Source organism: Streptococcus ruminicola (genome assembly GCF_011387195.1).
GTDB lineage: Bacteria > Bacillota > Bacilli > Lactobacillales > Streptococcaceae > Streptococcus > Streptococcus ruminicola.
Genome location: NZ_CP046919.1, coordinates 1,845,490 through 1,903,160 on the forward strand (window position 1 = coordinate 1,845,490; position 57,671 = coordinate 1,903,160).

Below are 57,671 nucleotides of genomic sequence, written 5' to 3' on the forward strand. Positions count from 1 at the left end.
AAAAAACAGATTTTTGTTGCTTACACATTTCCCTTCGTCAGTTCTAACTGCATCAGGTTCAATGGGTATAATCTCAGCTTTTACGCACCCCAAATGTCTTATTAAATTTACAGAATAACTATAACACACTGTTTTTAATTATGCAATAATATTCTGAAAATTTTTCTTTTATAAAAAGTACAGCCTTAGCTGTACTTCTCCTATTATTTCTTCTCAATTGGTGCAACGCTGGCTAGTAGTTTTTTAAGTCCAACTTCTGGGAAATTGATTTTTAGTTCTTGAGTTTTGCCTGAGCCTGTAACTGCAAGGACAGTTCCGTCACCCCATTTTCTGTGGTGAGCGATATCTCCGATTTGCCAGTCGACTGCTTCTTTTGAAGCACTAGCTGATTGACCAAAAGGTACTCCTTTGACGGCTTTTGAATATGGCTGCGCTCCACGTGATGTCGGTTGAACTTTCGCTTTGCGAGCTTGAAGAGCTTGTTGGAGGCTCATGCCTTTACCAAAGCTCATTGATTGATCGCTGCTATTGCTATAACGAACAGCAAATGAAGAATTAGCAGGTCGAGCCAAGCCTTGGTATTGCAATAACTCGTCATCAATTTCACGGATGAAGCGAGATGGACGATTATAACTTGTCTTACCAAACAAGGTACGTGTATTGGCATTTGTCACAAAGAGCAATTGCTCAGCACGCGTAATACCAACATATGCCAAACGGCGTTCTTCTTCTAATTCATCTTGATCTTCAGCAGCACGTGAAAGTGGGAAGACCCCTTCTTCCATACCAATCAAGAAGACAATTGGAAATTCCAAACCTTTGGCAGCGTGCAAGGTCATCAAAGTCACTTCTGCTGTTTCAGCATCACCATCATCAGTATCTGCAATCAAAGCCAAATCATTCAAGAAACGACTTAGTTTGTCAATACCAGATTCATCTTCTGGGGCATCGTCTTGATTTTCATCAAAGTTTTTCGTAACAGTCAAGAATTCTTCGATATTTTCGATACGTGCTTGGCTTTCAAGCGTATTTTGCACACGAAGGGCATCAAGGTATCCAGTCTTATCAAGAACAGCTTCTACCAATTCAGTAACACTGTATTTGTCCAAGTCAGCACGAAGATTCATAAGAAGGTTTGCCAAATCCCAAACAGCTTGTGCCGCTTTTCCTTTGACACCTGAAAGCATGATATTAGCTGATGCATCAAGCAAACTCATGTTTTGAAGATTAGCAAAGTCACGGATTTTCTCAAGCGTACCAGGACCAACACCGCGTTTTGGTTCGTTGACGATACGTTCATAACTAATGTTATCGGCAGTATTGGCAATAACATTCAAGTATGAAATCACGTCACGAATTTCCTTACGGCTGTAGAATTTCGTTCCACCAACCATAGTATAAGGAATGTTTGATTTCAGCAAAGCTTCTTCAATAGTACGTGATTGGGCGTTAGTACGGTAAAGAACTGCAAAATCTTTAAAGTTTTTCCCTTGTTCACGGACAATATTGTCAATCGTTGAAGCAACAAAAACAGCCTCTTCACGTTCGTCACGCGCACGGTAATAAACAATTTGTTCCCCGTCAGAGTTTTGTGTCCAAAGTTTTTTCGGACGACGATTGCGGTTGTTATTGATAACGGCATTAGCTGCTTGCAAAATTTTCTTAGTGGAACGATAGTTTTCTTCCAACATAACAACCTTGGCTTCAGGATAATCTTTCTCAAAATCAAGGATATTTTGCATATCAGCACCACGCCAACCATAGATAGATTGATCAGCATCACCGACGACACAGATATTTTTAAAACGAGATGCCAAGAGTTTAACCAACTGATACTGAGCATGGTTAGTATCTTGATACTCATCTACGTGAATATATTGGTAGCGTTGTTGATAATAAGCCAAAACATCTGGATTTTGGTCAAACAAACGAAGCGTCAACATGATAAGGTCATCAAAGTCCATAGCTTCGCTTTGACGAAGTTCCGCTTGATAAGCTTTGTAACATTTGGCAACGATTTGTGTGTACATGTCACCAGCTTGATTCTCATATGCAACCTCATCAAGCAAATCATTCTTGGCATTTGAAATGGTTCCAAGGATGGCACGTTCGTTCCATTTTTTAGGATCAAGGTTGAGGTTCTTTAAAATACGTTTCATGAGCGTACGTTGTTCACCAGGATCCACGATAGTGAAATTGCGGTTATATCCGATGTGATCAGCGTCACGACGCAAAATGCGCACACACATGCTGTGGAAGGTAGCAATCAACGTATCAGCCGTTGCTGGATTCAAGGCCATAGCACGTTCACGCATTTCACGCGCAGCTTTATTGGTGAAGGTAATCGCTAAGATATTCCACGGGTTTACAAATTTTTCATCAATCAAATAGGCAATGCGGTGTGTCAACACGCGAGTCTTCCCAGAGCCCGCACCTGCCATAATCAAAAGCGGACCTTCTGTCGTTTTAACAGCTTCAGCCTGCTTATCATTCATACCATTTAATAAAGGATTCATCGTATAAAAGACCACGGAGGCTCTGACATCAGCTCCCATCAGCCAAGAAAACCATCCGAGATTTATTCCTCTCTATATTAATTATTTCATTAAAATCAATGCTTTTCTATTGTACCATTTTTTAAAGAAATAATGTTGGCTGGTTTCACTTTGTTTGACAAATCTTCAAGAAATAAGAATGAATGCTGTCACTCTCATCAACTTCAGGATGAAAAGAAAGTCCGATTTGATTGCGATAACGAACAGCGACGATTTTGCCCTGATGTTTTGACAAAATCTCAACTTCATCTTCTACCTCACTAATGTATGGTGCTCTGATAAAAGTCGCTGGCACTTGACCTAAATCCGCAAAATCAAGTAAAGACGAAAAACTTCCTAATTGTCTACCGTAGGCATTACGCTTAACGGTGACTGGCAAAGTTCCTAAATAACGCTTTGCTTGATTTTCAACATTTTCAGCTAGTAATATCAAACCAGCGCAGGTCGCAAGAACTGGCAAACCCTGCTGAATCCTTTCTTGCAAAGGTTCTAAAAGCCCTAAATCAGCCAATAATTTTCCTTGAACCGTTGATTCACCACCTGGAAGCACCAAACCGTCTAGCGGCTTTTCCAAATCTTTTAGCTGACGAATCTCAATTGTCTGTGCACCTAATGAGGCTAACTTTGCTTTATGCTCTGCAAAATCCCCTTGCAGGGCAAGCACTCCAATTAAAACCATATCAACCTCCTTCTAAATCCCACGTTCAGCCATAAGTAATTGAATTTCTTCTTCGTTAATGCCGACCATGGCTTCGCCGAGATTTTCTGATAACTTGGCAAGTAATTTCTTATCTTGATAATTTGTCACAGCTTGAACGATAGCACGAGCACGTTTTTCAGGGTCACCTGATTTGAAAATACCAGAGCCAACAAAAACACCTTCTGCACCAAGTTGCATCATCAACGCAGCATCTGCTGGCGTAGCCACACCACCCGCCGCAAACAAAACAACTGGTAATTTTCCAGTCTCATGAACTTCTTTGACTAAATCATAAGGAACTTGCAATTCTTTTGCTGCTTGATAGAGTTCATCCTCACGAAGAGAAGTTAAACGAGCAATTTCACGGTTCATTTGGCGTAAATGACGCACAGCTTGGATAACATCACCAGTACCTGGTTCCCCTTTTGAACGAATCATACTAGCGCCTTCTGCAATACGTCGAAGAGCCTCACCAAGATTTTTAGCCCCACATACAAATGGTACGTCAAATTGAGTCTTGTCAATATGATAAAGATCATCTGCAGGTGATAGCACTTCACTTTCATCGATGTAGTCAATTTCAATGGCTTCAAGAATTTGGGCTTCTACAAAATGACCAATACGAACTTTTGCCATAACTGGAATAGAAACAGCCTCTTGAATTTCTTGAATCATCTTAGGATCACTCATGCGCGAAACACCACCAGCTGCTCGAATATCTGCTGGAATTCTTTCAAGTGCCATGACGGCACAGGCACCTGCTGCCTCAGCGATTCTCGCTTGTTCTGGTGTTGTGACATCCATGATAACACCACCTTTAAGCATTTGGGCCAATTGTTTGTTGAGTTGATAACGTTGATTTGTCATTAGAAATACCTCATTTACTTTTTTGTTGCTTTTCATTATAATAAAAACTGACATGGTATCAAGCGTCACTTAAAAACTTTTTTATAGGGTCAGATTGGAGATGTTATGCTTACATATTCATTGGATAAAAAAGGTGCTATTCCCCTTTACGAACAACTTTATCGTGCAATCAAAAAAGATATTACCATTGGGATTTTAAAAGCTGGAGAAAAATTACCATCAAAACGTAACCTTGCCAAACACCTTGGTATATCTATCGTTACGGTTGAAACCAGCTATCAACAATTAAAAGCTGAAGGCTACATTTACAGTCAAGCTAAAAAAGGATTCTTCGTTTCAGAAATCAATCCACACCATCCGCCCGTTGAAAAAACCATAAGGTTACTTTCAAATCCAGAAAGCAGGCCAGATGAAGCCAAAACTTATCTGCGACTTAGTAATAACCAGACCAATTCCGAAACCTTTCCATTTGCTACGTGGTCAAAAATTGTTCGTCAAGTTCTGAATAACTGCCAAGATGAACTTGTTCACCCCTCACCAAGTAAAGGTGTACTACTACTAAGACAAGCTATTGCTAAACACCTAAACGATTACCGTGGAATGGCTGTCGACCCTCGACAAATTATCATCGGTGCAGGAACCGAGTATTTGTATACTATTCTCATTCAATTACTTGGGCTTGATAAAACAGTTGCTTTAGAAGAGCCAAGTTATTCAAAAATCCGTAAAATTTATCAGCAATTTCAGGTCAAACAAACCTTCATTGATATGGAAAATGACGGACTTAGTATGTCACAACTAAAAGAAACAGATGCCGATATTGTCCACCTTTCTCCTTCGCACCAATTTCCTACAGGAGCTATTTTATCTATCAGCAAACGTTATGAACTTTTAAGTTGGGCAAATCAAGGCAATCGTTATATCATTGAGGATGATTACGATAGTGAATTTCGTTTTCAAGGGCTACCGATTCCTAGCCTTCAAGAGATTGATAGCCTTGGAAAAGTCATTTATATCAACACTTTTAGCAAAAGCTTGGCTTCAACTTTACGTATTAGTTATATGATTTTGCCACCGCAATTATTGGAACGCTTTGAAAAGCAACTTAGCTTTTACAATAACACTGTCTCAAACTTACAACAATACACCCTTGCTTACTTTATCAACGACGGTTATTTTGAAAAGCATTTAAATCGTATGCGACTTTTTTATCAAAAAAAACGTGACAGTCTGATTCAAAGATTATTAGACAGTCCTCTCAAAAATCACATCAGCATTCATGAAGAAGAGTCTGGTTTGCATTTTATTATGACCATTAAAAGTGACCTAGCAGAAGATGACATTTGCAGGCAAGCTCTGGCAAATGGCTTGCAAATGACAGCTATTTCTCACTATTATCAAGGGGAAAACAAGCACTTTGACAAGTCTTTCATCGTTAATTATGCTAATATTTCTAATCAAGATATCGAAAAGATCATTAATATTTTATCGCAAATTATTCTTTGATTTTTTTGTAATTTATATTTTTTCCAAACAATTCAAAAAATACTATTGACAAAGTTCGGTTTTTGCTTTAATATAGTATTCAAATCAAATAGCAAACCGAATGATGTCATTCAGGAGAAGAAAGCTTGCCTTTCGCCGAAGGAGTTACGCTCTCAGGTGTCATAGACAGGACTGGGTGATGGACGGACTTCTGGAGAGACCTAGTCATTTTTTAAATGACACTAGTGACCTTTCGTTAGTATGTTTTTAAGGACTGAGTATTGTAATACTAACATGAAAGAACTAGATAGGCGCCGAAGGGGCAAGGCTAGACACACATCTAGCTCAAACTCTCAGGCAAAAGGACAGAAGATAAGAATCGATTAACAGGTAAGGTGTATTATCTTTGTCAGTCTTCTTATCACTTTTCAGGAGTTATCACTACGATAACTCCTTTTTTCTATTCTAACTGGCATCATAGGACGCTATGTTTTATAGGAGACTTATTCGTATATGCTAAACTTTTTTACAATGCTAGATGATATTGTCTGGGGTGCCCCACTGCTTATTCTCTTGGTGGGAACAGGGATTTATTTAACTGTTCGTCTTGGCTTACTCCAGGTTTTAAAATTACCTAAAGCCTTTAAATTAATTTTCGCAGATGATAAAGGTCAAGGGGATATTTCTAGTTTTGCCGCTCTTGCTACTGCTCTTGCAGCAACAGTAGGTACTGGTAACATCGTTGGTGTGGCAACAGCTATCAAAGCTGGTGGTCCTGGAGCCCTCTTTTGGATGTGGATTGCTGCTTTCTTTGGAATGGCAACAAAATACTCTGAAGGACTTCTTGCTATCAAATACCGCACACGCGATGATAACGGCGAAGTTTCTGGTGGACCAATGTACTATATCCTAAATGGTATGGGCAAACGCTGGAAACCACTTGCAATCTTCTTTGCTGTCGCTGGTATCCTTGTTGCTTACTTTGGTATTGGTACTTTCTCACAAGTTAACTCAATTACTTCATCACTTGAAAATTCATTTGGCTTAGCGCCACAGATTGTAAGTATTGTTGTTGCTGTAATTGTTGCCATCATTATCTTCGGTGGAATCAAATCAATTTCAAAAGTTGCTGAGAAAGTTGTTCCTTTCATGGCGATTATCTACATCCTTGCAACTTTAGCTGTCATCTTTACAAACTTTGATCAAATTCTTCCAGCATTTGGTCAAATCTTCACTGGTGCTTTTACTGGTACAGCTGCTGTCGGTGGTTTTGCTGGTGCCGTTGTTAAAGAAGCCATCCAAAAAGGTATCGCGCGTGGGGTCTTCTCAAATGAATCTGGTCTAGGTTCAGCTCCAATAGCTGCTGCCGCTGCAAAAACTGAAGAGCCTGTGGAACAAGGGCTTATCTCAATGACTGGTACTTTCATTGATACAATCATCATCTGTACATTAACTGGACTTTCAATCATCGTAACTGAAAAATGGACAGTTGCAGGTCTTGAAGGTGCTCCGTTAACACAAGCTGCCTTCTCTTCTCTTTTTGGAACTCCAGGAGCACTAGCTCTGACTTTCTGTCTTGTTCTATTTGCTTTTACAACTATTCTTGGTTGGTCATATTACGGTGAACGCTGTTTTGAGTTTCTTTTTGGAACAAAGCACATTAAACTTTACCGAGTAATCTTTGTTATCATGGTTGCTCTTGGTGGTTTCTTGAAGCTTGAGCTTATCTGGATTATTGCTGATATCGTTAATGGCCTCATGGCTCTACCAAACCTTATCTCTCTGCTTGCTCTGTCACCAGTTATTATCCGTGAAACAAAAAACTATTTTGCTCGCATGAAATAAAGCAAACACTCCTGAACGATTTCAGGAGTGTTTTTTAATGTGATTCTAGGTATTGTTCAATCACTTGAAAAACACCTGATTTAGCATTCGATGGTGCTATAAAGTTTGCAGCTGCTTTCACTGTCTTGCTAGCATTTTCCATGGCATAAGAATATTTCGCTAAGCGTAACATAGCGATATCGTTATCACCGTCTCCAAATGTCATGACCTGATCAGCTGAAATGCCTTTTAAGGCCATCAGCTCTTTTATCCCTAGCGCTTTGTCAACACCAGGCAAAACCACATCAATAGCCCCAAATCCGCTTGCCATTGGCACTAAATCAGGAAATTCTTTTCTAAAATCCTGACTAACACTTTCAAACAAAGTCATTGGGAGCTGCATGGTGATTTTATTAATCTTTTCATGTGGCAAGTCAAGCATATTATCAAGTAAAATCACATTTGGAAAGCTGGCATTGTAATACTTCAGACGTTCTGCATTACCAAGATTCTGGCAGGTGTAAGCTCCTTTGGTCATATAAGAATGCTCTGGCGATGAAATCACGATATGATAGTCATCAAAATGATTCTCATAGTATTGTAAAAAGTGCTGCAATTGCTGCGCGCTTAGATTTTTCAGGTAAATCGTCTCGTCCTTAACAAGCAAATGACTACCATTACCAACAACATAGGCCAAACGATTTGCCAAATTTCCAAAAACAATCTTCATTCGTGAGATTTGATTACCAGTCGCCACGACAAATAGAATTTCTCTTTTATCCAGCTCATCCAATAGCTGATCAAAACGCTTGGCATCAAATTGACCTTTTTCATCTAAAAAAGTCCCATCCATATCCACTGCTATGAGTTTTATCATCTTTTTCACCATTTCAATTTTTTCTAATACCATGATAGCAGTTTCAAAAAACTTTAGCAAAAGTACGACGTAAAAAAAGGAAGTATAAATACTTCCTTTTCATTTTAAATATCGTTCACTTTGACAAATGGATTGCCTAAACCATTGATATCACCTGATTGGGTACTTTGTTCTCTCCAAAGCCATTCGATAGGATACCAACCGTTGTTTGCTGCATTATATGGGTCATAAACGTAAGTATTTCCATTTGAATACCCTTTAAGAACAATTTCGTGACTTGTTCCAAATCCCCAAGGTGAGAACTTATCTTGTTGAACAGCAGCCAGAACGTGGTGTCCTTCTTTTAATGCCTCTGACAATTGTGATGAACTATGAATTACCGTTGCTGTCATTCCCCAATGTTGCGCTGCAATCACGACACCTCGTCCAGTTGTTCCAGCATCACCACGATTGAATTCGACTGTATTGTTGTAAAGATAAGCACAGACAGTTGTCGGCAAAATTTCCGTTCCTGTTAATGAAGAAACAACCATAGCTACACTAGTTGGGGCACAAGCTGTTGAAGCCATTCTATAGCCTCCAAAAGTAATATTTGCCCAGCGTCCATCACGCTGATTGTAATAAGGTGTATTGAAGTTCGTACGTTTGACTGTAAATTCTGTTGATGTCAAGAAATACATTTGTCCGTTATCAGATTGGTAAACATGAATGTGATAAGTTCCTGTCCCAGAGTGATTAGCTACATTAACTAGTCCTGTGGCATTTGACCCTGATGTTGTCGCATCATACCATCTGATATCATCTTGATCATTTACATCAGACCAAACGGCATATTTTACAGTACCATTTGAGTAAACACCAGAAACATTAACACCGTAAACACCAGTTCCTTTATAAGTCGTTGAAACACTAGTGGTTACTTCCTTGTTATTAAAAGCATATTGACCAAGGTTATAACCAACAGTTTCACCATCTTTGGTCTTAACATAAACATGGACCGTATAGTCTGCAGAAATGTTATGATGATATTTTTCGTCAACCGTAATAATGACTTTTCCGTTTGAAACGTTTGAACTTGTATACCAATGAAGATTTTTCTGTGCAGAATCAGACCAAGCAGCCACTGTAACACTAGAAATGTCTTTTGAAGACTCTGTTTCCGCAATCACAACTTCTAAGCTACCTTTTGAAGCATCGTAATTTTGAACAACTACTGTTGGTTTTGTTAGTGACTCATTAAAAATTAGATCAACACCGTCTGAGCCTGAAAGGCATGTAAAGGAATGAGTGACTTCATTTGTACCATAAACATGAACATTGTAATGTCCAGACTCAAACTTATGATTTTTAGCGTAGAAAGTGTAGACATAAGAGCCATCTTCTTGCTTAGTAGCATGATACCATTTCATATCATCTTGACCATTTTTACTTGTCCAAGTTGGTAATTGAATATCATGAACATAAACTGGAACATCTGTCACCGTTACTTTTGCAGAATAGTCTGTTAACTTTTCAATTTGAACCCTTACTTCTGGTTTTGTCACGTTAATACTTGTTGCACTGATACATACCATTTTTCCCTTAACAACAGCATAGGTGTGAATAAGATATGTCCCATAATCGCCAGTATACTTAGCCGTTAGTTGACCGTTGGTTGGAACTTTGTACCAAATTAAGTCATCTTGATCATTGTTGGCTGACCAAACGGCATGGTAAACGGTCAAATCTGAGCTAACATCGCTTGGCATGCTGATTTGAATACCGTTAGTCGTTAAAGTTGGCTGAACATGAACATCACTGAAATGGTAATCAGCTTCTATGCTTGTTCCTGTTAGACAAGTTAGGGAATTCGTAACTGCATTCGTTCCATAGACATGAACATTGTATTTACCACCTTCTAGATTGTGTTCAGCAATACTGAAGATTCTTGTAAAGGTGCCATCGGCGTTCTTAGTAGTGCTATACCACTGGATGTCATCCTGACCGCCTTTTTCTGTCCAAGTTGGTAGTTGAATACTAGTGATGTATATTGGGGTATCACTAACTGTCACTTTGTAACTTGTCTCATTAATTTTAGTGATTGTCACTTTAGCACTTGGTTTTGGAACATCAATACTTGTCGCACTGATACATACCATTTTTCCCTTAACAACAGCATAGGTGTGAATAAGATATGTCCCATAATCGCCAGTATACTTAGCTATCAGTTGACCATTAGCTGGAACTTTGTACCAAATCAAATCGTCTTGGTCATTTTTGGCTGACCAAACAGCATGGTAAACGGTCATATCTGAGCTAACATCACTTGGCATGCTAATTTGAATACCATTTGCTGTCAAAGTTGGTTGAACATGAACATCACTGAAATGGTAATCAGATTGGAAGCTTGTGCCTGTTAAACAAGTCAATGAATTCGTAACTGCACTTGTCCCATAAACATGGACATTATATTTACCACTTTCTAGGTTGTGCTCAGCGATACTAAAGGTTCTTGTAAAAGTGCCGTCAGCATTTTGAGTAGTACTATACCACTGAATATCATCCTGACCACCTTTTTCTGTCCAAGTTGGTAGTTGAATACTAGTGATGTAAACTGGAATATCACTGACTGTCACTTTGTAAGTTGTGCCATTGACTTTTGTGATTGTGACCTTAGCACTTGGTTTTGGAACATCAATGGTACGACCATTTAAACCAATCATTTGACCATTGAGATTTTGGTAAGTATGGATATTGTATTTTCCGTATGAACCAGTGTATTTGGCTACGACATGTCCATTGCTATCAGCTGTGTACCAAATAAGATCATCTTGACCATTGACCTCAGACCAAACGGCAAACATGATTTTAGCACCTGCTGGAATGGTCTGGTTGTACTGAATATCAAAACCTTTGTTCGTTAAGGTCGCACTGGTTACTTCGTCTGTAGCGTTTCCTGTTGCTCTGCGTTCAGCAACAAGTTTTTGATTGTCATTAGCAGTAATTTCAAGCTTAACGTTTTGTGATTCATCCGTAAGCTGACTGTTAGCATTAGCATCAACGATTGACTCAGTTTGATTTTCAGAAAGATTGTCAACCTGCTCAGACTCAGCACCTGTGGAATTACTGCCATCAGTAACTGCTGATTTATCGTCATTTACTTCTGTTTGCTCAGTAGTTGTCGTACTTTGCTCACCATTAATTGAACTAGATGCTGACTCAGAATTAAGCTCATTTGCCTTATCATTTTCTGGCAAATCACTAGTTTCTTCAGACAAACCAGCATCAGCCTGATAATTTTCACTATTGACATCAGCTAACACGCTATTAACAGTGGCGCTCGTACTTGCTTGCACTTCATCAGCGCAAACACCACCAGCTCCAATAGCCGTCAGCAAGACACCTGATAACAAAAGTGTTCCAATAACACCGTAGGCTTTTGATTTTTTTATTGTTCCGTGACCTTTAACTCTCATAATAATCTCCAATAAACTTTTTAATCTTTAAGTTTATTCTATCACTTTTTATGAAAAAGCGCTTTCTTATTTTCCGTTTATTTCAAAAAATCCCCGCTAAAAGAGCGAGGAATTTATTTATCAGTTTTAATCTTCACTTGCTTCATCAATGGCTTTTTGGCCATTTGTTGAAAGAACTTCTTTATACCAGTAGAAACTGTCTTTTGGTGTGCGATTTAGGGTTCCATTGCCTTCATCATCCATATCAACGTAGATGAAACCATAACGTTTACGCATTTCACCTGTACCAGCTGAGACGATATCGATACAACCCCACGTAGTGTAACCAATAAGGTCAACACCGTTGTCAATAGCATTTGCCATGGCATTAATATGTGCACGGTGATAATCAATGCGATAATCATCGTGAATTGAGCCATCTTCTTCAACAGTATCAAAGGCTCCAAGACCATTTTCAACAACCATCAATGGAATTTCATAGCGGTCATAGATTTTTTCAAGATAATATTGAAGTCCCATTGGATCATGCGCCCAACCCCAATCAGAATAAGTCAAGTAAGGATTTTTAGCACCTGCTGAGAAGTTACCTGAAACTTGCTCACCACCAGTATGAGTTGTCACATTATTTGACATGTAATATGAGAAAGTATACATATCAACCGTACCACGTTTCAGATCTTCAAGGTCTTCTTCTGTAATATCCAATTCAACATTGTGTTCTTTCCAGAGACGTTTGGCATAGGTACCGTATTTTCCTTTTGCTTGCACATCACCACAGTAGTAAATGCCTGATTGCCATTTGTGTTCATTAGCAAGGATATCTGCTGGATCACATGTGCCAGGATAAAATGTAATACCACAAATCATATTACCAATCATGAAATCAGGATTGATGGCATGCCCAATTTGAACAGCTTTAGCTGATGCTACAAATTGATGGTGAAGAATTTGATAACCTTCTTGATAGTCAGCATCACTGGCTTTTGAACCAAACATATCAAGGAACATGGTTGTGTTATTGATTTCATTGAAAGTTAACCAGTATTTAACCAAGTCTTTGTATTCGTTAAAAATAACCTCACAATAACGCACATAAAAATCAATCAGCTTACGATTTTTCCAACCGCCATAATTTTCTTCAAGTGCCAATGGCGTATCAAAATGCCAAATTGAAACCAAAGGTTCAATATTGTATTTACGGCATTCTTCAAAGACTGAACGGTAGAAATCAAGCCCTGCTTGGTTAGGTTCTTTGTCATCACCATTTGGGAAAATACGAGCCCAAGAAATTGACAAACGAAAAACAGAGTAACCCATTTCAGCAAACAACTTGATGTCTTCTTTGTAACGGTGATAAAAATCAACAGCCACATGGTTTGGATAATGCTCTGTATCGAGCACGGCGTATTTAGCGCCTTCAGGAATCTTACCATTATGGCCCATAGCTGGCGCTTTACCAGGTTTACCATCTTTGTCGATATAAGTCATGTAACGTGGCGCATTGACTGACCCACCAGTTGTCACATCAGTTGCAACAAGTCCTCGACCATCTTCGTTATAAGCACCTTCGGCTTGGTTAGCAGCAATTGCTCCGCCCCAAAGGAAGTTTTTTGGAAATGCTTTTGTCATATATCTTTTCCCTCTTTCAATTAAGTACAATAATAGTATACCGTTATTTGAAAGCGCAATCTTGCATTATTATCTTGGAAAATGATACTATCCCACTACAAATACGCTGACAAAATCTCAGACACCACACGATAACCATCGACATTAAGGTGAAGGCCATCAACCGTACGATTTAGTGGCAACTCACCACTTTCATCGCACAAAGCACCATGAAGATTAAGGTATGTCACACCATCTCCTGACAAGTCAGACAACAAAGCATTTAATCGATTGATACTATCATTATTACGATGACTTGGTGTGCGGACGAATCTTGGTGACTCATTCATTGGAAAAACAGAAAGCAAGATAATCTGAGTTTCAGGCAACTTTTGTTGAATAGTAGCTATGATAGTCTCAATCGTTTCACGCACTTCTTCTGGCTGTCTGGTCTTTAAATCATTAACCCCAATCAAGAGAACAACTTTACTTGGTTTCAAATCTAAAACTTGTGTATTCAGATGTTCTAAAAGCTGCAAACTGTTGATGCCATGAACACCGCGGTTATAAAGCGGTAAATCCGACGTCAGCATTTCATGAATAGGAAAAAACTCAGTGATAGAATCTCCAGCAAAGACAACATTTGGCTGTTTTACCAGTTGATTCAAAGCGTCGTATTTTTCCCACAACTGTGCTTGTTGGTCAGCTAAGATTTGCTTACGAAATTCTATCACATCAGCTTTGTGATATAGTTCTTGAAAATCAGTCATTTTTTCTCCTTTTTGACTATTCTATCACAAATCTGACTCATTCAAGAAATGACGAGCAAGAACTTGCAAAACACCATTTTCTTGATTTGACGGAGCTTGATAGTTGGCTACGTTTTTAATTTCCTGCGGAGCATTTGCCATCGCAAAAGAATATTTAGCCAGTTTTAACATCTCAATATCATTGCCACCGTCACCAAAAACCATCAGATTTTCAGGACCATAGCCCCAGTGATTGAGCAAGAAATCAAGGCCAGTTCCTTTATGCACATGCGATGGAATGACATCAATACAACCAAAACCACTAGAGGTTGCCGTTAGTTGATAATCCGCAAATAAAGTGTTAATTTCATCTCTCACTTGGAAAGTCAATTCATCACGAACCAGTAAAGTGACTTTAAAATAATCATCCTCAGGAATTGGATGTAGATTATCAACGTATTTTAAAACAGGCAAATAATAGCTAAGCAAATCCTTGATTTTTTTCGGTGTCGACATTGGCAAGTATGACGATGCCTTTCCTGCCAAGTTAATCACCGTATCTGGATAATGTTTTTCGATATAATTAACCAAAGCAGAAATGGCTTCTACTGTTTCAAATTCTTCCTGCAAAGTTCGACCATTTTCAATGATGTGACCGCCATTTTCAGCCACAAAAGACATTAAATGTTTGTGTTTAGGAAATTGTTGGATAATCTGACGATACTGGTTACCACTTGCCACCACAAATTTGATGCCTTCTGCCATAAAACGATCAAACAAACGATCAAATAAAACCTTGTCATAAGTCTTTTTATCTGTTAAAAAGGTTCCGTCCATATCAGTTGCAATTACTTTTACTGTCATAACACCCTCCTTGTCCCCCATTATACGCTAGCTTTCTGAAAAAAGCTTTGAGTATATTCAGAAAAAATGATACTATGACACGAAAAAAGATGATTTAGTTTAAAAATCATCTTTCCATAAATATTTTAAAAATCCACTTGATCAGGATTAGGTGCACTAGACTCAACTTTTAAATTCGTTAACTTATCCATATCTTCATCTGACATAGTCACACCAAAAGCATCAAAATTACTCTCAATTCTTTTAGGAGTTACAGATTTTGGTAATGGAAGAAATCCTTGTTGAAGGCTCCAAGTTAAAACCAACTTAGCAACTGATGTCTGATATTTTTCAGCCAATTCTTTTAAGAATGGGTGATTAAAAACATCCCCTTGACCAAATGGACTCCAAGCTTCAATTAAAATGTCATTTTGATTGCAAAAATCAACTACTTCTTTTTGATAAATTCCCGGTGAAAGTCTAATTTGATTAACGCTTGGTTTAATCCTTGCTGTTTTTAAAAGGGCTTCTAAGTGATGTGGTAAGAAATTGCTGACACCTATGCTGCGAATTTTTCCTGCTGCTACTGCCTCTTCCATTGCTTTCCAAATCGAACGATTTCTTTCTTCCCAGTTTTCCCTGAAAGCAAGCGGATTTGGCCAATGAATTAAGTACAAATCAACAAAGTCAAGGCCTAACTTTTCTAATGAAGTATCAATAGCTTCCCTAGCTTCTTGATAGTTCCCAACATTATTCCAAAGTTTTGTGGTTACAAAAATCTCTTTTCTATCAATGCCACTATCTCTTATAGCCTGACCAACGCTTTCCTCGTTTCCGTAAATTGCTGCTGTATCAATATGACGGTAACCAACTTTCAACGCAGTCTTTACAGCTTGATAGGCCTCTTCTCCATTTTTAGATTGCCAAGTTCCAAAACCAAGTTTTGGAATAAGGTTTCCATCATTTAAAAGATAATTTTCCATTATGTACTCTCCCATATTCTTTTTCAATAGTTAAACTTTAATTATTACCTCATACGAATTTCCCAGACTGTATTCTCAGCCTTACAAGCATACAGAATTCCTTGAGCGACATCATCTGCTGTCTCCCAATGTGCTGCTTCTACACTTTCTTTCGTTCTTCCATAACCAACTTCAAATTCAGTCTTTGTAGCACTTGGACAAACAACACAAGTTTTAATTCCTTGTGAGCGTAATTCTTTATCAATCGCTTGTGATAATCCGCGCTGAGCAAATTTTGTCATCGTATAAATTGTTTCATCTCCATGACCAACATGACCAGTTACAGAAGATACGAAAATAATTTTACCTTGACGTTTTTTCAGCATTTCGATAGCTGCATATTTTGAAAAAATAAATGATGAAAAAACGTTAGTATCCATTATTTCGTAATAGTCATCACTAGTTGATTCAACCAAAGGAATTAATTTACCAATACCGGCATTGTTAACTAAAATATCAATCCTTCCAAAGGTTTCAATTGCTAATGAAACTGTTTGAATAGCTGTCTTTTCTTGGCAAACATCACCAACGTAATAGACAACCTTACTTCCCATTGCTTCACATTTTTCTTTCACTTCTTTTAGCCGTTCTTCACGTCTAGCTGTCAATACTAAGTGACAACCTTCAGATGCTAATGCGTAAGCTGTTGCGCGGCCAATTCCTGAACTTGCGCCAGTAATAATAGCAACTTGTCCTTTTAATTTAGTCATATCAATTCTCCACATCATTTTCAATTGTTTTTAAAAGCTTCGCTGGGACCCCTGCAACTACATAATTATCTGGAACATTTTTTGTAACCACAGCACCTGCTGCCACTACAACATTATTTCCAATAGTTACACCTGGCAAAATCGTAACATTTCCACCAATCCAAACATCATTACCAATAATTACTGGCTTGGCAATACCAAGATTGTCACGTCTGCCTTGTGGGGTTAGTGGATGATTGACCGTAGTAATCATAGTATTTGGACCAATCATAACGTGATGACCAATACGAACTTCTGCCACATCTAAAATAATGCCATTATAATTCATCAAAAAATGCTCACCAACATGGATATTTTTTCCATTATCACAATTAAAATTTGGAAAAACCGAAACATCCTCACCAACTGATCCAAATAAATCTTTTATTGCAGCTGTTCTTTTTTCTACGTCTAAAATATCGATAGCATTTAAAACTTGACATTTTCGTAAAGCCTCTTTTTTGATTTTTTCAATATCTGGATCCGTAAAACAATAAGGTAAACCAGCCTCTAATTTTTCAAGTTCTGTCATCTATGACTCCTTTCGAATGAATAGCATCAGTGAGGTGATTTGCACGGTAATCAAGTGGTTTTTCACCAGTCACTTTTTTAAATATTTTTGTAAAATAGCTCTGCGAACTGAAAGCAAGTGTTTCTGATATTTCCAGTAATGAATAATCAGATTCTAACAACATGTTCTTTGCAACTGAAATTTTTTGAGTTTGAATATAAGACTTAACAGACTGATTCATTCGTTCTTTAAACAATTTTGAAATATAATTACTTGAATAACCAGTATGCTTAGACAAATCAGATAAATGAATCACCTCATGTAAGTGCAACTCTATGTATTCTATGCAGCGTAAAATAGGTAAAGCTTTAGCTTGATCAAGCTTACTTTGCCTGACAAGTTTTGTGAAAGTCGTAAACATTTCAACTTGTAATTCAAAAATATCTGGCACATTATCAATCTTATCAACTTTTTGAATGTAAAGGTCACTGGTATTAAAAGCAACTTCTTCATCCAGTCAACCTTGGATAGCAAAGCGCGTGGCGAGCGTAACAGAAGCAACAAAAAGATATTGGTAATTTCTAACTGGATTTTCCGATAGATGCCCTGTCAAATTTGACTGGAACATTTGTTTAGTAGCTGTTAAAGCATTTTCTAAATCACCATTTTTAAGATAAATATATTGTCTCAATTCTTCATCATAACGATGATGACGTTTCTTTCTCTCACGATTTAAAAAAGCCTGATAATCTATCTCTTTTCGAGTAATCGCGTTTGACACTTCGTCACCTCCTCTTTATTCATTTCTCAATTGAATTGTACTAAAAAATTATTTTTTTTGTACACTAATCATGCTCAATTTCGTAGATTAGATTGAATTATTACCAAATTCTAGTGAAAACTACCAAAAAGAACCAGTAAGATTTCTTATAATATACACATAAAATCTAATTATTCTATCCAACCTAAATAGTATTAAAAAATCTTGATTATTTTACCCAAGACAAAAAAAGAACGGGAAAACCCGCTCTTAATTTTTATTAAGCTTCTACGCCTTCTTCTTTGAGAAGTTTCAAATCATACATTTTAAGGAATGGGAACCAAACAAAGAATGCTGCTACAGCACAAACAAGAGCTGTAATAACGGCACCGATGTTACCACCTGATCCGATGTAAGCACCAAGACCGATTGGTGTTGGCCATGGAGTTTGAATGATAGATACAGCGGCAAAACCAAGTTTGATTGACCAATATGCGATTGAAGCACTCACGATTGGTGCCAAGATGAATGGAAGGGCAAGAATTGGGTTGTATACAACTGGAAGACCAAAGATAAGTGGTTCATTGATATTGAAGATTGCAGGACCCATAGCTGCACGACCAAGCATTTTAAGTTGAGATGATTTAGCTGCTACTGCAAGCCATACACAGGCAAGAAGCATTGCACCAGAACCACCCATGATAACGTATGAGTTTGAGAATTCACCGGCAAATGCGATGTGAGCTCCATCAACGTTTTCTGCCATGTTTGACAAAAGGATTGGGTTAACAAGACCCATGACAATGTTAGCACCGTGAATACCAACAATCCACAAAGCATGAACAAGAAGGTAAATAACAACAATACCAAGCCAAGAGTTTGCGATGTGTTTAACAAATCCAAATGGAATAGCAACAACGTTGTAGATATCAGTACCAAGTGAAATGAAGATACCATTGATGATAAGAACAACAAATGCAACAACTGCTGCTGGAATCAAAGCTGAGAATGAACGAGCAACACCTGAAGGAACAGCTTCTGGCATTTTTACAACCCAATTGCGTTTAATACAAGTTTTGTAAAGTTGTACAGCAAGAAGTGCCATCAAAATAGCTGTAAACATACCTGAAGTTGACAAACGGTCTAGGCTGTTACCACCAACAGTCCAACCATTGATAGTAGCACCTTTAACGTTCAAATATTCAAATGCACCATTTTTGACAAATAGTTGTGGAATTGTCAAGAAGTATGCAAATACTGAAAGCAAAGCACCGTAAACTGGATCTACATCAAGTTCATCTTCATCAGCGAAGATCTTTGTGTATTCATAACCAATAACAATGGCAAAGTATAAAGACAAGATACCCATTGTACAGTTGTAAGCTTGCAAGTAAAGCGGTGCAATCTTATCAACTGAGTTTGCCCAAATAGTGGCTAAGGCAGGAATTGGAAAGGCTTGTGGAATAATGCTCAAGACAAGGAACATTGACCCCACGATAGTAAATGGAATACTGGCCATACCAGCGGCAACAATTGCACGGACAGGACGCCAAGCAGATACTTTAGCCATTGGCCCCATCAAGTACTTTTCTAAGAATTCAAACATTTTCTTCTCCTCCTAAAAACTGTTGAATTTTTTATAAACTAATTAATTGATGCCAAATATTGTTGAATGCGGTAATATTGTTTGTCTGCATTTCGATTGATACGTCCAAGTTTTACTAACATCCATGATGCAATCATAATCCCGAGTAAAAGCACCACAAGAAGGAAAATTTGAGTCGTACCATTTTCAGACAAGAATGGATAAAAGTATGGATATTGATTAAATAAAGTAGCAATCATTAAAATGACATTTAATGCAATAATCGTTTGGAAATAAAATTGCGTTTTAACCGCAGGCTTTTGCTCCCTTGAATACATTCGCGATTGTTCCCACATACAAATGGCACCAAAGACAGCCATAAGAACTGGAATGATAACTAAGCTGAAGTTACTAGCAGATAAGAACATCAAGATCCAGTACAGATTGATGAAAAAGAAGAAAGCAACCACATAACGAATGAGAAAATATCGCGTGTAATACATGTTTTTAATCCCATTTTCACGTCTTGTAGCATCTAATTCTCTTTTTTCTTTCTCTGTTAAAGCAGCCATAGCTATCCCCTTTCTTGCCTAACTAACCAAGTTTTTTGTACAGATTTAACATTTCAAGCGCCACTTCACGAAGTGTCATTGTTGTCATCAAATGGTCTTGGGCATGGACCATAATGATTTCAACATTAATCTCTTTACCACCTGCATATTCTTGTAACAAGTGAGTTTGTGATTGGTGTGCTTTTAGCAGTTCATCATTTGATTCTTTCAACTTTTCTTCTGCTAGCGCGTAATCTCCATCACGCATAGCATCAAATGCTTCGTGGACGATTGAACGTGCGTTACCAGAATTTAAGATAATCTCAAATGCTGCAACTTGCAATTCTTCTGAATTCATATAACTCCTACTTCCTTTTTAAATCGTTAAAAATATTTTTTTAAATTCATCAAATGATTGGCAAGCTAACATTTGTTCTTGAAGTTTTGGATTATCAACCAAATCAACAATGGCAGATGTCAACTCTGGTAGTCCATCATTATCATGAATTGACATTGACATTAAAAAGATAATTTTGATTGATGGATATTGTTTATCCCATTTCACACCATTTTTAACAATCGCTACTGCAAAATGATGTTTGCTACCGACGGCTTTCAAAGGATGAGGTACGGCAATATTTTCCCCGAATACGATGGAACTCATAGATTCCCGCTGTTTCATCATATTAAGAAGTCGTTCCTCAAATTGCTCATTTTCATTTTGTGAAATGCTCTGAGCTAGTTTTTGCAATACCTCTTCTTTTGAAGCGTCCGATAGTAGAAAGAAATAGTCTTCTGAGAAGTAATCGTCAAATACATCGCTTACACTGAGTTCTGATTGACGATCTACTAGATTTGGTAAAGACCTATTCAAATGAGAAATTCCCTGTTTAATATCCTTTAACTCTTCATCATTTAAGAAAACTGAAACCGTAAAGACTGGAATATTGAAAATCAAGTTTGACAAGTCAATAGAAGAAACGATAAAATCAATTCCTTTTAACTTTTCATCATTGATTTCATAATAGCCAATCACATCCGTAATTGAAACCAAGTTCCCGAGCTCGTTTTCAATTCGGCTCTTAAGCATTTGAGCACTGCCGTATCCCGTAGCACAGATGACCAGAACATTGTATTTACGTTGTTCTTTGTATCTTTCTTTGGCAGCCATAAAATGCAGAGCAATGTAGGCGATTTCATTTGGTGATAAAGTGTAAGCACTGAAAGTTGGCATATTAGCTACAACACGTTCAGCTAGTTGATACATGTCGCGATAATTGGCTTGAATTTCCGCTGTCAAAGGGTTTTCCATAACAACCCTGCTTTGCAAGCGAATGAACATGGTTGATAGATGAGCAAGCAAGCCCTCAATCAATTGGAAGTCATTCTTAACAGTTGGATTAATTTGGTCAATACTGTCAATCAATTCCTGACGCATTTGCTCTTGCAAAACTTCTGAAATGTGACAAGCACTCCCGTGACCTTTTGAAACCAAGTGGAGAGTAATGTAATCAACTTCTTCTGCTGGAAAATCAATGTGCGTAGATACTGAAACACGTTTTAAAATATTTTCAGCAATTTGACGTTCTGCCAAACCTCTCAGTACCAGTTCATCTTCTGACACCTTGCTAATGCGAAAACCTTCGGTAATGCGACGGATTGCTAAAGCAATGTGGATGACTAGATTTTGAATCACAAAGTCTGATAATTTAAGACCACCTTCCCGACATTCATCCAGAACAATGATGGTTAGCTCTTCAAAAGAAATCTCTTGATTAAGCAACTCATTATCAACGTATGAATGCATGGTGTTAATAAAACCAGAATCAATAAAGTAATCCATGATGAAACGACGTTTATCACGTTCTTGTCCTAAGACGTAAACCCCTTTATTGGCTTTGCTTTCAATTTTCAAATGATAAGGTTTAAATTTTTGTCTTATCTTTTTAAAATCACTAGATAATGTTGATCGACTAACAAACAACTCATCTGCTAAATCATCAAAATAAATTTCATTTTGTTCAAACAAAAGTTTGTTTAACAGATAATTGTAACGATCATTGATATCCGTAATGTTTTGGTAATTATTGTGATGGTCATTGATATGATTTTCCTCTAAGAAATCAGCATAAGCATCATCATCTACGATGTCTAGCTTATAGCCATAACCTTGCTTGGAAATCAAATCAATGCCTGAGTAAAAATCTAATTTTTCAACAAGTGTTTTATAGTAAGTTCTAATTGTTCTATCCGAACATCCCATGTGCGCTGCTAGTTCTTTACTAGTTACAAATTGTTCTTTATCTTTTGTTAGATATTGAATAATTTGCTTTTCTTTTTTGTTTAACACAGAAAAGGACACCTCCAAACAACAATAGAACTATTATATCACATTAGGCATTAGATGTTTTCTTTCACCAAAGCTGCCATTTTTTCAATTCCCATTGGAATTGGAATGTAAGCTTGTGGTGGAATTTGAACGATTGGTTTGTTTTTCTTAGCAGCAGCATCTGCTAATTGTTTGAAGTTCATTTTTGTTTGTGGGCTGACAAGATACAAATCATATTTATCAGCTTCAATACGTTTTTGACCTTCCGGAACACCAACGGCATCCATTTCGATGTCTTCACCTTTTTCTTGAAGGTATGTCATCGTTTTTTTAGCAATCATTGATGATGACATACCGCCTGCACAGATAATTAAAGCTTGTTTAGCCATAATGTGAATCTCCTTTGTTTTTTGTTTACAATGATATTATATGAAAACGCATCCATTATGTAAACGCATTCTTTTTCCTTTGCAATACGGAAAAAATTCCTACTATTGCGGAAATTACTGTAAAATCTAGCTTTTTTCCGCATTGAAAAATTCCCACTACGGAAAATACTTGTTTTTTTAGAAAAAAAGAGACAGACTAGAAAACTAGTCTGACTTCTCTAAAAGAAAGCTGGAATAAATAGTTTTGTGTAAATTACAGAAACTTGATTTTCTTGCAAACCTAACTCATTGATAATTAGCTTTTTAAGTTTTTCATCATTCACCTTAGAATATACACGATAGCCTTTAGAGTCCTTGTGAAGCAGTTGAATTGTTTCAGCAATTTTTTGATTTGTTAAAATATCTGGCTGCTTATCAAGATTTGAAAACTTGATAATATAGGGGCCTCCCATTTGTTCACCTTGATTATCATAAGTTTTTCGATATTTACTTGTTCCAAACCAAGCAGCTGCAATTGCTACTAAAAAAAGTACAAGCCATAAATTAAAGTGAAGCATTTTTACATCTCCTATCCTACATCATACCAAGTGCACCTGATAGTTGTGCTGGGCGAATAAAGACCTGCTCATCTGATAAGCGATAGTCTGCCATTAAAATCTTTTTCAATTCCACATCGTTGAGGTGTGATTGAACACTGCAAGTATCATCTGATGAGCCAACAACTCTAACTTTTCCTTTAAGGTGCGCATTACTTGCTAAATCAGGCAATGTTACCCCATCTTTCACCACCACTACGTAGTTATAACCAAAAGTTTTTGTCACCCATAGTTTTGCATGAACTGTGTAAATGGCAGCTGCAATAAAAGCAAGCATTACAATAATTCCTACTGTTTCTAACATCGTTAATCTCCTTATGCCTTTTATTCTGAAGCGTTTCTTAAAACTTCATTGACATTATAAGATATTTATACAAAAAAACAATTATTTTTTAAAACAAAATGCCATAAATATTAACTTTTTAGATACACCTATTTTTGAACTTCTTCGACAAGTACCTGAGTAGAATCTAAACCATAATCTTTCATCAAGGTTGTTTTCAGCTCAGTATCATTAATCTTTGATTGAACCATACAAGTATCATCTGTCACTGAAATAATCTTAATTTTTCCTCTGAGATTATGATTTTTTCTCAAATCTGGTAACTTCAGTCCATGATGCATGGTAATGGTGTAATGGTAACCAAAGCGTTTGGTCACGCCCATTTTGATTTGGACAACACGAACAATCGCAAAGATTAACAAAAACCCAAAAATAATTGCTAAAATTGTCACCATAATAACCCTCACCTCCTTGTTCCTAACGGAACACTCAAATTATACGATTACTATAATCCTTTTTGAAAGCCCTGTCAATTATTTTCTGTAAGGCTTCTTTTCAGAAATTAAATAGGAAGAATCCACTGGAATTCTTTTGCAAAAAAGCCTCCAAAACATTGATATCACAACATTTCAAAGACTTTTAAAAATTATTTATAAATTATTTTACAAATAAGGATAATTCCTGCTAAGGCAACTGAGATGGTATTGGCAACAATTAAAGCTGGATCTGAAACGGAAATTCCATGCGCCAACCACAATGCCATCCCAGTGACTGACATGGTATACATGCCAAGTGAAATGGATTCAACGTCTTTGGTTTTTAAAACCTTGATCATTTGTGGCAAAAAACCAAACGTTGTCAAACAAGCCGCAATATACCCAATCATAAAGACCTACTCTCTTCTTATAACCATGTAAAAACCTTCGTAGGGTAAGAGATTACACCCCCACAAAGGTTTCAAAATAATAACTTAATGAATAACTTTAGACTTCTTCACCGTTTGAAGCAATGACTTTCTTATACCAGTCAAATGACAATTTTGGTGTACGTTTGTAAGTACCGTTACCTTCGTCATCTTTATCAACATAGATGAAGCCATAACGTTTGCGCATTTCACCTGTACTTGCTGAGACAAGGTCAATACAACCCCATGGAGTGTATCCCATCAAATCAACACCGTCTTCGTCGACAGCTTTAATCATTTCTTTGATGTGAGCACCAAGGTAATCAATGCGGTAATCATCGTGAACCATGCCGTCTTCTTCTACTTGGTCAATAGCACCGAAACCATTTTCCACGATGAAAAGTGGCAAGTGGTACATATCAGTAAACCAGTTCAAGCTATAGCGAAGACCTTCTGGGTCAATTTGCCAACCCCATTCAGACGCTTTGACGTATTTATTTTTAATCAAATCTTCTGTTTCAAGGTAGTCAAAGTGTGGGTTATTTTCACGGTGAGAATCGATTGCAAATGACATGTAGTAAGAGAATCCGATGTAATCAACAGTTCCCTCTTTCAAATCTGCCAAGTCTTCTTCTGTCACATCGACATTGATACCTTTACGTTCCCAGTATTTAAGAATATGATTTGGGTAGAAGCCATGAACATGCACATCAGTGAAGTAATAACGTTTTTCCATGGCTTTTTGTGCCATTAGGATATCTTTTGGATTACATGTTGCAGGGTAAATTGGACACATGGCAATCATACAACCAATTTGGAAATCAGGGTTGATTTCACGACCAATTTTAACCGCACGCGCAGATGCTACCAATTCATAGTGAGCGGCTTGATACATAATCGCTTCGCGATCATCGCCTTCTTTGTAGACAATACCAGAGTTTGTAAATGGTGCAAAATCTTCTTGGTAGTTTGCTTGGTTATTGATTTCATTGAAAGTCATCCAATATTTAACTTTGTCTTTGTAACGACGGAAACATGTTTCAGCAAAACGAACAAAGAAATCAACCAATTTACGGTTTGTGAAACCACCATATTCTTTAACCAAGTGATATGGCAATTCAAAGTGAGACAAAGTAACAACAGGTTCAATGCCGTGTTTCAAGCATTCGTCAAACAAATCATCATAGAATTGCAAACCTGCTTCGTTTGGTTCTAATTCATCACCATTTGGGAAAATACGTGTCCATGCAATTGATGTACGGAAGCATTTGAAGCCCATTTCAGCAAACAAAGCAATATCTTCTTTATAGTGGTGATAGAAATCAATTGCTTCGTGGTTTGGATAATATTTACCTTCAACCACACCGTCAGTGATTTCACGAGGAACACCATGACGACCAGCTGTCATTACGTCAGCAACACTGAGACCTTTTCCTCCTTCTTTCCATCCACCTTCAAGTTGGTGAGCAGCAACTGCACCACCCCACAAAAAATTATCTGGTAACTTAGCCATTACATATCCTCCTTGTTTAATACATTGTCATTATAGCAAGCGGTTACAAAAATAAAAATAGAAAAAATTTCCTAAGTCATTAGGAAATTCCTTCTATCTTGTTTCATTTTTATTTTTTGAGAATCAGGACAAGGTCCCACAAAAAAAGCACAAAAGCTAAGCCAAAAAGGCCATTTGATAGGATTTCTAAGTTTTGATTAAAACTCAAAATCGTCGCACTTATCAATACGGCAAAAAAGAGCAGGCTCAAAACAAAGCGGTTAACCACACGATTAAAAAACTTAATACGGTTGGTGTAATCGTATAAATCATGGTTAACTAAAATACGTCCATTTAAGACTTGTTCCAAGAGTTGATTGAGACGACGTGGGATATTCTTACCATTTTTTAGTTGATAAAATAGCTCGATAAGCAAGGTTTCTTTGTTCAAAGCTTGCTTAAGCATGTCAGGTCCCATATTTTCTAAGAAATAATTCTTAGCAAGTGTCATGAGGTCAACTTCTGGAGCTAGCTCACGAAAAATGCCTTCAATTTGCAGAGCGGCTTTTTCTAAAATGGTAATCTGCGGTGACGCTTTGAGTCCATTTTTGACAAAGACATTTAACAAATCCTCAATCAAATCTGTGATAGATAAGACACCGATATCTAGGCTAGAATACTTAGCCAGCATGCGTTCCACGTCTTGGGCAAGAGCTGACTTGTTCATTGAGGTATCAAAACTTGTGACAGACAAAATGCCTTTCATCATGCCTTCAACGTCTTGTGCCGTAAAGCTGTAAAGAATATCATTTAAGGCTACGCGCATGCCATTATCAAGTTTTCCCATAATCCCAAAATCAATAAAATAAATCTTACCATCTGAGATAAAGAGATTGCCTGGGTGAGGGTCACCGTGGAAAAAGCCGTCTTTGAAGACTTGCTTAATAAAACTAAGCATGAGTTTTCGACCAATGTCCTCAAGGTCATAACCTGCCTTAATCAACTCATCATAGTGATTAATCGGAATACCTGAAACGTAGTCTTCAACGATTAAACGAGGCGTTGTAAACTCATCATAGACTTCTGGACTAGCAATACATTTACTTGATTGATTCAATTCAGCAAAGGTAATCATAGCTTGAGCTTCATTGCGAAAATCAATTTCACGCGTCAAGCTTTCTTTGATTTGCTGCAAAACCTCAGGTAAGTCTACCATTGGAAGAAATGCTTTTGGGATACGTCTTGAAAGGCGAATCAAAAGTGTCAAGTCTTCCTCGATAATTTCTGGCAGATTTGGGCGTTGAATTTTGATGATAACGTCTTTACCATTTAGCAAACGAGCACGGTGTGTCTGAGCAACTGAGCCACTCGCTAGTGGCTCAGGTCTGATTTCAGAAAAATAAGCGGAAACAGGACCAGTAAGCTCTGCTTCTATGGCTTCCATGACCGATTCTGTTGGCAGCGGAAGCACATTGCTTTGTAGCTTGCTCAACTCTCTAACATAAGCTTCTGGAAAAATATCACTTCTTGTCGAAAGAATCTGACCAATTTTAACAAAACTTGGACCTAATTTTTCAAAAGCTAAGCGAAGCTTACGAGGTGTTGATTTATCTTCTGCTGCTTTTCCTTTTTCGATTAAAGAGGTTAACCCTACTGAACTAAAGGCACCAATGATTTCTCTTAAGCGTCTACCTGACATAACCCACCAATAATTTCTAATTTAAGATATTTGACTTCTTCAAAAGCGCATCAATTTTGTCTTCAAGACGAGAAACATCTTCTTTGGTAGCATATTGAACAGGTTTTGTTTTAGCATTTAATTGATCTAAAAAAGCTTGTGCTTCGTCTTCACTTCGGCGTTTTAGTTCAGACTGCAATTCTTTTCCTTCGTCAACAGTGAGGCGTCCTTTTTCGACTAACTCTTTTACAAAAGCGTCAGCTTTTTCCAAAGTCATAGACGTCAAACCAATACCGGCTAAGAGAACTTTTTTCAATTCTTCCATGATTAATTCCTCCTTGAATGACTAAATTAACATTATGTTTACCCTTTCATTCTACTACTTTTGAGATAAAATATCTAAAAGAAACAGTCGTTTCATGAAAGTTTCTTATACTAGAAAACTGATAAATTAAAAAGCTCCGCAGCTAACAAAGGAGATTAATTTGTCATGCGGAGCTCTTTCAAAAAATGTAAACAATTGTGTCTCATAGACTCTAAAACCACTTGCTAGCACGATCAAAAAAGAGGTCTCGCTAAGTGATTTTATATTCCTATTATAGTCAGCTAGCAAAAATGATTCTAACACTATCCTTCTCATTTATAATACTTTTATCTGATATGGTCTTGAAAATTTTTATGAAAACCTTTTCTAGAATACGCTTCCATTTTTCGAATTATTCTGCTATAATAAAAGAGTAGTTAATACTATGTTATGATTAGAAGGGGTATTATATGAAACAAGCAGATCCAGCTCACGAAATTAAAATAGATGAAAGCAAGCACCTTCTACCTTATGATTATTACAGTACAGTGGTTGAAAACGGCCGTCCTGACGTTCTTTTCCACTGGCATCCAGAAGTTGAAATCAATTATATTTATGAAGGTTCAGCTCGTTTTCACATCGATTACGATTACTTTAATAGTCAAGCAGGTGATATTATCCTCATACGACCAAATGGGATGCACTCTATCCACCCGCTAGAAAACCAGAAACATGTCACTGATACTTTTCGCTTTCACTTAGATATGATTGGTTATTCTATTGTAGACCAAGTTAGTCTTCGTTACTTGCAACCTTTGCAGACTAGCCTTTATAAATTTGTTCCGCGCATTCAACCAGGAATGGAAGGCTATGAGGAAATCAAAGAATGTCTATTCACCATTTTTGAGCTTTCAAAAAACGAAGGACGTCATTTTGAACTGCTACTCAAATCAAAACTCAATGAATTTCTATATTTGCTCTTTTACTATCGTTACGTTCTTCGCAAGAACACTGATGATACTTATCGTAAAAATGAACAGATTCGTGAATTGATTGACTTCATCAATAACAATTATCAAAAGAATCTCTCTATTGATTACCTTTCTCAATTCATGGGATATAGTAAAACACACTTTATGGCGGTCTTTAAACAACATACTGGAAGCTCTTGTACGGAGTTCATCATTCAAGTTCGCCTGAACAAAGCTTGTGATATGTTGATTAACACCTCAAATCCAGTTCTTGAAATTGCTACGGCTGTTGGTTTTAATAACTTGTCAAATTTTAACCGACAATTTAAACGTTACTACGAATTAACACCAAGTCAATACCGCAAACAATTTAGTAAGCGAAAAGAAAGTCGTGTCTTAATCAACCCTGCAAGAAAATCTCATTAAAAGCTGACTCATCTCAGCTTTTTTCTTATGTCTAAGCACATTAAAAAGGACGCTTAAAGCGTCCTTTCTTTATTAAGCTAGTGTTGTGAGAAGATAGTCACCAATGTTAACACGTGCATCTTGTGTTGTGAGAACATCTTCAAATTCTGTCGAATTAGTAACAATCACTGGTGAGATAACTGGAAGATTAGCCTCACGAATCGTTGCCAAATCAAACTCAAGTAATTTTTGACCAGCGTCAACTTTATCACCAACTTGAACAAATGTATTGAAGCCTTTACCAGCAAGTGACACGGTATCCATACCAACGTGAATCAAGATTTCAGCACCGTTTTCAGTACGCATACCGATAGCATGTCCAGTTGGGAAGACAAGAGTAATTTCACCAGCTGCTGGGGCAACTACAGTACCGTCAGCAGGATCAATAGCAATCCCTTTTCCCATAGCACCAGACGCAAATACTTCGTCTGGAACATTTTCAAGTTTAACAACTTGACCAATCATTGGGCTTGCAATAATTTCTTGTTTTAATTCTTTAAGTTCAGCAACTGGTTCTGCCGCTTTGTCACCACCTACAGGTTTAACATCTGGTCCACCGTAAAGGTAAGGAATTTTAGTCAATTGTGTCAATACAAATCCAAGAACAAATGACATTAAAATGGCAATAAGGAAATACCAAACATTGTTTACATCTGTGTTTGCTCCTGCAGGAACATGTTTTGGAGTGAAGTATGATGGGATAGCAAAGAGTCCCATACCACCCATTGTGTAAGCAGTTGTGTTAAAGAAACCTAAGAATGCTCCTTGAATAGCTCCAGCCACACATGTCATGATAAATGGTGTGCGCATTGGAAGTGTAATACCATAAATAGCTGGTTCAGTAACCCCAAAGAGAGCTGAGATAAAAGCTGGAATAGTCAATTGTTTAACTTTATCTTCTTTTGTGCGAAGGAAAATGTTGAGAAGGGCACCTGCTTGAGCAAAACAGATAGCTGTTGATGCGACAAGTAATGTACTCCAACCTTTAGTAGAGAAGTCCAAGATTGCAATTGGAACAAGACCCCAGTGAAGACCAAACATAACAAGAACTTGCCACAAGGCACCAAGTAAAATACCAAAGACAATTGGACTAAAGCCATAAATATTAGTGAAGATAACACCGATAAGGTTAGATGCCCAGTTCATAACAGGACCAATTGCCAAATAAGCAAGTGGAACAGTGATTAAGATAACAAAGAATGGTACAACGAAGACTTTTACCACATCAGGAATGATTTTCTTGAAGAATTTTTCAATTTTTGAACCAACCCAAACTGTCAAGATAATTGGAAGAACTGTTTGAAGATAACTTGATGATGGGAAGATAACTGGAAGTCCTAAGAAATCAACATTTCCATTTGCGAAACTTGCTGCAATATTTGGATAAACCAAAGCAAAGCTTAGTGCTAAAGCAGTGAATTGTTCCATTTTGAAACGTTTTGCTGCTGTTAATGCCAAGATAACTGGCAAGAATTGGAAGAAGCCATCACCAGCGGCATTTAAAATAACATAAAGACCACTTGTTTCCTTCACTCCTACTGCTGCTAAAATAGCTACCAAACCTTTAATCATACCAGCAGCAGAAAGAGCTCCTAGCATTGGTTGGAAAAGTCCAGAAACCAAAGCGATGAATTGATCGAAGATGTTACCTTGAGGAACATCTCCTTCGTTAACATCAATACCACCATCACCTTGGATACCGGCAACTTTTAAAACAGTGTCATAGACATCTGGAACATGGTTTCCGATAACCACTTGGTATTGTCCACCTGCTTTGACTACAGTCACAATACCATCTCGTTGTTTGAGATAATCGTCATCTGCTTTACTTTCATCCTTCAAGGTGAAACGTAAGCGAGTCACACAGTGAACTAATTTGAGGATATTGTCTTTCCCACCAACGTGAGCAACAATATCTTGTGCCAATTCAGTATAATCTTTAGCCATAAGCTGGCTCCTTTCTTAATGTTCTTTCCTAACAACAGAAAAAACCTAAATAAATACTAAACAATTTTCTGCGCCCACATCTGCGGTAACGCCAAAACTATCTTGTATTTATTTAGGTTTTGCCTGCTTATCAGTAACAATCCTTTTAACAATTCTTAGTATAGCATGCGCTTACATTTTTTGCAAGCGCTTTTATGATATTTTTTTACATTTTTTAGTATTTTCATTTTGCAGTGAAAATTAACTAGATTTAAAACAGCCTCATTATCATCTTTTTCACAGTTTTTCAGATTTCTTCCAAATTAATTTTTTATAAAAAAAATCCTCTCAACAGCAGTTGAGAAGATTTTAGGCTTATTTGCTACTTGTTTCCAGTCGTTGAATGTGAATGGTGATATAGACTTGTTCATCTCGACTCATCGGAAAATTGTGTGAGCTTTCGATATAATTCTTTATTTTTTCAGAGCAAGAAAAAGCTTCTGGGTAATTCAGCTTCACTTGTTCATACAAAAAGCTGTCATTTTTACCTTGTACCACTCCATTGACGACACGTTGCGCAAAATACTGAATATGAGTCACAAAACGATTATAGCTGACAGAATCTTCATCAGAAACTTTTCCGTAAAACAAACGAACAATCCCTAAAATATCTGTCACAATCTTTGAAATTTGATAGCTTTGCTTAACCAAACCAGAGTCTTTCTGAGCATTGATAAAATGAAGCGCAATTGATGAAACCTCATCATCAGGCAGAATAACACCTAGCTTTTCAAAAACAATCTTAAGGGCATCACGACCAAGCTGATACTCCTTTGGAAAAAATTTACGAATCTCCCAAGACAAAGGATTTTGCACAATGATGTTCTCACGACTTCGCTGAAGTGTGTAATGCAAATGGTCTGCAAGAGCAATGTAGAATGCTGTGTCAAAATTAGTTTCTAATACTTCTTGACCATGCTTGATAATATCAAGAACAACCTCTGTCTCTATTGGTGACAAGTCAATATAAACACGCGTTAACTCATGTGTAGCAGAGCTATCTTGCATAACAAATGTTTTTTCAACTAAAGAAGTATCAATCTCGTCACCTGATTTCTTTTGAAAACCAAGTCCTCTCCCCATGACGATAATCTCTTCTCCCTCATCCCCCTTAGCCAAAACAACATTGTTATTATAGACTTTTTCTATCCTCATTATCTACTACTCCCTCAAAAAAATTCGGAAAGAAAAGGCAAAACTAGCGTACACAAAATGCACTGTGTTTTTACGCACAAATGCTTTCTATGCACACTAGGTTTTGCCTGCTTAACCAGTAACAATCCTCTTACTGGTATCCATTTTACCAAAAATCCCCTTAAAATGAAAGGGGATACAAAAACATTTTATTGACATATTTACATCAATAATTTGCGAATTTTTCCAATTTCTGGTTCATTAACCACCAAGAAAATTGTATCACCAGCATTTAAAACAGTGCTTCCGCAGACCACTTCTGATTTCTTGCGATGAATCTGAGTTGTAATCAAAACGTTTTTAGGAAGAGTCAAATCACGAACACGTTTGCCAGCGATTTTATCTGACACGGTTAACTCAATAAGCGTTGGTTCAATAACTTCGCGGTCTTTTGGAATAGATAAATTTGCCAACATAGCCTCATAGATTGGCTCACCTTTTAGAAGATCCATTACAATGTAAGCTACCAAAGTAACGACTGCAATAGTCATCAATTGTCGGAAATCTCCTACCATTTCTGTTACCAAAATAATGGCAGTCAGCGGAGCTTTTGAAATAGCACCAAAATAACCAGCCATACCAAGAACGAGAAAATTAACAAGGACAGATGTGCTGATAAAGCCAATTTGGTGCATGCCTAGACCAAAACCAAAACCTAATAATGACCCCAAAGTCAAAATCGGAAGGAAAATCCCACCCGGTAAACCACTGGCATAACTAAACGTACTCCAAACAAAGCGGATAAGAAAGTACAAGCAAACCACTGCAAAAGTCAAATGACTAGTTGACAATGATGTAATCAAGCCATTTCCGCCACCTAATAATTGCGGGTAGAAATAACCAATTGGCAGAATCAAGATAGCCGCAAAAATACCATAAAAATAATTGGGAACGTGACAAATTTTGCCTAAGAAGTCATAAAATAGATTCGCATTCAAGGTTACTTTTTCGTAAAGATAACCCATTATGCCTAAAAATGCCCCTAAAAGCAAAAGCATCCAATAATGATGTAAAGGCAAAATAACAAGATCGCTTGGCATGGCAAGCACAGGAGTCAAACCAAAGATATTTAACGAAATAAAATTGGCTACCAAGCTCGCAACCAGCGCTGAAATCCAAACCAAACGCGAAAATTGATGATAAATTTCTTCAACAACAAAAAGAAGACCTGCAATTGGAGCATTAAAGGCAGCAGACAAACCTGCTGCTGCACCACTAGCAATCAAGACACGTTGTTCCATGCGCTGTGCTTTCAATGATTTCGCTACACCTTTTCCAGCCATGGCCCCAAGTTGAATACTTGGACCTTCACGCCCTAGCATAAATCCCATTGAAATGGCTAGGACACCACCAATGAATTTTTTCCAAAGAACAGACCACCAATCAGGATGAAGTAAGCCTTTCAACTCTCCTTCGACGTGAGGAATCCCAGAGCCTTTAATATCTGGATCAGATTTAACCAAAAATCCGATAGCAATGACAACAATCAAACTCACTAGTAAAATCAAACCAAGTAAAGCTGGATTTTCATGCGAGAGTTGATAACACTTGACCACTTGTGCGAAAATCTTGGCAATCAAGAGTCGAAAAAGACTGACCACGCTTCCGGAAACACATCCTACAATAACACCACGCCAGACAAAGCTAAGGATTGAGGATAGCGAAAACTCGTACTCTCTACGATAACTTTCCATTTAAAACTCCTAACTAATCAAATCGAAAATACCAAATTAATTTCAACTATTTTTCAAAAAATAACTCACTATTATTTTATCAAATCTTAAAGCTGATTTCGAGTTCATTTAAAAAAGAGCTTGGAAATTCTTCCAAACTCTTTTGGTATCATTTGCGATACATTTTAAATTGTAAGTATAAATCGTTATAAATACCAAGCCATTTTTGACCAAGGTTATCATAAACTTCCAAATGGTTAAAGGTCTCTTCAGATGGATAAAAAGCTTTATTTTCTTTAATGTCATTTGGCAAAAGTTTCTTGGCTTCTATATTTGGTGTAGCATAACCAATGTATTCTGCATTTTGCGCAGCATTTTCAGGTTCTAACATGAAGTTGATAAAGGCATAAGCTTCTTTAATGTGCTTAGCTGTTTTTGGAATCACTAAGTTGTCAAACCAAAGGTTAGACCCTTCGCTAGGCACCACATAGTGAAGATGCTCATTTGAGTTAAGCATCTCACTTGCTTCACCTGAGAATGTGACTCCAATCGCAGCATCGTCATTAATCATGTAACCTTTCATCTCGTCACCGACAATAGCTTTGATATTTGGTGTTAGGTCATCAAGTTTCTTTGAAGCGGCATTTAGCTCAGTCATCGATTTGGTATTTAAGCTGTAGCCAAGAGTTCCAAGACCGATTCCCATTGCTTCACGAGCGCCATCAACTAACATGATATCATTCTTGTATTCTTGTTTCCATAAATCTGACCAATGCTCTGGCACCTTATCGACCATAGTATCATTATAGACGATACCAAGCGTTCCCCAGAAATATGGCACTGAATAATCATTATGCTTATCAAAACTCATGCCCATGAATTTTGAACCGATGTTATCTAAGCCTTTGATTTGAGATTTATCTAATTTGATGAGCAAATGTTCTTTTCTCATCTTATCAATCATGTAATCTGACGGCACGGTGATGTCGTAAGTTGTTCCACCTTGCTTAATCTTGGTATACATTGATTCATTAGAATCAAAAGTTTCGTACTGAACCTCAATTCCTGTTTCTTTGGTGAATTTTGTAATCAACTCTGGATCGATATAATCACCCCAGTTGTAAATGACTAATTTATCAGATTGACTTGATGAACTTGATGTTTTTTGCATGTAAACTGAAACACCAAATAGAATCAAGGTTACCGCAACAAGCCCTAGGAAAAACGTATATAATTTACGCATTGTTTTCTCCCTTCTTATCTTGTGAAATAAAGTAATAACCAATTACAAGCAAGATACTAAAGATGAAGACAATGGTTGAAAGAGCATTAATCTCAAGTGAGATTCCTCGTCTTGCACGCGAGTAAATTTCAACAGAAAGGGTTGAGAAGCCATTTCCTGTAACAAAGAAAGTTACCGCAAAGTCATCAAGGGAATAAGTGAATGCCATAAAGAAGCCTGAAATGATACCAGGTGTCAAATATGGCAACATGACTTCTTTCAACATTTGCCAAGGTGTTGCACCCAAATCATAGGCAGCATTAATCATATCGTCATTCATTTCCTTAAGTCGTGGCAAAACCATAAGCACTACAATCGGAATTGAAAAGGCAATATGACTAAGCAAAACTGTCATAAATCCAAGATTAAAATGGAAAATATCCGCCAAACGCGTAAAAAGAATCAAAAAGCTTGCACCAATCATAACATCAGGTGCCACCATCAAAATATTATTCATTGATAGAATGGATTGCTGGTGTTTACGACGAGCTTGGTAGATGAAAATAGCTCCAAAAGTCCCAATCACTGTCGCCAAAAGCGAACTTAAAAAGGCTAAGAAGAATGTCTGAATCAGGATAAGCATCAAGCGACTATCCGCAAACATTTCTGAATAGTGTTCTAGGGTAAATCCAGTAAAGCCATTCATATCACCGCCTTGATTAAAGGAATAGAAAATCAGATAAGCGATTGGAATGTAGAGAATAACAAAGACTAAAGCTAGATATAAATTCGCAAATTTTTTCATTTTCGTCTCTCCTTAGTCATCCACATAATCACAAGCATTGCCATGATTAAAATCACACCAATGGTTGAACCCATTCCCCAGTTTTGTGTTGTCAAGAAGTGCTGCTCAATTGCTGTCCCCAGTGTAATCACACGGTTACCGCCAATCAAACGAGTCAACATGAACAAGCTAAGACTTGGGATAAAGACTGATTGTACCCCACTTCTCACACCATTTAGTGATAAAGGAAAGACAACCTTTGTAAAGGTTTGGAAGCCATTTCCACCTAAATCATGACTCGCATTGATGAGATTGGTATCAATATCATCAAGCGCATTGAAAATCGGTAGAATCATAAATGGAATTTCAATGTAAGAAGCAACAAAGATAAATGAAAAATCTGTGAATAAAATTTGTTTTGGACCAATACCGACAAATGATAAGAAGGCGTTAACGCCACCATGTTGTCCAAAAATCCCCATAAAAGCGTAAGCTTTTAACAAGAGATTAATCCAAGTTGGTAAAACCACAAGCATCAACCACAACTGCTTATGCTTAAGCTGTGTCAAAAAATATGCTGTTGGGTAAGAAATCAACAAGGTCACAAGGGTAATGATGGCAGCATATAAAATCGAATTAAAACTCATTCGAAGATAAGTCCAAGAACTAAAGAAAGTCTTGTAATTATCCAAGGTAAAATGTCCTTGGATATCAAAGAATGACTGCCATAAAATCAAAATGACGGGAGCAATGACAAACAGTATCAACCATAAAATATATGGAATCGAGAAGAAATTATTTTTCTTCATTGCGCTCCTCCTCGATGGCATGAATCAAACCATCTTCATGCTCTTCCATTTCAACGTATTCTTCAAGACGCGCATCGAATTCTTCTTCTGTTTCATTCAAGCGCATGATATGAATATCTTCTGGTGTGAAATCAAGTCCAATGACTTCCCCTTCGATGGCTTTACGTGTTGAGTGAATCAACCATTCGTTACCAAGTTCATCGTGAGCAATGATTTCATAGTGTACCCCACGGAAAAGTTGGGTATCGACTTTCACACGTAGTTTACCTTCTTCAGGCATTGTGATTTGCAAATCTTCTGGACGGATAACCACTTCAACCGCTTCATTTGGTCGCATACCACCGTCAACCGCTTCAAAACGTTTGCCGTTAAACTCAACCAAATAGTCTTCAATCATTTTACCAGGAATGATATTAGACTCACCGATGAAGGTAGCCACAAAGTGGTTAATTGGCTCGTCATAAATATCTACTGGTGTACCTGATTGGACGATTTCGCCATCATTCATAACGAAAATCCAGTCTGACATTGCCAAAGCTTCTTCTTGGTCGTGAGTGACGAAAACAAAGGTAATACCAAGACGTTGTTGTAATTCACGAAGTTCGTATTGCATTTCTGTACGCAACTTCAAATCCAAGGCTGATAAAGGTTCATCAAGCAAAACCACGCGAGGTTCATTGATGATAGCACGCGCAATCGCGACACGCTGACGCTGCCCACCAGATAATTTTTGAATCTGGCGATTCTCAAAACCAGCCAAACGTACCATTTTAAGAGCTTCTTCCACTCGTCGTTCAATTTCTTTTTTGTCGACTTTTTTTAATTTTAGAGGAAAAGCGACATTTTCAAAGACATTCATATGAGGGAAAAGGGCGTAATTTTGAAAAACGGTGTGAACATCACGTTTATTGATTGGGATATCATTGATACGCTCTCCATCAAGGAAAACATCACCTGTGGTTGGCTGTAAAAGCCCTGCAATGATATTTAAAATCGTTGATTTACCTGAACCTGAAGCACCAAGAAGGGTGTAAAATTTTCCTTCTTCTAACTCAAAGTTAATATCCTTTAAAACAACTGTACCGTTATCTTCAAATACTTTTGATACGTTTTTAAATGCAATAATTGGATTAGTCAATTCTCATAAAACCTCCATGGAGCTTCTTTAATCTTTTTTCTCGCCGATAATGCGAACTTCGCGCTCTAAACGAACGCCTGAATTTTTCTCAACTGTGTCAATAACATAAGCAATCAAATCTTCATAATCTTGAGCTGTACCGTCAGCGACATTTACCATAAAGCCTGCGTGTTTTTTACTAACTTCAACGCCACCAATACGGTGTCCTTTAAGGTTGGCTTCTGTGATTAATTGTCCAGCAAAGTGTCCAACTGGACGTTTGAAGACTGACCCACATGATGGGTATTCAAGGGGTTGTTTTAATTCACGTAAGTGAGTTAAACGTGCCATTTCTTGCTCAATCAAAACATAATCACCTGGTTTAAGGGCGAATTTTGCTGAAATAACAATATCACCGCTATCTTGGACCGCTGAATGACGGTAACCAAACTTCATGTCACGAGCTTCAATTGTCTTAACTTTACCTTCTTTGGTAAGTACTTGAGCTGATACCAAGACATGCGAAATTTCTCCGCCATAAGCACCAGCGTTCATGAAGACAGCACCACCAACGCTACCTGGAATACCACAAGCAAATTCAAAACCAGTTAAACTGTGGTATTTGGCGATACGTGTTGTTTCAACCAAGTTAGCACCAGCTTCTGCTTCAATCACATAGCCGTTAACTGTGACTGTATTTAATTTGTCAAACATGATAACAAAACCACGGATACCACCATCACGAACAATGATGTTACTAGCATTTCCAAGCACCATCCATGGAATATCATTTTTATTAGCAAATTCAACAATACGAATCAATTCATATCGATTACGTGGAAAAGCGAGATAGTCCGCTGGACCTCCCACTTTCGTGTAAGTATATTTTTTTAAGGGTTCATTAACTCGAATATCAATCCCTTTTAGTTCATCATTTAAAAATTCTAACATTTTCTTCCAACTCTAAAACTATTAATCAAAATTGTAGTCATCATTTGATTAAAATCAACTAATACCCTTATCAATACTATTAGCTCATTTATGATCAAATGATTTTATTAGCAACTAAGCTACTAAAAAATCGGCATAAAGCCGACCTTAATTATAACAAAAAAATCAGCTTTTGACGATATTTACGACTGAAGTTTTCGCACTTCTTCAAGATTTAATGTTTTTAAATAAGATGTAATAGAATGACCACAAATTTCAAGTGACGGAGCAATCTCAAAAAGCGGTACAAGGACAAAAGCACGCTCTGTCATGTAAGGATGCGGCACCTTAAGGCTCTCTGTTGCGATATGCTCGCTACCATACAAAAGAATATCAATATCAATGGTACGAGGTCCCCAATGTTCATGGCGAACACGGTGCAAATCCTTCTCGATTTGTTGACACTCTATCAATAATTGCTGAGCAGCTAATTCTGTTTTTAATTGACAACAAATGTTCAAAAAATCATCTTGGTCCGTCTTACCCCAAGCTGCTGTTTCATAAAATGAGGAAACGGAAGCAAGCGATGTTTGAGGCAGTTGATTTAGACGTTCAAGAGCCGCTTCAAGATAGGCTTTTTTATCACCAATATTACTGCCTAAACTTAAATAAACGCTAATCATACCCTCTCCCGTTCTAACTCAATACCAACAGAATCATAATGCCCATTAATGGGTGGATTTTCCTTGGAAATTTTTAAAGTAATTGCTTGAACTGGCGGAAACTGTTCAAAAATGTCCTGGCAAATTGCCCCAGCCAGACGTTCAATCAAAATGTATTTATTTTCTTCAACTTGTTTTTTGATAGCTTCAAAAACTAAACCATAATGAACAGTATCTTCTAAACGATCAGACTGCGATGCTTTTGCCAAATCAACAGACAAGGTACAATCAACAACAAAAATTTGCCCTAATGTTTGTTCTTCTGCAAAAGCACCATGGTAACCGTAAAAACGGCATCCTTTTAAATGAATTTTATCCATATTATTGGTAACAAAGAAGAAAGTCTGAGATACTTTTCTCAAACTCTTTCTTCTCCTCTTACTCCTTTCAAACGAGTTGACTAATCACTTTAACAATGTCACGATTGAGATCAACATTATGCACGCGAACGATTTGACAACCTTTAGCAATTGCCCAAGCTGACAATGCCGCTGTTCCCATATCACGCTCAAGAGCTGCTGTCCCGCCACCTAGCAGATAATCTACTGTGCGTTTACGGGAAATACCAAAAAGAACTGGGTATCCAAGCTGACAAACAGCATCCAAGCCTTGCAAAAGTTCAATGTTTTGTGCTTCATTTTTAGCAAAACCAAATCCTGGATCAATCCAGATATTTTCTTTAGTAATACCAGCGTCCAATGCTGCTTTAGCACGTTCTACTAAAAAGTCACAAACTTCTTTGGTAATATTGTCATACTTTTCTTCTTTTTGATTGTGCATCAAAATAATTGGCACGTTTTTTTCAGCAGCAAGCGCAAGCATTTCCCCATCGTAAAGTCCTGCCCAAACATCATTTAAAATATCTGCTCCTGCTTCTAAGGCAGCACGCGCAGTTTCTGTTTTGTAGGTATCAATACTGACTAGGATATCAAATTTTTCCTTGAGAGCCTTAATAACTGGTACAACACGATTAATCTCATCAGCTGCTTCCACAAAAGTGTAACCTGGTCGTGTTGACTCGCCACCAACATCGATAATTTTCGCCCCTTCAGCAATCATTTTCTCTGCTTGCTCAAGCGCTTTCTCAATCGATGTGTAAGAACCTCCATCAGAAAAAGAATCTGGAGTGACATTTAGAACTCCCATGATACAAGCTTTGCCATCAATGTCATGTTTACCGATTTTCATTATGATCTCCTTAGCAATACAATACCTTAAGCGATTATTTTCCTAAAATCAAAGATAGGATTTCCTTACGTTCTTCGCGGTCTTCTTTAAAAATCCCTTTAGCGACAGTTGTCACCGTTTTACTTCCAGGTTTTTTAATGCCACGCATTGTCATGCACATGTGCTCTGCTTCAATCATGACAAAAATGCCTTTTGGATGAAGAGCTTCTTCCAATGCTGTAGCCACTTGGTCAGTCAAACGTTCTTGCAACTGCGGACGTTTACTTGCTACTTCAACAGCACGCGCTAATTTACTAAGACCTGTTACGCGACCATCGCTTGGCAAATAAGCAACATGAGCTTTTCCATAAAAAGGAACCAAGTGGTGCTCACACATTGAGTAAAACGGAATATCTTTAACGAGAACAACCTCATCATGATTTTCGGTAAACACAGCTGTAAATTGATCTTTAGGATCTTCATTCAAGCCTGAAAACATCTCTTGATACATTTTTGCAACACGCTTAGGCGTATCTAGTAAGCCCTCACGTTTTGGATCTTCTCCTAGAGCTTCTAAGAGTTGGTAAACTGCTGCTTCGAGTTTTTCTTGATTTGCCATTTTATTTTCCAATCTTTTTATTTTTTCTATTATAGCTTAATTTTGCTGTCTTGACAAAAGTACAGGACGCACTTGTGAAATGAAGTAAAGTGAGCCTGTAATCAGATAAAAATCATCCTGACTATCTAAATCAATCTGCTTAAGCCAATCTTGCCAATTAGCTACTTTATGGTATTGGCTTGGGTATTTTTCCAAAGGCAGTGCATTGTGATAGACAAAAGTTGTCACATCCACATCAGCTAGCTGACTAAGTAACTCAAGCATTGAATCAATTGGCTTTGTGTCAATGGCCGCAAATAAAATATGCAAATGCTTATCTTTGTACTTTTGCATAACATTAACCAGTGCTTGAACACTTTCGTTGTTGTGAGCACCGTCAATCATGACATTTGGGAAGACCAATTCTGTACGACCTACCCAGTGAGTTTTGGCTAAACCAGCTTTAATGATTTCTTTAGTCACTTTTGGATAACGTTCACGCAATTGAAGGGCTGCTGTAATAGCTAGACTAGCGTTGCTGACCTGGTGCTTTCCAGGCATAGCTAAGCAAACTTGCTCAAGCGTTTCTTTACCATGATAATCAAAACCGTTTTTATTTTCTGAAGTAGAAAAATCCTTCCCAAATTCATAAAGGCTGCTGTAGCATGCTTTTGCTTTCTCAGTGAAAACTTGACGAACATCGTCACGCTCAGTTGCAAAGATGAATGGAACTCCTTCTTTTAAAACACCCGCTTTTTGCGCAGCTATTTCCGCATAAGTCTGTCCTAAAATATTCTGATGATCTAAGCCAATTGACGGGCAAAGAACTGCCAAAGCTTTGAAAACATTGGTTGAGTCGTAAAGGCCACCCATTCCAGCTTCGATAATCGCAATGTCAACTGGGTGCATGTGACCAAAATATTCAAACATTAAAACAGTAATAACTTCAAATTCTGTGGCTGGTTCTAAGTCAGTTTCAACAGATAAACGTTCAACAACAGGGCGAACGCGTTCCACCAATTTAAGAAAATCAGTCTCAGAAATCATTTGCCCATTTAAGCTAATACGTTCACGAAAATCAACAATATATGGTGACGTAAATGTCCCAACTTCATAACCAGCTAGTGAGAAAATGTGTTGTAAATAGCTGGTAACTGATCCTTTACCATTTGTCCCAACAACGTGGACAGCGGCAAGCTTTTCCTGAGGATTGTCAAGTTCTTCAAGCATCCAAGCCATTCGTTTTAAACCAGGTTTGATTCCAAATTTTAGCTTGCCATGAATCCAATCTAAAGCTTCTTGATAATTCATTTAATGAATGTCCTACTATGACCAAAAGTTGCTGACATTAAAAATAAGATTGAGACATTTACCTCGAAATCTTTCAATGATAAGCTTTTAGCGCATATACCTTTCTCTTATAAAATTACAATAACACTTCTATTATAGCACAAGGAAAGTCGATAGAAACGATTTCTAAAAGAAGCTTTGCTATTTATTCAAAGTGATTTCATAAACGCCACGAACACTATTACAAGCATAAATGTGACTAGCTTTCTTTAAGTCATCTTTTGTCAAATATGCTTCAAACACGCGACCTTCCTTAATTAATTTTTGCCTGCAAATGCCGTCTAAAATTCCTACGTCAACTGGGGGCGTATACCATTTTCCATCGATTTCTAAAATGAGATTACCAATAGTCGTTTCCTGCAGATAACCCTTATTAGAAATAAAGATAGACTCACCAGATAAACTTTGTAAATGCGGACGATAGGTCGTCTTAAAATAAGTAAATGGACTGTCAATTGACTCACTGCGATGAACCAGCTCAGCTTTCAGATAATTTTCTGGCAGGTCTCTAAGTTCTGCTAGCTGGAACTGAATAGCACCAGTTTGCTTCACTAAAATTCGCAAACGATAGTCAGCATCATCTAACTCCTCAAGCTGCTTAGACAACTTTGCTAAAAAATCTTCTTTTGAGAACGGGTAAGCAAAATACCTTGCCGACTCTTTTAAACGCTTGATGTGTTCGTCTAAATCCACCACTTGCTTATGAGATACCCTAGCGGTTGTAAGCAAGTCAAAGTCAGGTTGATTGCGATATAAAACCGCCGACTTATCGCAAGCCTCTTTATACTCATCATCACAGGCACTCCCCCAAGTAATGCCGCCACCAGCACCATAAATAGCCTGATTACCTAGTTTTTGAATGGTACGGATACCGACATTAAAGATAGCATCTCCATTCGGCAGACAAATCCCAATCGTCCCACAATAAACGCCTCGAGGTTGCTTTTCTAGCTGATTGATAATCGCCATTGTCGCAATCTTTGGAGCTCCAGTAATTGACCCACAGGGAAAAAGGGCAGAAAAAATATCTAAAAGACTTTTATCTGATTGCAACTGACTTTCAATGGTTGAGGTCATTTGCCAAACCGTTGAGTATTGTTCAACCTCACAAAGTTTTGTTACCTTAACGCTACCGATTTCTGAAATGCGTCCCATATCATTACGTAGCAAATCAACAATCATCATGTTTTCAGCACGATTTTTACTATCATTTGCCAGCCAGATTTTATTTTCCAAATCTTCTTTAGTGCTGTAACCGCGAGTAATCGTTCCCTTCATCGGACGCGTTATCAAACGATTTCCTTTTTTCTTAAAAAACAGCTCTGGACTAACAGACAAAATAGCAAAATCATCATGTTCGATATAGCAATTGTAAGCTGCTTCTTGAGCAATGACTAAGTGATTATATAAAGTAAAAGCATCTTCCTCAAGCAGACTAGATAACTGCAAAGTGTAGTTAACTTGGTAGGTATTTCCTTGCCTGATTTCCTCTTTAATCCTAGCGATAGCTTTCTCATACTCACCTTTAGTCGTATTTGATTGCCATGATTTTGGCAATTGAATATTTTTTTGAGATTGACACGGGAAAGGCTCTTTTTTAACTTCTTGATGAACCGTAAAATAAGCCAAATACTCACCTGAGAGCGGACGAGTCTTAACTGAAAATTTCTCATCAAAGGCTTGGGCAGCTTCATAACTCACATAACCAATGACATAATATCCTTGCATTTGGTAATTCTCTACCTCTTGCAAAATGGTTTTAACATCCTTTGCTGACTTAGCAGAAAGCTCAATCAAGGGATTTTCAAAAATCAAACGTTGCCCTAATTCCTTAAAATCAACAACAGTTTTTTTGTGCATGTTAGCTCCAAACTACTTATTTTTACGCATCACAATAACTTGTCCTAAAATAAAGACAGCAATGGCAATCCAGATAAAGATAAATCCTTTTAATTGTCCTACAGCTATTGTTTCTTTAAAAATAAGAACCGCAATAATCAACTGAATCGTCGGGTTAATGTATTGGATAAACCCAATAATATTTAAAGGTGCTCGCTTAACTGCCTCTGCAAATAAAAGCAAAGGAATTGCTGTCACCACACCAGAAATTACCAACAAAACATTTTCCAGTAAAGTATAATCAATCATACTTTCCTTACTAAAAGCTACCAAATAAATGATGACAAAAGGCAAAACCAGACTACTTTCAACCAGCATAGCAACATCACTGGAGAGTCGAACATTTTTCTTAACCAAGCCATATAAGCCAAAAGATAAGGCTAAAACAATCGAAACTAGTGGTACTTGACCTGTGTCAAAAGCAAGCATTCCAACTCCAAATCCTGCAATAGCAATTGCTGAAAGCATCCATGAACTTAAACTTTCGTGCAAGAAAATCACAGCAAGTAAAATGGAAACAAGCGGCATAATATAATAACCAAAACTCGCCTGAGTTGCTTGACCATGTGCCACTGCAAAGATGTAAGTCAGCCAGTTAATAGCAATCAAAAAGCTCGCCAAAATCATCATAAATAACTTCTTCTTATCAGCTATCAAACTACCAATCTCACTCTGATACCGCTTGTGATTTCTGGATACTAGCATGTAAAGCAACATGGTAATAACTGTGAAAATGATACGATAAGAAAAGGTGTTATATGAACTAACACCTGAAAGTAATTTCCAATAAAGGGACAAAAAGCCCCACAAAATGTATGTTACTAAACCAAGTAGAAAACCTAAATTAGTCTTTTTCAACAAAAACTCCTTTAGTATCTACATGTAGAGCAACTACTTCACCGTCCAAGCCAAGTGATTGAACAGCCTCTAGAACTTTGCTTTCTTGCTCTTTTGGCGCCAAAACCATCACTGTTGGACCAGCACCAGAAAGATAAGTCGCATAAGCACCAGCTTGATGCGCTTTTTCTTTAATCTGAGCAAATTCTTTTACTAATTTTTGACGGAAACGTTCATGGAAAAGGTCAGCTTCAATCGCTTTTCCAGCTTTTTCCAAATCTCCTGTCAAAAGGGCTGCAATAGCAACATTGGCAATTGATGAGGCTGCAACAGCTTCTTTGTAAGAAAATTGAACTGGGAGCACATTACGACTATCACTTGTCTTTAATTCATAATTTGGAATAAAAGCTACAAATGATGCCTCTGGGAAAGTCGCAACAGCACTGTTAACTTTTCCATCAACATATGATGACACCACAAGATTTCCAAAAATAGCTGGTGCTACGTTATCTGGGTGACCTTCGATTTTAGTCGCTAGCGTAAGCTTTTCATCATCTGACAAGTTCAAGTCAGCCAATTGATTGGCTAACTCAATACCTGCCACAATAACTGAAGATGAAGACCCTAAACCACGTGCCAAAGGAATATCTGAAACCATCTTAATGCGATGTGGTTTTAAATCTGATTTGACTTGCAAAGCTGTCGTAATCAAAAGGTTTGTTTCATTACTTGGAACATCACCCAAATCATGCAAAACTTCCCATTTGTCAGCAGCTTCTAAAACCTCGATTGTTAAATACTTAGAAACCGCAACACCAACAGAATCAAATCCAGGTCCAACATTAGCAGAGGTTGCTGGTACTGTAATTTTCATATCACTATAATCGCTCAAAAATGAGCCTTCCTTTCACCTTTAAACTTATCGTTTCTTATTCACCCAATACTTTAAGACTATTTAAAACTTTGAAATCTTCTTCAGCTTCCAATTTTTCAGTAACCGCAGCCAATTGTGTCTTACTCATTGAGTGAGTAATGATAACCACACGTGCACGAGTACCGTTTGCTTTTTGTTGAAGCACTTGTTCAAATGAAATATTTTCAGAATTGAAGATTTCAGCTAAACGAAGCAATTGACCTTTTTTGTCAGGTGTATTAATTGCAAAATAGTAATGGCTTGTCACATCTGAAGGATTTGCCATTTTTGTTTCACGAGCAAATTCGTTGAATGATTTACCAACATTGCCATCTTTAATACGGCGGCAAATGCGGATAATGTCAGCTGTTACAGAAGTTGCTGTTGGCTTTTGACCAGCACCTGGTCCATAATACATTGATTCACCGATACCGATAGATTCAACAAAGACAGCATTCATAACGTCATTTACACTAGCAAGTGGGTGAGCTTTTGGCAAGAATGTTGGTGACACTTCTGCTGAAATACCTGATTCAACTTCACGGACGTCTCCGACAAGTTTAATCACATAACCAAGTTTTTGAGCAACCGCTACATCATCTGGTGTGATTGTTGTGATACCTTTATGAGCCACATCATCAAAATCAATTGTCATACCAAAGCCAAATTGACTCAAGATAACAGCTTTATAAGCAGCATCGATACCTTCAACATCATTTGTTGGGTCACTTTCAGCATAACCAAGTTCTTGAGCTGTCTTAAGAGCATCATCATAAGTCCAACCTTCATCAACCATCTTAGTCATCATAAAGTTTGATGTACCGTTAAGAACACCCAAAATACGAGTCACTTTATCAGAAGTAAGTGAATTTGCTAGTGTACGAAGGATTGGAATACCACCAGCTACTGCTGCTTCATAGTAAAAAGCAACACCTTTATCTTTAGCAAGCGCAATCAATTCTTTACCATGAGTAGCAATCAAATCTTTGTTGGCTGAAACAACATTTTTATCTGCTTCAAGAGCTTTTGTGATGAAAGTACGAGCTGGTTCGATACGTCCCATCAATTCAACAACAATGTCAATGCTATCATCACTTAAAATCTCATCAACGTTTGTAACAAAATTATAATCATTTCCGGCAGCCAACAAACGATTTTTTTCTTCATCGTCTTTGACAAGAACCTTAGCGATTTCAATGGTGTCATGAGCTGCTTCCGTGATTTTTGAATGATTTTCTTTCAAAAGGAAAGGAACACCACTAGCAACTGTACCAAAACCGAGCAAAGCAATTTTTATTGACATTTTATTCTCCTTAGTAAGTAATTTTCGAACGGAAAAGTGATTTTTTCAACCAGCACTTCCTAAAATAAAAACATTTTCTACATTATACCATAAAATTATTCAGAATTTACAGAAAAATAAAGAAGTCTAAAAATCTTTCCCTAATTTAAGGTAAATTCTTTATTCTGTACTAAAAAAGTAGTACAATAAAAGCAGATTTTTATCTACAGGGGAGATTTCCATGAAAACACGACACAAGCACGAGAAAAAAAGCAAAAAATCACTAATACTCGTCAATATTATTCTATTTTTAGCCTGTATCATAGCTGGCGCCATGCTCTTTTTCACATTAAAAGAGAGTCACTCGATTCTATCAGCAGAAAAAGCAGAACAAATCTCAAAAAAATCAGATCAACAAACGTCAACCACTCCTCCTACCAATCAAACTTCAGTAAATCAAGCTAGTGACAATAATAGCGAAGTTAACTGGGTTCAGCAAGATTCAGATGTTTCTCTTCCAATTCTAATGTATCACGCCATTCACGTCATGGCTCCCGAGGAAGCTTCAAACGCTAACCTTATCGTAGATCCGACAACATTCGAAAGTCACATCAAGCGACTTTCTGATGAAGGATACTATTTTTTAACTCCTGAAGAAGCTTATAAAGTTCTGACAGAAAATGTTTTACCAAATGGAAATTCAAAAATCATTTGGTTAACTTTTGACGATAGTTTATGGGATTTTTACGATAATGCCTACCCTATTTTGAAAAAATACGGTGCCAAAGCAACTAACAATGTCATTACAAGTACTGTTGGAAATCCTGCCAACCTTAGCCTTGACCAGATGCTTGAAATGAAAGAACAAGGGATGTCTTTCCAAAGTCATACTTCAACCCACCCAGACTTATCTGCTAGTGATGACAATACTCAAAAAACAGAAATGTCCGATGCCAAAAGCTACCTTGATAGCAACTTATCACAAGATACCATGACAATCGCCTATCCTGCAGGACGTTATTCTGATACCACTCTCCAACTCGCTGGTGAACTCAACTATAAACTTGGTATTACAACAAATGAAGGAATTGCTGATAAAAATGACGGTTTACTATCATTAGATCGCATTCGAATTTTACCAGAAACAACAGCAGATAGCCTTATGGCAAGTATCAATCAATAAAAAAAGAGCCTCAGTAAGGCTCTTTTTTAGTCAATTTTTCATTAATGATTTGTTTTTCGAAACATTTTGATTAAACTATAAATGATATAAGCTAAATTTCCCAAAAACAAAGCTGACCACAGATAGACAAAAAGTTTCTGATGGTGCTCAATATTGTAAAAAACGGCAACTAGATAAACCACCAAATAAACCAATGACATGATTGGAAATGTTTTCTTCTTTTGCTGCATAACTCACTCTCCCTTTAACCGTCATATCATAACACAATTTGAATACGCTGTCCATATCGCCAATGATTTTTTAATAAGTATTTACATTATAATTGAAAGGGCTATCTCATAAAATTTGATACGTTTACATTTTTGGAAAACGTTTTAGGATAAACTTCTTTTCCCCGGCATCGCAAAGAGAGTGCTATAATAACTTTAACTAATACTCAGATCCAATTCCCCATTTTGCTCAAAAAGAAAGGATTTAATTATGGTATGTGGTAAAGTTAAGCAAATAAAGGATACAAAAGACAGGCTATTTTGTTCCCTCATCTGCCTGATGAAAGGCAAAAACTACGAAGACATCAGGATTAAAGATATTCTCGAAATCTCCCAAGTCTCAAGAAGAACCTTTTATCGTCACTTCGCTAATAAACAAGAACTCTTAAATTACTATTTTGAAAAGGTAATCGATGAATATCTAAGAGAACGCCAAAACTTCGCTCAATCTGAAAGTTTCGAAGAAGTGGTGGCTGGTTCATTAGAATTTTGGTATCATAAGCGAAACGTTTTATCAATCTTAATCAAGCACCAACATTTCGATCTTTTCTTTCAAAAATTTGATAGCCGAACCAGAAAAATATTTGATAGCATTACTTTACCTTGGTTTGCTTATAGTGATGATGTCGCAAAAATCAACTATGCAGTTGAATTTATCGCTGGAGGTTATTACAATGTTCTCAGGACTTGGCTTAAAAAAGAAAATCCTGAGAAACCTGAAGAAATTACCCAAGATGTTAAACAGCTGATTATTAAATTAACTAAATTCTTTGATTTAAATCCACAAATCGAAAAACAAGAACTCTGATAATTTCAGAGTTCTTATCTTTTTTACTAATATTAAAACACTTGATGTAACATGACTAAAATGAAAATCAATACGATCAATGATAAGATTTGAATGAATTTGATTTCACTGGCTAAGAGAATCGGGTAACTTCTCAGATTAGTCTTTTTACGATACCATTTTGACCAAAGTATTCCTGCTTCACCAAGAATTAAAGTAAGAAATGGATAAATAAAAAGATTAATCCTACTTCCTTTACCATCCACTAAGCCATTATTAAAATGAAGCATAATTTCTTCTGGTGAGAGCAAAACTAAGGCGATAGTTACTAGAAAAGTAACACCATATAGCAATCTAACATATAACGAGAATCTCTTCATCTGACTTCTCCTAGCAAGTACTGTTATTCAAATTCTAATCTTCCCATTCCTAATTGTCAATTAAAAAAGCAAAAAACCACCAGTCAGATGACTAGTGGTTCTGTTTTATTAAGCTACTTGAGTAGTTACCAAACCTTAATATCGAAATCTACCAAAAAACTCTTCAAAGTGACTTGATATTATTTTCTTTAATACTCTTTGTAAATCTAGCAAACTTATCTCCTAAAGCTCAAAATCTCGAACAGTTTGTTTTTCTTCCTCATTCAATCCGAACAAATCCATGACGAGTTCATCAATCTCAGTATTTAAAGAATCAACTAAGTCTTGATCAACTTCCTCTTTTGCCATTTCTTTCATTAGTTGCTTAGCTAAGTCAGCGATTTCATTCTGTTGGTCAACAGTTGAATTAGGAATAGGGAATTGCTTGATTTGTGTTAGTCGCATTTGAGGAAATGTATTTCTTTGTAAAAAATCAAACTTTTCAATAGCATAAAAAGAAAGTATTTTTGAATTCAATACACCAATTAAATATAAAGGAGAAACTTTCAGATTGGTAATACTTTCAATACTCTGTTCATGTACAAAATTTTCATTTGTATAGGTTGCTCTAAAAGTATAGATAGATTTCACTGGAATTCTAGCAATTAAAAGTCGCTCTCCTTCAAAAAGTTTACTATCTCTAGGTGCAGCTAGGTGACTTCCATAAGATAAAAACTTTCCTGACCAGTCTAAATAGTATCTTTGTAGATCACTACCTGATAGAAACATCCGATAGGATTCATCATCTTTTTGATTAGAGAAAAACGGCTTACTAGCTTTAAACTCTTTAAATTCATCTTTGTCCTCAGGTTGTTTAGGACTTCCTTTACCTCGTTCATACGCTTTCAATCCATCTTTGACTGTACCATAATTTTTTTCTAATACCTTAGAGTTCTTCTCAATTTTTAATAATAATGACGAAACTCCTCCACTAATAGACGAAATTGTAATTACATCCTGACTAAGTAAACTTTCAGCCTTAGTTTCAGCTACTAGGTTTGTTTCACCACCTGAAATCACACCTAAAGTAACTTTAGAGGGGCGTTTCGTAAACATATCTACTATACAAACATCAATAGAAGCTTCATCAAAAATTTTATCTTTAGAATTTATAAAAGTTACTTCATCATAGTTTTTAAGAATATGGTGGCGTAGCCTCTTATATTGATTAATTGTAAAAAATGAATTGGGAATAATATATGAAATTCCACCGCCATCTCGAACTAGAGAAAAGGCTAACTCCAAAAACAAACCAAAAGTATTTGCTTGATAGTTATTCAAAGGATAAGTCCTTGAATAGTAGCTTTTCATTTCATCTGAAAAGACGTTATTTTGAGCGAAGATATAAGGTGGATTACCAATCACAAGGTCGAAGCCAACAAACTGACCGTCTTCTCCTAAAATTTCTGGAAACTCCATTCGCCACTCCATACCTCCCGCATAGAGTGGATTCTTTAGACGAGCATCCAGTTCTTTTTCTGCTTGAGCAAGTTGTTTACTTAATCTTTCAAATTCTTTACTATTCTTGTTTTCTTCATCAAAAAGACTAATTGCTCCTGCCTTATTTCGCTCAGAAATCAATTTAGTCAACTTCTTCAACTCAGGACTTGAAGCTAGGTCATCAAAGGAATATTTGAGTTTTTCAATCTTATCCCAAATAATTCCCTTGGTAGCTTTATTGTTGGTTTTCTTATAATCTCGAACAAGCTCCAAGTACTCTTTGAAATCATTGCGACGCATATCAAATTCATAGTCAAAGTCAAATTTATGAAGAAGACTATCTCCAACCTTAATATTGATATCAATATTTGGAAGTGTTGTTAATGTGTCAACACCACTCTCTTCATCTTTATAATAGTATGAAGATTTCAATAACTCAATCCAAAGACGCAAACGGCAAATATTAACTGAACTTGGGTTAATATCAACTCCAAATAGGGAACTTTCTAGGATATGTCGCTTCTGATGGAAAATCGCCTTTTGAATCTGTTCTGATTGTTGATTACCAGTCTGATAGACAAAGTTATTTCCTGCCATATCCTGAATAACTAACTCATCATTGATAACATAGCATTGAATAAGATTCCCAATGAATTTTCCCTCAGCATCAAATAGAACATTTAAATCACTTTTGAGAGCAATGATTTCATTAAGAACAGAGACAAGGAAGTGACCTGACCCAACTGCTGGGTCACAAACTTTAAGTTCATCAATAGCTTGATTGACTTTATGAGCATTTTCAATGCTGTGTCCAATCCCTATTTTAATATCTTCAATGGTTTCACAATTCCAACCAAGAGCTTCATTAACCTTATCAACCACTGCTGTACGAATCGCTTTGCGTGACATATACATCGTAATGTTACCTGGAGTGTAGAAAGAGCCATCACGATACCCGTTAATCTTTTCAAAAATCAGACCAAGAACAGAGGCATTGATGAGGTCATTCTTAGTTTTTTTATGGTGGCTAATACTAGTTGAGAAATCATAAGAATCAAGGAAGTCAAAAAGATATTCAATAATGTTAATTTGACCCTTTTTCCGTTTCTTATCTGCCCCTATTAAAGCAGTTTTAGAGAAAATCTCAATATTACCCTCAGGCAAGCGATCGATACTAATTCCATATTCAGACTTCTCCAGTTGAGTTTCTTCAAACAATGATGAATTAAGATAAGGAATATAACCAAACTTTTCTTGAATTCTTTTATTTCGATCATTTACCTTGCGAGCAAGAACACCGAAGAAAAGGCTGTAAATCTCTTCAAAGCTAGAAAGTTTATCATAAGTCAAGAAACGGTATGATTCATCACTATTGAACAAAACTAACTGAGATTCTAGCAGTTTAAGAAAAAGAATCCTATTCATCCAAACAACTGTCAACTGAATAGCATTTTCCTCTTGTTTATCTTTAGGAACATCTTTCATATCCAATTTTTCAATAATATTTTCTACGAAAGAATATTGCTGTCGTTTAGCAGGTTTCAAGCGTGAAATGATTTTTGTTGTTCCCTGTTTGCTTTCCTCTAACCCCATCAGATAAAGTAATTCATCATAAAAGTTTTTATTAAGTTTGTTAGAGTCGGTAAAAATTTCTTTATTCAGTAAGTTCTCGGCAGTGAAAAAGCGATAAAGCTGAGTAAGGTTATTCTTCTTAATTTCAATCGTCTTACTTGATTTAACCAAGGCTTGACTTAAATCAAAGTGAGCAATAACAATACCTTTTTCAATTGCTTTATCAATTTCAGGTGCAATCACCTCTGAGTATAAAAATTCAGTCTTATTGCTAGCAAGTTGATTGTTCTTGAACTTAGTCACAAGGTCAATCAATTTCTTATTCTTGAAGAAATGTTTTTCAAACTCCTTGGATTCAATTACAAACCAAGAAAAACCGTTAGTAATGATACACTTCTTAATCTCAAGATTTTTCTCAAAGAGCCTTTCGTTCAAGTAGTAAGCTACAATCTCTTGAAACCCCTTTGAATTGATTCGGTCAGTCGTCATCATCTCTGACTTATTAGTTAAACTCTTGCACTCGAAAAGAACACCTAAAGTAGAATTTGAATCCTTACCATTGTAAATAGCAAGGTCAATTCTGCTAGATGTATTTATAAAGTTATAAGGTAAAAGACTTTCTAAGAAGTCTTTTAAAAGAATTTTCTGATGCTCCTCAGATTCTGATTCTTGCCTAATCAAATTAGTCAGATAGTTGACCAATTTTTGACTGAATACTTCTTTTTCCTCATCCAACGGCATAATAGCTTGGACTGAGCGATTCATACTTTCTTTTAGCGTAATCCCCTTAATTGCCATTCACATACCTCACATTATTTATCAGCAAAAGGGAACTAATAGTTATTTAGTGTATTTTGTTAGCAATACACTAAAGGGGGTACCCCCTTTACCAAAATATTTATTTAATCACTTAATTATACCATGTTTAATTGAAACAATAAATTATAAATTGATAGCAAACAAAAACCCCGCTAGTCCTAAGACTAGCGGGGTTATTCGTTTTATTAGGCTACTTGAGTAGTTACCTTATTATTTAAGAGTAACTGAAGCTCCAGCTTCTTCAAGTTTAGCTTTGATTTCTTCAGCTTCTGCAGTTGCAACGCCTTCTTTAACGTTAGCAGGTGCACCATCAACAAGAGCTTTAGCTTCTTTAAGACCAAGACCTGTAACTTCACGTACAGCTTTGATAACAGCAACTTTTTTGTCGCCAGCTGCAGTCAATTCAACGTCAAATGAGTCTTTAGCAGCACCAGCGTCTGCAGCACCAGCAGCAGCTACAGCTACAGGAGCAGCTGCAGTTACACCAAATTCTTCTTCGATAGCTTTTACAAGATCGTTCAATTCAAGGATTGAAGCTTCTTTAATTTCAGCAATAATGTTTTCAATGTTCAATGCCATTGTAGATTCCTCCAAAAATATTAATGTTTTATTAGATAATTGTTTGTAGCCCTAGGCTACCATACGCATTAAGCAGCGTCGTCTTCTTTGTTGTCTGCAACTGCTTTGACAGCAAGTGCAACGTTGCGAACTGGCGCTTGAAGTACAGAAAGGAGCATAGAAAGAAGTCCTTCGCGGTTTGGCAATGATGCAAGAGCAGCGATTTCTTCTTTTGAAGATACAGCGCCTTCGATTGCCCCACCTTTGATTTCAAGTGCTTCAGCATCTTTAGCAAAGTCACTAAGAACTTTTGCTGGTGCAACAACATCTTCGTTAGAAAATGCTACTGCAGATGGTCCTACGAAAAGATCTTTCATTCCGTCAAGACCTGCTTTTTCAGCTGCACGAGTCAAAATTGAATTTTTGATAACTTTAAATTCAACACCGTTTTCGCGAAGATTACGACGAAGAACTGTATCTTGTTCAACTGTAAGACCACGTGAATCAACAACAACGATAGATGCAGCAGCTTTCATTTTTTCAGCAACAGCATCAACTTGTTCAGCTTTTTTAGCAATAATTGCTTCACTCATTAGTTTTACCTCCGTTATTATTTTTGGGCTAGGTACAAAAAAATTCGCACCTAAACCTAGACACGAAAGTACAAATACGTTATTTCATCATTACGTTTTGTGCCTCGGCAGGAATATTACGAGCACGGCTCCCCTGCTGTCTTAGGTCAGTTTCATTACAAAACCTTAATTATTATAACTTAGATTTTTGTAGCTGTCAACACTTTTTTACTTTTTTTGCTTAATTTTTTTATTTTTACTCTTTTCTGCTATTAAATAACACGCTAATTGACTTTTGAATTTTTCTAACAAAACCCTAAAATCATATTATAGTATTAGTTTTAAAAATATCAAACGCTTACTAGATAAAAAAATCATATTTTCTGCGCATAATTCTTTGACTTTTACTGACCAAAGGTGTATTATATCCTCAGAAGGTGATTGATAGGAACAATTGATAAATCTCTTTAAATACGACCTCTCTACTCCGATATGTAAAGACTAAAGGGATTTGACCTTCAATCTTCCAAATCATAGCATAATATCATTTGGAATTATTTTAAGAATGAAAAGAGGTAATTATACATGGCAAACAATCAATTTTACGGAAGAGATCCTTTTGGAAATATGGATGATATCTTCAACCAATTAATGGGAAACATGGGAGGATACAATTCAGAAAATAAACGTTACCTAATCAATGGTCGCGAAGTAACTCCTGAAGAATTTGCTCAATACCGTCAAACTGGTAAACTCCCAGGAAATGCTGATTATCAAGAAGGTGCTCCTACTTCTGCACCTAAAGAAGATGGTATCTTGGCTAAACTTGGAACAAACTTAACTGAACGTGCTCGTAGCAACGAACTCGATCCCGTTATCGGACGTAACAAGGAAATTCAAGAAACAGCTGAAATCTTGTCTCGTCGTACAAAGAACAACCCAGTTCTAGTCGGGGATGCTGGTGTTGGTAAAACAGCTGTCGTTGAAGGATTAGCGCAAGCTATTGTTAACGGTGACGTGCCTGCTGCTATCAAGAACAAAGAAATCATCTCAATTGATATTTCAGGCCTTGAAGCTGGTACACAATACCGTGGTGCTTTCGAAGAAAACATCCAAAACATGATTAAAGAAGTCAAAGACGCTGGTAATATCATCCTCTTCTTTGATGAAATTCATCAAATTCTTGGAGCTGGTTCAACTGGTGGTGACTCTGGTTCTAAAGGTCTAGCAGATATTCTTAAACCTGCTCTCTCTCGTGGTGAATTGACTGTTATTGGTGCTACTACTCAAGACGAATACCGCAATACCATTTTGAAAAATGCTGCGCTCGCTCGTCGTTTCAACGAAGTTAAAGTTAACGCTCCTTCTGCTCAAGACAGCTTTAACATCTTGATGGGTATTCGTGATTTGTACGAAAAACACCACAATGTTATCCTTCCAGATAACGTTTTGAAAGCTGCCGTTGACTTTTCAATCCAATACATTCCACAACGTAGTTTACCAGATAAAGCAATTGACTTAATCGATATGACTGCTGCTCACCTAGCTGCACAACATCCTGTAACTGATGTTAAATCTTTGGAAAAAGAAATTGCAGAACAAAAAGAAAAACAAGAAGCCGCTGCCGCTAAAGAGGATTACGAAGCAGCTCTTAACGCCAAAGTGCGTATCGAAGAATTGCAAAAACAAATCGATAATCACACTGAAGACAAGAAAGTTACTGCTACCGTTAATGACGTTGCTGAGTCCGTTGAACGTCTAACTGGTGTGCCTGTTTCAAACATGGGCGCAAGCGACATCGAACGTTTGAAAGAATTGGCTAGTCGTTTGAAAGGTAAAGTCATTGGTCAAGACGAAGCTGTAGATGCTGTTGCTCGTGCTATTCGCCGTAACCGTGCTGGTTTTGATGAAGGAAACCGACCAATTGGTAGCTTCCTCTTCGTAGGTCCTACTGGTGTTGGTAAGACAGAACTTGCTAAACAATTGGCTCTTGATATGTTTGGTTCAAAAGATGCAA

General features: G+C 37.0%; 53 protein-coding genes, 2 riboswitches and 1 other annotated feature (1 of these 56 running past the window's edge). Of the genes, 6 read left to right on the top strand and 47 right to left on the bottom strand.

Annotated features, from left to right (window positions below; genetic code table 11):
• Positions 1 to 12: 12 nt before the first annotated feature.
• Positions 13 to 102: riboswitch (TPP riboswitch) on the bottom strand.
• Between the two features lie 101 nt (positions 103 to 203).
• From pcrA to pdxS, 3 genes are all read right to left on the bottom strand, one after another.
• The gene (pcrA, locus tag GPZ88_RS09370) at positions 204 to 2,516 is read right to left on the bottom strand and encodes a DNA helicase PcrA (RefSeq protein ID WP_166044228.1); all 2,313 of its coding nucleotides are present in this window, start codon (positions 2,514 to 2,516) and stop codon (positions 204 to 206) included.
• Between the two features lie 145 nt (positions 2,517 to 2,661).
• On the bottom strand, positions 2,662 to 3,234 hold the full coding sequence (gene pdxT / locus GPZ88_RS09375) for a pyridoxal 5'-phosphate synthase glutaminase subunit PdxT (RefSeq protein WP_166044230.1): 573 nt from the start codon (positions 3,232 to 3,234) through the stop codon (positions 2,662 to 2,664).
• Positions 3,235 to 3,246: 12 nt separating this feature from the next.
• Entirely contained in the window at positions 3,247 to 4,122 is an 876-nt protein-coding gene (gene pdxS, locus GPZ88_RS09380; RefSeq protein WP_074964605.1) for a pyridoxal 5'-phosphate synthase lyase subunit PdxS, read from the bottom strand.
• 105 nt (positions 4,123 to 4,227) lie between these two features.
• On the opposite strand from pdxS, the gene pdxR reads away from it, so the two are divergent.
• Together pdxR and GPZ88_RS09390 are read left to right on the top strand one after the other, a co-directional pair.
• On the top strand, positions 4,228 to 5,628 hold the full coding sequence (gene pdxR / locus GPZ88_RS09385; protein WP_157629066.1) for a MocR-like pyridoxine biosynthesis transcription factor PdxR: 1,401 nt from the start codon (positions 4,228 to 4,230) through the stop codon (positions 5,626 to 5,628).
• Between the two features lie 180 nt (positions 5,629 to 5,808).
• Positions 5,809 to 5,986: riboswitch (glycine riboswitch) on the top strand.
• A 134-nt stretch (positions 5,987 to 6,120) separates the two neighbouring features.
• On the top strand, positions 6,121 to 7,452 hold the full coding sequence (locus GPZ88_RS09390; RefSeq protein ID WP_166044232.1) for an alanine/glycine:cation symporter family protein: 1,332 nt from the start codon (positions 6,121 to 6,123) through the stop codon (positions 7,450 to 7,452).
• Positions 7,453 to 7,486: 34 nt separating this feature from the next.
• On the opposite strand, the gene GPZ88_RS09395 is transcribed toward GPZ88_RS09390, so the two are convergent.
• From GPZ88_RS09395 to GPZ88_RS09495, 22 genes are all read right to left on the bottom strand, one after another.
• On the bottom strand, positions 7,487 to 8,308 hold the full coding sequence (locus GPZ88_RS09395; RefSeq protein ID WP_166044383.1) for a Cof-type HAD-IIB family hydrolase: 822 nt from the start codon (positions 8,306 to 8,308) through the stop codon (positions 7,487 to 7,489).
• A gap of 104 nt (positions 8,309 to 8,412) precedes the next feature.
• On the bottom strand, positions 8,413 to 11,763 hold the full coding sequence (locus tag GPZ88_RS09400) for a GBS Bsp-like repeat-containing protein (RefSeq protein WP_166044234.1): 3,351 nt from the start codon (positions 11,761 to 11,763) through the stop codon (positions 8,413 to 8,415).
• Positions 11,764 to 11,889: 126 nt separating this feature from the next.
• Complete coding sequence (locus GPZ88_RS09405; RefSeq protein WP_166044235.1) at positions 11,890 to 13,392, bottom strand: glycoside hydrolase family 1 protein; 1,503 nt, start codon at positions 13,390 to 13,392, stop codon at positions 11,890 to 11,892.
• A 95-nt stretch (positions 13,393 to 13,487) separates the two neighbouring features.
• Positions 13,488 to 14,141, bottom strand: a complete 654-nt coding sequence (locus tag GPZ88_RS09410; protein ID WP_166044237.1) for an SGNH/GDSL hydrolase family protein — start codon at positions 14,139 to 14,141, stop codon at positions 13,488 to 13,490.
• 24 nt (positions 14,142 to 14,165) lie between these two features.
• A complete protein-coding gene (locus tag GPZ88_RS09415; RefSeq protein WP_039696819.1) occupies positions 14,166 to 14,984 on the bottom strand; it encodes a Cof-type HAD-IIB family hydrolase in 819 nt (272 codons plus the stop codon).
• A gap of 125 nt (positions 14,985 to 15,109) precedes the next feature.
• Positions 15,110 to 15,946, bottom strand: a complete 837-nt coding sequence (locus tag GPZ88_RS09420) for an aldo/keto reductase (RefSeq protein ID WP_166044239.1) — start codon at positions 15,944 to 15,946, stop codon at positions 15,110 to 15,112.
• 44 nt (positions 15,947 to 15,990) lie between these two features.
• On the bottom strand, positions 15,991 to 16,695 hold the full coding sequence (locus GPZ88_RS09425) for an SDR family NAD(P)-dependent oxidoreductase (protein WP_240915087.1): 705 nt from the start codon (positions 16,693 to 16,695) through the stop codon (positions 15,991 to 15,993).
• Between the two features lies 1 nt (position 16,696).
• Positions 16,697 to 17,266 (bottom strand): sugar O-acetyltransferase, encoded by a 570-nt coding sequence (locus GPZ88_RS09430; protein ID WP_074563804.1) that lies wholly within the window; start codon positions 17,264 to 17,266, stop codon positions 16,697 to 16,699.
• Complete coding sequence (locus GPZ88_RS10385) at positions 17,253 to 17,696, bottom strand: helix-turn-helix domain-containing protein (protein ID WP_240915088.1); 444 nt, start codon at positions 17,694 to 17,696, stop codon at positions 17,253 to 17,255. The genes GPZ88_RS09430 and GPZ88_RS10385 overlap by 14 nt, the downstream gene beginning before the upstream one ends.
• Before the next feature lie 66 nt (positions 17,697 to 17,762).
• On the bottom strand, positions 17,763 to 18,026 hold the full coding sequence (locus GPZ88_RS10390; RefSeq protein WP_240915089.1) for a hypothetical protein: 264 nt from the start codon (positions 18,024 to 18,026) through the stop codon (positions 17,763 to 17,765).
• A gap of 259 nt (positions 18,027 to 18,285) precedes the next feature.
• Positions 18,286 to 19,611, bottom strand: a complete 1,326-nt coding sequence (gene celB, locus GPZ88_RS09440; protein WP_021142389.1) for a PTS cellobiose transporter subunit IIC — start codon at positions 19,609 to 19,611, stop codon at positions 18,286 to 18,288.
• 38 nt (positions 19,612 to 19,649) lie between these two features.
• On the bottom strand, positions 19,650 to 20,162 hold the full coding sequence (locus tag GPZ88_RS09445; protein ID WP_166044243.1) for a hypothetical protein: 513 nt from the start codon (positions 20,160 to 20,162) through the stop codon (positions 19,650 to 19,652).
• A 22-nt stretch (positions 20,163 to 20,184) separates the two neighbouring features.
• Complete coding sequence (locus tag GPZ88_RS09450) at positions 20,185 to 20,499, bottom strand: PTS cellobiose transporter subunit IIA (RefSeq protein ID WP_004231937.1); 315 nt, start codon at positions 20,497 to 20,499, stop codon at positions 20,185 to 20,187.
• 18 nt (positions 20,500 to 20,517) lie between these two features.
• Positions 20,518 to 22,491, bottom strand: a complete 1,974-nt coding sequence (locus GPZ88_RS09455; protein WP_166044245.1) for a BglG family transcription antiterminator — start codon at positions 22,489 to 22,491, stop codon at positions 20,518 to 20,520.
• A 50-nt stretch (positions 22,492 to 22,541) separates the two neighbouring features.
• On the bottom strand, positions 22,542 to 22,859 hold the full coding sequence (locus GPZ88_RS09460) for a PTS cellobiose transporter subunit IIB (protein ID WP_021142392.1): 318 nt from the start codon (positions 22,857 to 22,859) through the stop codon (positions 22,542 to 22,544).
• 218 nt (positions 22,860 to 23,077) lie between these two features.
• Positions 23,078 to 23,416, bottom strand: coding sequence for a hypothetical protein (locus GPZ88_RS09465; protein WP_074533738.1), 339 nt, complete (start codon positions 23,414 to 23,416; stop codon positions 23,078 to 23,080).
• 16 nt (positions 23,417 to 23,432) lie between these two features.
• On the bottom strand, positions 23,433 to 23,759 hold the full coding sequence (locus GPZ88_RS09470; RefSeq protein ID WP_074639060.1) for a hypothetical protein: 327 nt from the start codon (positions 23,757 to 23,759) through the stop codon (positions 23,433 to 23,435).
• A gap of 128 nt (positions 23,760 to 23,887) precedes the next feature.
• Complete coding sequence (locus tag GPZ88_RS09475) at positions 23,888 to 24,193, bottom strand: hypothetical protein (RefSeq protein ID WP_157629074.1); 306 nt, start codon at positions 24,191 to 24,193, stop codon at positions 23,888 to 23,890.
• A 191-nt stretch (positions 24,194 to 24,384) separates the two neighbouring features.
• The gene (locus GPZ88_RS09480) at positions 24,385 to 24,624 is read right to left on the bottom strand and encodes a SemiSWEET transporter (RefSeq protein WP_014334819.1); all 240 of its coding nucleotides are present in this window, start codon (positions 24,622 to 24,624) and stop codon (positions 24,385 to 24,387) included.
• A 97-nt stretch (positions 24,625 to 24,721) separates the two neighbouring features.
• Entirely contained in the window at positions 24,722 to 26,155 is a 1,434-nt protein-coding gene (locus GPZ88_RS09485; RefSeq protein WP_074563813.1) for a 6-phospho-beta-glucosidase, read from the bottom strand.
• A 109-nt stretch (positions 26,156 to 26,264) separates the two neighbouring features.
• Positions 26,265 to 27,833: an ABC1 kinase family protein gene (locus GPZ88_RS09490; protein ID WP_157629076.1), complete on the bottom strand. Its 1,569-nt coding sequence runs from the start codon at positions 27,831 to 27,833 to the stop codon at positions 26,265 to 26,267.
• Positions 27,834 to 27,849: 16 nt separating this feature from the next.
• A complete protein-coding gene (locus GPZ88_RS09495; RefSeq protein ID WP_074560275.1) occupies positions 27,850 to 28,137 on the bottom strand; it encodes a phasin family protein in 288 nt (95 codons plus the stop codon).
• A 449-nt stretch (positions 28,138 to 28,586) separates the two neighbouring features.
• Here GPZ88_RS09495 and GPZ88_RS09500 point away from each other — a divergent pair, with 449 nt between their 5' ends.
• Complete coding sequence (locus GPZ88_RS09500; RefSeq protein ID WP_074563816.1) at positions 28,587 to 29,513, top strand: AraC family transcriptional regulator; 927 nt, start codon at positions 28,587 to 28,589, stop codon at positions 29,511 to 29,513.
• A gap of 72 nt (positions 29,514 to 29,585) precedes the next feature.
• Here GPZ88_RS09500 and GPZ88_RS09505 read toward each other — a convergent pair whose 3' ends face one another.
• The 17 genes from GPZ88_RS09505 to GPZ88_RS09585 form a co-directional block, all read right to left on the bottom strand.
• Positions 29,586 to 31,499 (bottom strand): beta-glucoside-specific PTS transporter subunit IIABC, encoded by a 1,914-nt coding sequence (locus tag GPZ88_RS09505; RefSeq protein ID WP_166044247.1) that lies wholly within the window; start codon positions 31,497 to 31,499, stop codon positions 29,586 to 29,588.
• 354 nt (positions 31,500 to 31,853) lie between these two features.
• Positions 31,854 to 32,693, bottom strand: coding sequence for a BglG family transcription antiterminator LicT (gene licT, locus GPZ88_RS09510; RefSeq protein WP_166044249.1), 840 nt, complete (start codon positions 32,691 to 32,693; stop codon positions 31,854 to 31,856).
• Positions 32,694 to 32,893: 200 nt separating this feature from the next.
• Entirely contained in the window at positions 32,894 to 34,426 is a 1,533-nt protein-coding gene (locus GPZ88_RS09515) for a ClC family H(+)/Cl(-) exchange transporter (RefSeq protein ID WP_166044251.1), read from the bottom strand.
• Positions 34,427 to 34,574: 148 nt separating this feature from the next.
• Positions 34,575 to 35,648 carry an ABC transporter substrate-binding protein gene (locus GPZ88_RS09520; protein ID WP_166044253.1) on the bottom strand — a complete coding sequence of 358 codons (1,074 nt, stop codon included), beginning with the start codon at positions 35,646 to 35,648 and terminating at the stop codon, positions 34,575 to 34,577.
• Positions 35,641 to 36,432: an ABC transporter permease gene (locus tag GPZ88_RS09525; RefSeq protein ID WP_166044255.1), complete on the bottom strand. Its 792-nt coding sequence runs from the start codon at positions 36,430 to 36,432 to the stop codon at positions 35,641 to 35,643. Before GPZ88_RS09525 ends, GPZ88_RS09520 begins: the two co-directional genes overlap by 8 nt.
• Entirely contained in the window at positions 36,429 to 37,220 is a 792-nt protein-coding gene (locus GPZ88_RS09530) for an ABC transporter permease (RefSeq protein ID WP_006531059.1), read from the bottom strand. Before GPZ88_RS09530 ends, GPZ88_RS09525 begins: the two co-directional genes overlap by 4 nt.
• A complete protein-coding gene (locus GPZ88_RS09535; protein ID WP_039696797.1) occupies positions 37,207 to 38,358 on the bottom strand; it encodes an ABC transporter ATP-binding protein in 1,152 nt (383 codons plus the stop codon). The genes GPZ88_RS09530 and GPZ88_RS09535 overlap by 14 nt, the downstream gene beginning before the upstream one ends.
• Positions 38,359 to 38,385: 27 nt before the next feature.
• Positions 38,386 to 39,288, bottom strand: coding sequence for a UDP-N-acetylmuramate dehydrogenase (gene murB / locus GPZ88_RS09540; protein ID WP_039696796.1), 903 nt, complete (start codon positions 39,286 to 39,288; stop codon positions 38,386 to 38,388).
• 182 nt (positions 39,289 to 39,470) lie between these two features.
• The gene (folK, locus tag GPZ88_RS09545) at positions 39,471 to 39,950 is read right to left on the bottom strand and encodes a 2-amino-4-hydroxy-6-hydroxymethyldihydropteridine diphosphokinase (protein WP_166044257.1); all 480 of its coding nucleotides are present in this window, start codon (positions 39,948 to 39,950) and stop codon (positions 39,471 to 39,473) included.
• Complete coding sequence (gene folB, locus GPZ88_RS09550; RefSeq protein ID WP_166044385.1) at positions 39,947 to 40,309, bottom strand: dihydroneopterin aldolase; 363 nt, start codon at positions 40,307 to 40,309, stop codon at positions 39,947 to 39,949. Before folB ends, folK begins: the two co-directional genes overlap by 4 nt.
• 67 nt (positions 40,310 to 40,376) lie before the next feature.
• Positions 40,377 to 41,177 carry a dihydropteroate synthase gene (folP, locus tag GPZ88_RS09555; RefSeq protein ID WP_166044259.1) on the bottom strand — a complete coding sequence of 267 codons (801 nt, stop codon included), beginning with the start codon at positions 41,175 to 41,177 and terminating at the stop codon, positions 40,377 to 40,379.
• Between the two features lie 34 nt (positions 41,178 to 41,211).
• Positions 41,212 to 41,775 carry a GTP cyclohydrolase I FolE gene (gene folE / locus GPZ88_RS09560; RefSeq protein ID WP_039696794.1) on the bottom strand — a complete coding sequence of 188 codons (564 nt, stop codon included), beginning with the start codon at positions 41,773 to 41,775 and terminating at the stop codon, positions 41,212 to 41,214.
• Positions 41,776 to 41,811: 36 nt separating this feature from the next.
• Positions 41,812 to 43,065: a bifunctional folylpolyglutamate synthase/dihydrofolate synthase gene (locus tag GPZ88_RS09565; protein WP_166044261.1), complete on the bottom strand. Its 1,254-nt coding sequence runs from the start codon at positions 43,063 to 43,065 to the stop codon at positions 41,812 to 41,814.
• A gap of 180 nt (positions 43,066 to 43,245) precedes the next feature.
• Positions 43,246 to 44,964, bottom strand: a complete 1,719-nt coding sequence (gene pabB / locus GPZ88_RS09570; protein ID WP_166044263.1) for an aminodeoxychorismate synthase component I — start codon at positions 44,962 to 44,964, stop codon at positions 43,246 to 43,248.
• Positions 44,965 to 44,976: 12 nt separating this feature from the next.
• Complete coding sequence (rarD, locus tag GPZ88_RS09575) at positions 44,977 to 45,861, bottom strand: EamA family transporter RarD (RefSeq protein WP_166044265.1); 885 nt, start codon at positions 45,859 to 45,861, stop codon at positions 44,977 to 44,979.
• The gene (gene thrB, locus GPZ88_RS09580) at positions 45,848 to 46,714 is read right to left on the bottom strand and encodes a homoserine kinase (protein WP_166044268.1); all 867 of its coding nucleotides are present in this window, start codon (positions 46,712 to 46,714) and stop codon (positions 45,848 to 45,850) included. The genes rarD and thrB overlap by 14 nt, the downstream gene beginning before the upstream one ends.
• Before the next feature lie 55 nt (positions 46,715 to 46,769).
• Positions 46,770 to 48,056, bottom strand: coding sequence for a homoserine dehydrogenase (locus tag GPZ88_RS09585; protein WP_166044270.1), 1,287 nt, complete (start codon positions 48,054 to 48,056; stop codon positions 46,770 to 46,772).
• A gap of 220 nt (positions 48,057 to 48,276) precedes the next feature.
• On the opposite strand from GPZ88_RS09585, the gene GPZ88_RS09590 reads away from it, so the two are divergent.
• The gene (locus GPZ88_RS09590) at positions 48,277 to 49,218 is read left to right on the top strand and encodes a polysaccharide deacetylase family protein (protein WP_166044272.1); all 942 of its coding nucleotides are present in this window, start codon (positions 48,277 to 48,279) and stop codon (positions 49,216 to 49,218) included.
• A gap of 41 nt (positions 49,219 to 49,259) precedes the next feature.
• Here GPZ88_RS09590 and GPZ88_RS09595 read toward each other — a convergent pair whose 3' ends face one another.
• A complete protein-coding gene (locus GPZ88_RS09595; protein WP_166044274.1) occupies positions 49,260 to 49,448 on the bottom strand; it encodes a hypothetical protein in 189 nt (62 codons plus the stop codon).
• Positions 49,449 to 49,767: 319 nt separating this feature from the next.
• Between GPZ88_RS09595 and GPZ88_RS09600 the strand changes: the two genes are divergently transcribed.
• A complete protein-coding gene (locus GPZ88_RS09600; protein ID WP_240915090.1) occupies positions 49,768 to 50,295 on the top strand; it encodes a TetR/AcrR family transcriptional regulator in 528 nt (175 codons plus the stop codon).
• A 32-nt stretch (positions 50,296 to 50,327) separates the two neighbouring features.
• On the opposite strand, the gene GPZ88_RS09605 is transcribed toward GPZ88_RS09600, so the two are convergent.
• From GPZ88_RS09605 to rplJ, 4 genes are all read right to left on the bottom strand, one after another.
• Entirely contained in the window at positions 50,328 to 50,654 is a 327-nt protein-coding gene (locus GPZ88_RS09605; protein WP_157629089.1) for a hypothetical protein, read from the bottom strand.
• Between the two features lie 222 nt (positions 50,655 to 50,876).
• A complete protein-coding gene (locus GPZ88_RS09610) occupies positions 50,877 to 54,503 on the bottom strand; it encodes a type IIG restriction enzyme/methyltransferase (RefSeq protein WP_158913991.1) in 3,627 nt (1,208 codons plus the stop codon).
• 231 nt (positions 54,504 to 54,734) lie between these two features.
• On the bottom strand, positions 54,735 to 55,103 hold the full coding sequence (rplL, locus tag GPZ88_RS09615; protein ID WP_009854351.1) for a 50S ribosomal protein L7/L12: 369 nt from the start codon (positions 55,101 to 55,103) through the stop codon (positions 54,735 to 54,737).
• 68 nt (positions 55,104 to 55,171) lie between these two features.
• Entirely contained in the window at positions 55,172 to 55,675 is a 504-nt protein-coding gene (gene rplJ / locus GPZ88_RS09620; RefSeq protein WP_039696786.1) for a 50S ribosomal protein L10, read from the bottom strand.
• A gap of 28 nt (positions 55,676 to 55,703) precedes the next feature.
• Positions 55,704 to 55,839, bottom strand: a sequence feature (ribosomal protein L10 leader region).
• A 400-nt stretch (positions 55,840 to 56,239) separates the two neighbouring features.
• Here rplJ and GPZ88_RS09625 point away from each other — a divergent pair.
• Positions 56,240 to 57,671 carry the 5' portion of an AAA family ATPase gene (locus GPZ88_RS09625; protein ID WP_166044279.1) on the top strand. It continues 677 nt past the right edge of the window, so the window shows 1,432 of its 2,109 coding nt (coding positions 1-1,432); its start codon is at positions 56,240 to 56,242; its stop codon lies off the right edge, out of view.

Bases quoted from the DNA above. Each gene is read 5' to 3' on its own strand.
- GPZ88_RS09610 (WP_158913991.1), bottom strand. From the start codon at position 54,503: ATGGCAATTAAGGGGATTACGCTAAAAGAAAGTATGAATCGCTCAGTC.
- GPZ88_RS09450 (WP_004231937.1), bottom strand. From the start codon at position 20,499: ATGAATTCAGAAGAATTGCAAGTTGCAGCATTTGAGATTATCTTAAAT.
- GPZ88_RS09600 (WP_240915090.1), top strand. From the start codon at position 49,768: ATGAAAGGCAAAAACTACGAAGACATCAGGATTAAAGATATTCTCGAA.
- folB (WP_166044385.1), bottom strand. From the start codon at position 40,309: ATGGATAAAATTCATTTAAAAGGATGCCGTTTTTACGGTTACCATGGT.
- GPZ88_RS09430 (WP_074563804.1), bottom strand. From the start codon at position 17,266: ATGACAGAACTTGAAAAATTAGAGGCTGGTTTACCTTATTGTTTTACG.
- pcrA (WP_166044228.1), bottom strand. From the start codon at position 2,516: ATGAATCCTTTATTAAATGGTATGAATGATAAGCAGGCTGAAGCTGTT.
- GPZ88_RS09390 (WP_166044232.1), top strand. From the start codon at position 6,121: ATGCTAAACTTTTTTACAATGCTAGATGATATTGTCTGGGGTGCCCCA.
- folE (WP_039696794.1), bottom strand. From the start codon at position 41,775: ATGGCAAATCAAGAAAAACTCGAAGCAGCAGTTTACCAACTCTTAGAA.
- murB (WP_039696796.1), bottom strand. From the start codon at position 39,288: ATGTTAGAATTTTTAAATGATGAACTAAAAGGGATTGATATTCGAGTT.
- pdxS (WP_074964605.1), bottom strand. From the start codon at position 4,122: ATGACAAATCAACGTTATCAACTCAACAAACAATTGGCCCAAATGCTT.
- pabB (WP_166044263.1), bottom strand. From the start codon at position 44,964: ATGCACAAAAAAACTGTTGTTGATTTTAAGGAATTAGGGCAACGTTTG.
- GPZ88_RS09420 (WP_166044239.1), bottom strand. From the start codon at position 15,946: ATGGAAAATTATCTTTTAAATGATGGAAACCTTATTCCAAAACTTGGT.
- GPZ88_RS09490 (WP_157629076.1), bottom strand. From the start codon at position 27,833: ATGTCAGGTAGACGCTTAAGAGAAATCATTGGTGCCTTTAGTTCAGTA.
- celB (WP_021142389.1), bottom strand. From the start codon at position 19,611: ATGTTTGAATTCTTAGAAAAGTACTTGATGGGGCCAATGGCTAAAGTA.
- GPZ88_RS09515 (WP_166044251.1), bottom strand. From the start codon at position 34,426: ATGGAAAGTTATCGTAGAGAGTACGAGTTTTCGCTATCCTCAATCCTT.
- GPZ88_RS09425 (WP_240915087.1), bottom strand. From the start codon at position 16,695: ATGACTAAATTAAAAGGACAAGTTGCTATTATTACTGGCGCAAGTTCA.
- GPZ88_RS09605 (WP_157629089.1), bottom strand. From the start codon at position 50,654: ATGAAGAGATTCTCGTTATATGTTAGATTGCTATATGGTGTTACTTTT.
- GPZ88_RS09520 (WP_166044253.1), bottom strand. From the start codon at position 35,648: ATGCGTAAATTATATACGTTTTTCCTAGGGCTTGTTGCGGTAACCTTG.
- thrB (WP_166044268.1), bottom strand. From the start codon at position 46,714: ATGAAAATTACAGTACCAGCAACCTCTGCTAATGTTGGACCTGGATTT.
- GPZ88_RS09500 (WP_074563816.1), top strand. From the start codon at position 28,587: ATGAAACAAGCAGATCCAGCTCACGAAATTAAAATAGATGAAAGCAAG.
- pdxR (WP_157629066.1), top strand. From the start codon at position 4,228: ATGCTTACATATTCATTGGATAAAAAAGGTGCTATTCCCCTTTACGAA.
- GPZ88_RS09470 (WP_074639060.1), bottom strand. From the start codon at position 23,759: ATGTTAGAAACAGTAGGAATTATTGTAATGCTTGCTTTTATTGCAGCT.
- GPZ88_RS09525 (WP_166044255.1), bottom strand. From the start codon at position 36,432: ATGAAAAAATTTGCGAATTTATATCTAGCTTTAGTCTTTGTTATTCTC.
- GPZ88_RS09415 (WP_039696819.1), bottom strand. From the start codon at position 14,984: ATGACAGTAAAAGTAATTGCAACTGATATGGACGGAACCTTTTTAACA.
- GPZ88_RS09505 (WP_166044247.1), bottom strand. From the start codon at position 31,499: ATGGCTAAAGATTATACTGAATTGGCACAAGATATTGTTGCTCACGTT.
- GPZ88_RS09565 (WP_166044261.1), bottom strand. From the start codon at position 43,065: ATGAATTATCAAGAAGCTTTAGATTGGATTCATGGCAAGCTAAAATTT.
- GPZ88_RS09405 (WP_166044235.1), bottom strand. From the start codon at position 13,392: ATGACAAAAGCATTTCCAAAAAACTTCCTTTGGGGCGGAGCAATTGCT.
- GPZ88_RS09595 (WP_166044274.1), bottom strand. From the start codon at position 49,448: ATGCAGCAAAAGAAGAAAACATTTCCAATCATGTCATTGGTTTATTTG.
- GPZ88_RS09410 (WP_166044237.1), bottom strand. From the start codon at position 14,141: ATGACTGATTTTCAAGAACTATATCACAAAGCTGATGTGATAGAATTT.
- licT (WP_166044249.1), bottom strand. From the start codon at position 32,693: ATGAGGATAGAAAAAGTCTATAATAACAATGTTGTTTTGGCTAAGGGG.
- GPZ88_RS09495 (WP_074560275.1), bottom strand. From the start codon at position 28,137: ATGGAAGAATTGAAAAAAGTTCTCTTAGCCGGTATTGGTTTGACGTCT.
- rplL (WP_009854351.1), bottom strand. From the start codon at position 55,103: ATGGCATTGAACATTGAAAACATTATTGCTGAAATTAAAGAAGCTTCA.
- GPZ88_RS09475 (WP_157629074.1), bottom strand. From the start codon at position 24,193: ATGGTGACAATTTTAGCAATTATTTTTGGGTTTTTGTTAATCTTTGCG.
- GPZ88_RS09395 (WP_166044383.1), bottom strand. From the start codon at position 8,308: ATGATAAAACTCATAGCAGTGGATATGGATGGGACTTTTTTAGATGAA.
- folP (WP_166044259.1), bottom strand. From the start codon at position 41,177: ATGAAAATCGGTAAACATGACATTGATGGCAAAGCTTGTATCATGGGA.
- GPZ88_RS09465 (WP_074533738.1), bottom strand. From the start codon at position 23,416: ATGCTTCACTTTAATTTATGGCTTGTACTTTTTTTAGTAGCAATTGCA.
- GPZ88_RS09485 (WP_074563813.1), bottom strand. From the start codon at position 26,155: ATGGCTAAGTTACCAGATAATTTTTTGTGGGGTGGTGCAGTTGCTGCT.
- GPZ88_RS09585 (WP_166044270.1), bottom strand. From the start codon at position 48,056: ATGTCAATAAAAATTGCTTTGCTCGGTTTTGGTACAGTTGCTAGTGGT.
- GPZ88_RS09400 (WP_166044234.1), bottom strand. From the start codon at position 11,763: ATGAGAGTTAAAGGTCACGGAACAATAAAAAAATCAAAAGCCTACGGT.
- GPZ88_RS09590 (WP_166044272.1), top strand. From the start codon at position 48,277: ATGAAAACACGACACAAGCACGAGAAAAAAAGCAAAAAATCACTAATA.
- pdxT (WP_166044230.1), bottom strand. From the start codon at position 3,234: ATGGTTTTAATTGGAGTGCTTGCCCTGCAAGGGGATTTTGCAGAGCAT.
- GPZ88_RS09460 (WP_021142392.1), bottom strand. From the start codon at position 22,859: ATGGCTAAACAAGCTTTAATTATCTGTGCAGGCGGTATGTCATCATCA.
- folK (WP_166044257.1), bottom strand. From the start codon at position 39,950: ATGATTAGCGTTTATTTAAGTTTAGGCAGTAATATTGGTGATAAAAAA.
- GPZ88_RS09445 (WP_166044243.1), bottom strand. From the start codon at position 20,162: ATGGCTGCTTTAACAGAGAAAGAAAAAAGAGAATTAGATGCTACAAGA.
- rplJ (WP_039696786.1), bottom strand. From the start codon at position 55,675: ATGAGTGAAGCAATTATTGCTAAAAAAGCTGAACAAGTTGATGCTGTT.
- GPZ88_RS09530 (WP_006531059.1), bottom strand. From the start codon at position 37,220: ATGAAGAAAAATAATTTCTTCTCGATTCCATATATTTTATGGTTGATA.
- GPZ88_RS09480 (WP_014334819.1), bottom strand. From the start codon at position 24,624: ATGATTGGGTATATTGCGGCTTGTTTGACAACGTTTGGTTTTTTGCCA.